This window comes from Nonomuraea bangladeshensis (genome assembly GCF_039529455.1).
GTDB classification, from domain to species: domain Bacteria; phylum Actinomycetota; class Actinomycetes; order Streptosporangiales; family Streptosporangiaceae; genus Nonomuraea; species Nonomuraea bangladeshensis.
Map to the genome: position 1 here is coordinate 675,813 of NZ_BAAAMV010000003.1, position 55,110 is coordinate 730,922.

54 protein-coding genes and 1 pseudogene (2 of these 55 running past the window's edge) are annotated in these 55,110 nt (G+C 73.0%); 29 read left to right on the top strand and 26 right to left on the bottom strand.

The window, feature by feature from the left end; all coding sequences use genetic code 11:
- Positions 1-510, bottom strand: the 5' portion of a protein-coding gene (locus ABD292_RS10950) for a TetR/AcrR family transcriptional regulator (protein ID WP_344206986.1). The gene continues 78 nt to the left of window position 1, outside the view; the window shows 510 of its 588 coding nt (coding positions 1-510); its start codon is at positions 508-510; its stop codon lies off the left edge, out of view.
- Between the two features lie 49 nt (positions 511-559).
- Between ABD292_RS10950 and ABD292_RS10955 the strand changes: the two genes are divergently transcribed.
- From ABD292_RS10955 to ABD292_RS10985, 7 genes are all read left to right on the top strand, one after another.
- Entirely contained in the window at positions 560-1,831 is a 1,272-nt protein-coding gene (locus ABD292_RS10955; RefSeq protein ID WP_344206987.1) for a hypothetical protein, read from the top strand.
- Between the two features lie 120 nt (positions 1,832-1,951).
- Positions 1,952-2,482, top strand: coding sequence for a MurR/RpiR family transcriptional regulator (locus ABD292_RS10960; protein WP_344206988.1), 531 nt, complete (start codon positions 1,952-1,954; stop codon positions 2,480-2,482).
- A 36-nt stretch (positions 2,483-2,518) separates the two neighbouring features.
- Positions 2,519-3,658 carry an NAD(P)/FAD-dependent oxidoreductase gene (locus tag ABD292_RS10965; RefSeq protein WP_344206989.1) on the top strand — a complete coding sequence of 380 codons (1,140 nt, stop codon included), beginning with the start codon at positions 2,519-2,521 and terminating at the stop codon, positions 3,656-3,658.
- A 114-nt stretch (positions 3,659-3,772) separates the two neighbouring features.
- Positions 3,773-4,300, top strand: a complete 528-nt coding sequence (locus ABD292_RS10970) for a hypothetical protein (protein WP_344206990.1) — start codon at positions 3,773-3,775, stop codon at positions 4,298-4,300.
- 32 nt (positions 4,301-4,332) lie between these two features.
- A complete protein-coding gene (locus ABD292_RS10975; RefSeq protein WP_344206991.1) occupies positions 4,333-5,238 on the top strand; it encodes a DUF4097 family beta strand repeat-containing protein in 906 nt (301 codons plus the stop codon).
- A 14-nt stretch (positions 5,239-5,252) separates the two neighbouring features.
- Complete coding sequence (locus tag ABD292_RS10980) at positions 5,253-6,203, top strand: ATP-binding cassette domain-containing protein (protein WP_344206992.1); 951 nt, start codon at positions 5,253-5,255, stop codon at positions 6,201-6,203.
- Positions 6,200-7,003, top strand: a complete 804-nt coding sequence (locus ABD292_RS10985; protein WP_344206993.1) for an ABC transporter permease — start codon at positions 6,200-6,202, stop codon at positions 7,001-7,003. The genes ABD292_RS10980 and ABD292_RS10985 overlap by 4 nt, the downstream gene beginning before the upstream one ends.
- A gap of 30 nt (positions 7,004-7,033) precedes the next feature.
- Here ABD292_RS10985 and ABD292_RS10990 read toward each other — a convergent pair whose 3' ends face one another.
- Both ABD292_RS10990 and ABD292_RS10995 read right to left on the bottom strand, forming a co-directional pair.
- Positions 7,034-7,339, bottom strand: coding sequence for a 4a-hydroxytetrahydrobiopterin dehydratase (locus ABD292_RS10990; RefSeq protein WP_344206994.1), 306 nt, complete (start codon positions 7,337-7,339; stop codon positions 7,034-7,036).
- Positions 7,340-7,400: 61 nt separating this feature from the next.
- Positions 7,401-8,039, bottom strand: a complete 639-nt coding sequence (locus tag ABD292_RS10995) for a hypothetical protein (RefSeq protein WP_344206995.1) — start codon at positions 8,037-8,039, stop codon at positions 7,401-7,403.
- Between the two features lie 93 nt (positions 8,040-8,132).
- Here ABD292_RS10995 and ABD292_RS11000 point away from each other — a divergent pair, with 93 nt between their 5' ends.
- Positions 8,133-8,579 carry a hypothetical protein gene (locus tag ABD292_RS11000; protein WP_344206996.1) on the top strand — a complete coding sequence of 149 codons (447 nt, stop codon included), beginning with the start codon at positions 8,133-8,135 and terminating at the stop codon, positions 8,577-8,579.
- Between the two features lie 51 nt (positions 8,580-8,630).
- Here the strand turns inward: ABD292_RS11000 and ABD292_RS11005 are convergent, their stop codons facing one another.
- From ABD292_RS11005 to ABD292_RS11015, 3 genes are read right to left on the bottom strand one after another with little or no spacing between them, the layout of a single operon-like run.
- The gene (locus tag ABD292_RS11005) at positions 8,631-9,266 is read right to left on the bottom strand and encodes a DUF3618 domain-containing protein (protein ID WP_344206998.1); all 636 of its coding nucleotides are present in this window, start codon (positions 9,264-9,266) and stop codon (positions 8,631-8,633) included.
- Positions 9,263-9,655: a phage holin family protein gene (locus tag ABD292_RS11010; RefSeq protein ID WP_344206999.1), complete on the bottom strand. Its 393-nt coding sequence runs from the start codon at positions 9,653-9,655 to the stop codon at positions 9,263-9,265. Before ABD292_RS11010 ends, ABD292_RS11005 begins: the two co-directional genes overlap by 4 nt.
- Positions 9,652-10,386 (bottom strand): hypothetical protein, encoded by a 735-nt coding sequence (locus ABD292_RS11015; protein WP_344207000.1) that lies wholly within the window; start codon positions 10,384-10,386, stop codon positions 9,652-9,654. Before ABD292_RS11015 ends, ABD292_RS11010 begins: the two co-directional genes overlap by 4 nt.
- A gap of 456 nt (positions 10,387-10,842) precedes the next feature.
- Between ABD292_RS11015 and ABD292_RS11020 the strand changes: the two genes are divergently transcribed.
- Together ABD292_RS11020 and ABD292_RS11025 are read left to right on the top strand one after the other, a co-directional pair.
- On the top strand, positions 10,843-13,056 hold the full coding sequence (locus ABD292_RS11020; RefSeq protein ID WP_344207001.1) for a GH92 family glycosyl hydrolase: 2,214 nt from the start codon (positions 10,843-10,845) through the stop codon (positions 13,054-13,056).
- 11 nt (positions 13,057-13,067) lie between these two features.
- A complete protein-coding gene (locus ABD292_RS11025) occupies positions 13,068-14,339 on the top strand; it encodes a glycosyltransferase (RefSeq protein ID WP_344207002.1) in 1,272 nt (423 codons plus the stop codon).
- Between the two features lie 67 nt (positions 14,340-14,406).
- On the opposite strand, the gene ABD292_RS11030 is transcribed toward ABD292_RS11025, so the two are convergent.
- The gene (locus ABD292_RS11030) at positions 14,407-15,375 is read right to left on the bottom strand and encodes a DUF2382 domain-containing protein (protein ID WP_344207003.1); all 969 of its coding nucleotides are present in this window, start codon (positions 15,373-15,375) and stop codon (positions 14,407-14,409) included.
- Positions 15,376-15,533: 158 nt separating this feature from the next.
- Complete coding sequence (locus ABD292_RS11035) at positions 15,534-15,812, bottom strand: WGxxGxxG family protein (RefSeq protein ID WP_344207004.1); 279 nt, start codon at positions 15,810-15,812, stop codon at positions 15,534-15,536.
- A gap of 314 nt (positions 15,813-16,126) precedes the next feature.
- On the opposite strand from ABD292_RS11035, the gene ABD292_RS11040 reads away from it, so the two are divergent.
- The 4 genes from ABD292_RS11040 (at position 16,127) to ABD292_RS11055 (ending at position 17,753) form a co-directional block, all read left to right on the top strand.
- Complete coding sequence (locus ABD292_RS11040; RefSeq protein ID WP_177240487.1) at positions 16,127-16,291, top strand: hypothetical protein; 165 nt, start codon at positions 16,127-16,129, stop codon at positions 16,289-16,291.
- Between the two features lie 47 nt (positions 16,292-16,338).
- On the top strand, positions 16,339-16,674 hold the full coding sequence (locus ABD292_RS11045) for a chorismate mutase (protein WP_344207005.1): 336 nt from the start codon (positions 16,339-16,341) through the stop codon (positions 16,672-16,674).
- A gap of 120 nt (positions 16,675-16,794) precedes the next feature.
- Positions 16,795-17,208 (top strand): peptidase inhibitor family I36 protein, encoded by a 414-nt coding sequence (locus ABD292_RS11050; RefSeq protein ID WP_344207006.1) that lies wholly within the window; start codon positions 16,795-16,797, stop codon positions 17,206-17,208.
- Between the two features lie 119 nt (positions 17,209-17,327).
- Positions 17,328-17,753: a nuclear transport factor 2 family protein gene (locus tag ABD292_RS11055; RefSeq protein ID WP_344207007.1), complete on the top strand. Its 426-nt coding sequence runs from the start codon at positions 17,328-17,330 to the stop codon at positions 17,751-17,753.
- Positions 17,754-17,775: 22 nt separating this feature from the next.
- On the opposite strand, the gene ABD292_RS11060 is transcribed toward ABD292_RS11055, so the two are convergent.
- Positions 17,776-18,249, bottom strand: coding sequence for a proteasome activator (locus ABD292_RS11060; RefSeq protein WP_344207008.1), 474 nt, complete (start codon positions 18,247-18,249; stop codon positions 17,776-17,778).
- Positions 18,250-18,322: 73 nt separating this feature from the next.
- The gene (locus tag ABD292_RS11065) at positions 18,323-19,555 is read right to left on the bottom strand and encodes an FAD-dependent monooxygenase (RefSeq protein WP_344207009.1); all 1,233 of its coding nucleotides are present in this window, start codon (positions 19,553-19,555) and stop codon (positions 18,323-18,325) included.
- A 273-nt stretch (positions 19,556-19,828) separates the two neighbouring features.
- Between ABD292_RS11065 and ABD292_RS11070 the strand changes: the two genes are divergently transcribed.
- Positions 19,829-20,215 (top strand): hypothetical protein, encoded by a 387-nt coding sequence (locus ABD292_RS11070; RefSeq protein ID WP_344207010.1) that lies wholly within the window; start codon positions 19,829-19,831, stop codon positions 20,213-20,215.
- Between the two features lie 70 nt (positions 20,216-20,285).
- On the opposite strand, the gene ABD292_RS11075 is transcribed toward ABD292_RS11070, so the two are convergent.
- A complete protein-coding gene (locus tag ABD292_RS11075; protein ID WP_344207011.1) occupies positions 20,286-21,134 on the bottom strand; it encodes an SAM-dependent methyltransferase in 849 nt (282 codons plus the stop codon).
- Positions 21,135-21,721: 587 nt separating this feature from the next.
- On the opposite strand from ABD292_RS11075, the gene ABD292_RS11080 reads away from it, so the two are divergent.
- Positions 21,722-22,975 carry a low temperature requirement protein A gene (locus tag ABD292_RS11080; RefSeq protein WP_344207012.1) on the top strand — a complete coding sequence of 418 codons (1,254 nt, stop codon included), beginning with the start codon at positions 21,722-21,724 and terminating at the stop codon, positions 22,973-22,975.
- Between the two features lie 30 nt (positions 22,976-23,005).
- Here the strand turns inward: ABD292_RS11080 and ABD292_RS11085 are convergent, their stop codons facing one another.
- The 4 genes and pseudogenes from ABD292_RS11085 to ABD292_RS11100 form a co-directional block, all read right to left on the bottom strand.
- Positions 23,006-24,073, bottom strand: coding sequence for a diacylglycerol/lipid kinase family protein (locus ABD292_RS11085; protein ID WP_344207013.1), 1,068 nt, complete (start codon positions 24,071-24,073; stop codon positions 23,006-23,008).
- Positions 24,074-24,127: 54 nt separating this feature from the next.
- Positions 24,128-25,261: a winged helix DNA-binding domain-containing protein gene (locus tag ABD292_RS11090; protein WP_344207014.1), complete on the bottom strand. Its 1,134-nt coding sequence runs from the start codon at positions 25,259-25,261 to the stop codon at positions 24,128-24,130.
- Between the two features lie 9 nt (positions 25,262-25,270).
- Positions 25,271-26,386: an acyltransferase family protein gene (locus ABD292_RS11095; RefSeq protein ID WP_344207154.1), complete on the bottom strand. Its 1,116-nt coding sequence runs from the start codon at positions 26,384-26,386 to the stop codon at positions 25,271-25,273.
- A gap of 54 nt (positions 26,387-26,440) precedes the next feature.
- Positions 26,441-27,636: pseudogene (locus tag ABD292_RS11100) on the bottom strand (RNA-guided endonuclease InsQ/TnpB family protein); the annotation flags it as partial.
- 226 nt (positions 27,637-27,862) lie between these two features.
- Here ABD292_RS11100 and ABD292_RS11105 point away from each other — a divergent pair.
- From ABD292_RS11105 to ABD292_RS11125, 5 genes are all read left to right on the top strand, one after another.
- Positions 27,863-29,383, top strand: coding sequence for a carboxylate-amine ligase (locus ABD292_RS11105; protein ID WP_344207015.1), 1,521 nt, complete (start codon positions 27,863-27,865; stop codon positions 29,381-29,383).
- 20 nt (positions 29,384-29,403) lie between these two features.
- Positions 29,404-31,191: an N-acetylglutaminylglutamine amidotransferase gene (locus tag ABD292_RS11110; protein ID WP_344207016.1), complete on the top strand. Its 1,788-nt coding sequence runs from the start codon at positions 29,404-29,406 to the stop codon at positions 31,189-31,191.
- Positions 31,192-31,199: 8 nt separating this feature from the next.
- Positions 31,200-33,041 (top strand): S9 family peptidase, encoded by a 1,842-nt coding sequence (locus ABD292_RS11115; RefSeq protein WP_344207017.1) that lies wholly within the window; start codon positions 31,200-31,202, stop codon positions 33,039-33,041.
- 72 nt (positions 33,042-33,113) lie between these two features.
- The gene (ctaD, locus tag ABD292_RS11120) at positions 33,114-34,826 is read left to right on the top strand and encodes an aa3-type cytochrome oxidase subunit I (protein WP_344207018.1); all 1,713 of its coding nucleotides are present in this window, start codon (positions 33,114-33,116) and stop codon (positions 34,824-34,826) included.
- Positions 34,823-35,149 carry a DUF3040 domain-containing protein gene (locus ABD292_RS11125; RefSeq protein ID WP_344207019.1) on the top strand — a complete coding sequence of 109 codons (327 nt, stop codon included), beginning with the start codon at positions 34,823-34,825 and terminating at the stop codon, positions 35,147-35,149. The genes ctaD and ABD292_RS11125 overlap by 4 nt, the downstream gene beginning before the upstream one ends.
- On the opposite strand, the gene ABD292_RS11130 is transcribed toward ABD292_RS11125, so the two are convergent.
- The 6 genes from ABD292_RS11130 to ABD292_RS11155 all read right to left on the bottom strand — a co-directional run bounded on the left by ABD292_RS11130 (position 35,077) and on the right by ABD292_RS11155 (position 42,318).
- Positions 35,077-36,252, bottom strand: coding sequence for an acyl-CoA dehydrogenase family protein (locus tag ABD292_RS11130; protein ID WP_344207020.1), 1,176 nt, complete (start codon positions 36,250-36,252; stop codon positions 35,077-35,079). The genes ABD292_RS11125 and ABD292_RS11130 overlap by 73 nt on opposite strands.
- 24 nt (positions 36,253-36,276) lie before the next feature.
- Complete coding sequence (locus tag ABD292_RS11135; protein WP_344207021.1) at positions 36,277-36,882, bottom strand: hypothetical protein; 606 nt, start codon at positions 36,880-36,882, stop codon at positions 36,277-36,279.
- A 9-nt stretch (positions 36,883-36,891) separates the two neighbouring features.
- Positions 36,892-37,461 carry a DUF5709 domain-containing protein gene (locus ABD292_RS11140; protein WP_344207022.1) on the bottom strand — a complete coding sequence of 190 codons (570 nt, stop codon included), beginning with the start codon at positions 37,459-37,461 and terminating at the stop codon, positions 36,892-36,894.
- Positions 37,462-37,496: 35 nt separating this feature from the next.
- The gene (locus tag ABD292_RS11145; RefSeq protein WP_344207023.1) at positions 37,497-38,975 is read right to left on the bottom strand and encodes an aminotransferase class I/II-fold pyridoxal phosphate-dependent enzyme; all 1,479 of its coding nucleotides are present in this window, start codon (positions 38,973-38,975) and stop codon (positions 37,497-37,499) included.
- A gap of 81 nt (positions 38,976-39,056) precedes the next feature.
- Entirely contained in the window at positions 39,057-41,318 is a 2,262-nt protein-coding gene (locus ABD292_RS11150) for a catalase (protein ID WP_344207024.1), read from the bottom strand.
- Positions 41,319-41,433: 115 nt separating this feature from the next.
- Positions 41,434-42,318 carry a diacylglycerol/lipid kinase family protein gene (locus ABD292_RS11155; RefSeq protein ID WP_344207025.1) on the bottom strand — a complete coding sequence of 295 codons (885 nt, stop codon included), beginning with the start codon at positions 42,316-42,318 and terminating at the stop codon, positions 41,434-41,436.
- A gap of 103 nt (positions 42,319-42,421) precedes the next feature.
- Between ABD292_RS11155 and ABD292_RS11160 the strand changes: the two genes are divergently transcribed.
- Positions 42,422-43,153, top strand: coding sequence for a phosphatase PAP2 family protein (locus ABD292_RS11160; protein WP_344207026.1), 732 nt, complete (start codon positions 42,422-42,424; stop codon positions 43,151-43,153).
- 12 nt (positions 43,154-43,165) lie between these two features.
- Here ABD292_RS11160 and ABD292_RS11165 read toward each other — a convergent pair whose 3' ends face one another.
- A complete protein-coding gene (locus tag ABD292_RS11165) occupies positions 43,166-43,339 on the bottom strand; it encodes a hypothetical protein (protein WP_344207027.1) in 174 nt (57 codons plus the stop codon).
- 109 nt (positions 43,340-43,448) lie between these two features.
- On the opposite strand from ABD292_RS11165, the gene ABD292_RS48920 reads away from it, so the two are divergent.
- The 3 genes from ABD292_RS48920 (at position 43,449) to ABD292_RS11180 (ending at position 47,112) form a co-directional block, all read left to right on the top strand.
- A complete protein-coding gene (locus ABD292_RS48920) occupies positions 43,449-43,829 on the top strand; it encodes a phosphatase PAP2 family protein (RefSeq protein ID WP_364460565.1) in 381 nt (126 codons plus the stop codon).
- Between the two features lie 1,487 nt (positions 43,830-45,316).
- Positions 45,317-45,973, top strand: a complete 657-nt coding sequence (locus ABD292_RS11175) for a response regulator transcription factor (protein WP_344207029.1) — start codon at positions 45,317-45,319, stop codon at positions 45,971-45,973.
- Positions 45,970-47,112 carry a sensor histidine kinase gene (locus tag ABD292_RS11180; protein WP_344207030.1) on the top strand — a complete coding sequence of 381 codons (1,143 nt, stop codon included), beginning with the start codon at positions 45,970-45,972 and terminating at the stop codon, positions 47,110-47,112. Before ABD292_RS11175 ends, ABD292_RS11180 begins: the two co-directional genes overlap by 4 nt.
- Here ABD292_RS11180 and ABD292_RS11185 read toward each other — a convergent pair.
- Positions 47,078-47,998, bottom strand: coding sequence for a DNA-3-methyladenine glycosylase family protein (locus ABD292_RS11185; RefSeq protein ID WP_344207031.1), 921 nt, complete (start codon positions 47,996-47,998; stop codon positions 47,078-47,080). The genes ABD292_RS11180 and ABD292_RS11185 overlap by 35 nt on opposite strands.
- A gap of 150 nt (positions 47,999-48,148) precedes the next feature.
- On the opposite strand from ABD292_RS11185, the gene ABD292_RS11190 reads away from it, so the two are divergent.
- Complete coding sequence (locus ABD292_RS11190; protein WP_344207032.1) at positions 48,149-49,045, top strand: glycoside hydrolase family 32 protein; 897 nt, start codon at positions 48,149-48,151, stop codon at positions 49,043-49,045.
- 1 nt (position 49,046) lies between these two features.
- Here the strand turns inward: ABD292_RS11190 and ABD292_RS11195 are convergent, their stop codons facing one another.
- The gene (locus ABD292_RS11195; RefSeq protein ID WP_344207033.1) at positions 49,047-49,997 is read right to left on the bottom strand and encodes a sulfotransferase family protein; all 951 of its coding nucleotides are present in this window, start codon (positions 49,995-49,997) and stop codon (positions 49,047-49,049) included.
- A 68-nt stretch (positions 49,998-50,065) separates the two neighbouring features.
- Here ABD292_RS11195 and ABD292_RS11200 point away from each other — a divergent pair, with 68 nt between their 5' ends.
- Genes ABD292_RS11200 through ABD292_RS11210 form a run of 3 tightly spaced genes read left to right on the top strand, consistent with a single transcriptional unit; the run spans position 50,066 to position 53,321 of the window.
- Positions 50,066-51,412, top strand: coding sequence for a lanthionine synthetase LanC family protein (locus ABD292_RS11200; protein ID WP_344207034.1), 1,347 nt, complete (start codon positions 50,066-50,068; stop codon positions 51,410-51,412).
- 53 nt (positions 51,413-51,465) lie between these two features.
- Positions 51,466-51,783 carry an antitoxin gene (locus tag ABD292_RS11205; protein ID WP_344207035.1) on the top strand — a complete coding sequence of 106 codons (318 nt, stop codon included), beginning with the start codon at positions 51,466-51,468 and terminating at the stop codon, positions 51,781-51,783.
- A 47-nt stretch (positions 51,784-51,830) separates the two neighbouring features.
- Complete coding sequence (locus tag ABD292_RS11210; RefSeq protein ID WP_344207036.1) at positions 51,831-53,321, top strand: cobyric acid synthase; 1,491 nt, start codon at positions 51,831-51,833, stop codon at positions 53,319-53,321.
- Here the strand turns inward: ABD292_RS11210 and ABD292_RS11215 are convergent.
- The gene (locus ABD292_RS11215; protein WP_344207037.1) at positions 53,263-54,285 is read right to left on the bottom strand and encodes a 1-acyl-sn-glycerol-3-phosphate acyltransferase; all 1,023 of its coding nucleotides are present in this window, start codon (positions 54,283-54,285) and stop codon (positions 53,263-53,265) included. The genes ABD292_RS11210 and ABD292_RS11215 overlap by 59 nt on opposite strands.
- 40 nt (positions 54,286-54,325) lie before the next feature.
- On the bottom strand, positions 54,326-55,110 hold the 3' portion of the coding sequence (locus ABD292_RS11220; RefSeq protein WP_344207038.1) for a patatin-like phospholipase family protein. 28 nt of this gene lie beyond the right edge of the window; only the last 785 of its 813 coding nucleotides appear in the window; its start codon lies off the right edge, out of view; it ends in the stop codon at positions 54,326-54,328.

Genomic DNA, 55,110 nt, shown 5'->3' on the forward strand with positions numbered 1-55,110 from the left:
GGCGGCGAGCAGGCAGGCGAAGTCCTCGTCGCGTACGTGCCGGTCGTGGTGGTCGAAGCGGCCGGCGGCCTCGCCGGCGGCGTAGCCGAGGACGGCGGTGCTGATCAGCCGCTCGGCGCGGGCGGCCCGGTCGGGCGCGAGCCCGGCCTGCCGCAGCGCCGCCACGACGCCGTCGCGGATCTCGCGGGACCGCTCGGTCGCCGCCGGGCGCTGGAGCAGCAGCGGGAAGACCGCCGGATGGCGGGCCGCGATGTCGCGGATCGCGGCGGCCATCGCGCCCAGCCGCTCCCGCCAGGACGCCTGCTCCGGGGGCAGCGGGGGGAGCAGCGCCTCCACGAGCGCGTCGAGCAGGTCGTCCTTGCTCGCCACGTGCCGGTAGAGCGCCATGGTCGTGACGCCGAGACGGGCGGCGACGGCCGGCATGGTGAGCCCGGCGAGGCCGTGCTCGTCGGCGACCGCCATCGCGGCGGCCACGACGGCGGAGCGACTGATCTGCGCGGGACGTCCCATTCCATAAGTGTATGACGTACGCTTACGCCATACGCAAACGGGAGGCGTCATGCGGATCCTGTTGTCGGACGGGTCGGGGCTGACCTCGCGGCAGTGCGCCACCGTGCTGTCGCGCGCCGGCCACCGGGTGGAGGCGCTGTCGCCCGACCCCCTGTGCGTGTGCGCCTTCACCCGGCACGTCCGGCGCGTGCACCGGGTGCCCGCCTTCGGCGACGACCCGTTCGCCTGGCTGGAGTCCGCCCTCACGATCTACGACGAGGGCGGCTTCGACGTGCTGCTGCCCACGCAGGAGCAGGTGAGCGTGCTGTCCGCGGCGGCCGGGCGCCTGCGCGCGCGGGGCGTGGCCACGGCGGCGCCGCCGTTCCCGGCGCTCGCCGCCGTGCAGGACAAGGTGACGGCGTACGCCACGCTGGAGGCGGCGGGGGTGCCGCAGCCGCCGTCGGCCGTGGTGTCCGGCCCGGCGCGGGCCGCCGCGTGGGAGGCGTACCCCGCCTATCTCAAGCGGCCGGTCGGCACGGCCTCCAGCGGGGTGATCCGCCTGGCCGGGCCCGCGAGCCTCGCGGACCTGACCTGGCCGGAAGGGGAGCGCCGGCTGATCCAGCAGGAGGCGCGCGGGCCGCTGGTGATGACGCAGGCGGTCTTCGCCGCAGGGGAGCTGGTCGCCTTCCACGCCTGCCGCCGCACCGGCGAGGGCTCGCGCGGCGGCGCGAGCCGCAAGCTCGGCCTGCGCCTGCCCGAGGCGGAAGCGCAGCTACGGCGGCTCGGCGGCGGCCTCCGCTGGCACGGCGCCCTGTCGGCCGACGTCATCCTGACCGCCGACGGCCCCGTCGTCATCGACGTGAACCCACGGCTGGTCGAGCCGGTCAACGCGCTGCTGTCCGGGGTCGACCTGGTGACGCCGCTGCTGGAGCTCGCCCGCGGCCGGACCCCGTCCCCGCAGCCGGCGGGCAGGGCAGGGGTGGCCACCCATCAGCTGCTGCTCGCGGTGCTGGGCGCGGCCGAGCACACCGGGCGGCGGCGGGCCGTGCTCGGCGAGCTCGCCGCCGCGCTGCTGCGCCGCGGCGGCTACGCGGGCAGCGCGGAGGAGCTGACGCCCGGCCCCGACGCGCGGGCCGCGCTGCTGCTGGCCGCCGTGTCCGGGCTGGTGCTCGCCCGCCCGCGCGCCTGGCGGCGCTTCGCGACGGGCAGCGTCACCGCGTACGCGCTCAGCCCGGAGGGATGGGACCGCATCCGGGACGACCGCATTCCCCTCGGCGGGCGCCCACGCGATGAAGGAGGACATGAATCCTCGCGCACGACGCCGCCCGCCTGCTCGGCCTGACTCCCGGCCCGTCTTGGCGATCTCTGGCGTGCGGCGGGGTGCGAACTGGCAGAATTCCCCCAACGCTGGGTGATCCCGGCGTGTCTTACCGCAATGCTGCAATACGGAGAAGAAGGCACAGTGTCGATCGAGACGGGACCGGCCGAACCCGCCGCGCTGACGGACCCCGCCGACCCCCGCCGTCGTGGCGCCATCCGGGCGACCGCCCAGGCCATCGGGGCGGCCCGGCGTACCGTCGTCATCGGCTGCGGCGGCGGCTCCGGGCCGGCGCGCGTCCTCGGCCGCCGCGGGCTCACCCTGGGGCACGACGTCCGGCTCGCCCTCGGCTCGACCACCGCCCAGGCCGTCCAGGTGTCCCAGCTGCAGGCGGGCGACTGCCTGGTCGTGCTCCACCTCTGGCGCCCGGCCCGCGGGCTGCGCGGCCTGACCCGGCTGGGCAGGGAGCGCGGCGCCACCGTCTGCGTCCTGACCGACCTGCGCTCCTCGCCGCTCGCCGAGGAGGCCCACCACCTGATCGTCACGCCCGTCGAGGGCTTCCGCGACGGCCCCTCCCGCGCCGCGATGGTCGCGGACGTGCACGCCGTCCTGGCCGAGCTCACCGCCCCCGGAGCCGCCGGGGATGGGCAACCGCACCGGTACGTGCCATCCTGACGAGAGAGCCCGGCACGTACGGGAGGAGGGGCCGGCGTGCGAGTCGTCGTCATCGGCGCGGGGGTCGTGGGATCGGCGGTCGCTGCGGGGCTGACCCGGCGCGGCGCGCGGGTCACCGTCCTGGAGGCGCGCACCCCGGGATCGGGCACCTCCGCCACCTCCATGGCCTGGGTCAACGCCAACAACAAGCGGCTTGAGGAGTACTTCCGCCTCAACCACGCCGGGGTCCTGGCGCACCACGAGCTGCCGGGCCCGTGGCTCTTCCCCACCGGCCACCTCGAACGCGCGACGACCGACGAGCACAAGGAGCTGCTGGAGGCGCGGGTGGCGCGACTGGCGTCCCTCGGCTACCCGGTGGAACGGGTGACCGCGGCGCGGGCCGGCGACCTGGAGCCCGACCTGGTCCGGCCCCCCGGCGCCGAGTACGCGTTCTTCCCCGGCGAGGCGCACGTCCACCCGATGCGGCTGATCGGACGGCTGCTGGGCGAGGCCCGCGACGGCGGGGCGGCGGTCGAGTACGGCGCCGAGGTCACGGCGATCGAGGCGTCGGCGTCCGGGGTGAAGGTGACCGTGACCGGCGGCCGCTCGTTCGACGGCGACGCCGTGGTGACCTGCGCCGGGCGCTGGACGCAGGGAGTGGCGGCGCTGGCCGGCGCGTACGTGCCCATGCTGGACCCGGCCACTTCCGGCCGCCTCACCAACGGCTTCCTGGTCACCACGGCCCCGGTGCCGGCCCGCCTGTCCCGGATGGTCACCACCTCCGGGCTCAACATGCGCCCCGACGGAGCCGGGCGGCTCCTGCTCCAGGCCCTGGGGCTGGACGACCGGGCCGATCCGGCCGCGCCGGTGCCGGCCGACGTCCGGGACACGATGCTGGCCAGGCTGCCGGCCGCGCTGCACGCCACCGAGGGGGTCACGGCCGAGCGGGCGGTCGTGGGGCAGCGCGCTCTTCCTGGCGACGGGCTGACGGTGGCGGGCTTCGCCGACCCGGCGGGGCGCGTGTACACCGTGGCCACCCACAGTGGCGTCACCCTCGCCCCGCTGCTCGGGCGGGAGGTCGCCGGCGAGCTGTACGGCGCGGAGTCGGCGCTGCTCGCCCCCTTCCGCCCCGGCCGCTTCACGGACGGCACCGCCGGTCCGCCGCCCGTTCCGGCCCGCCGCGCAGGCGAGCAGTAACCCTGACCCACCGGAGGCAGGAAAGCAGCTGAAGCATGCCTTCATGACGAATGACGTCACCTTGTGCCACCAGGACGGGTTGTGGTGACGCCATCATGGTGTCATAGTGACGTCATGGATCTGGCTCCGTATGTCGATCGACTTCGCCGCGAGCTGGCCGGCGCCGCAGGGGCGGGCGGTGAGGAGACGCGCGCGCTGGCCGAACGCCTCTCCGCCGCGCTCGAACCGGCCGCCAGGCTCGCGCTGCTCGAAGCGTTGTCCGCCGCCGCGGACGAGATCACCCGCGACCTCGCGCCCGGCGCGGTCGAGGTGCGCCTGCGCGGGCGCGACCCCGACTTCGTCGTGACGCCACCGCCCGGCAGCGGCGGCGAACCGTACGAGGAGGACGGCGTTCCCGCCCGCCCGCCCGTGACGCCGGCGCCGCCCGAAGCCGACGAGGGCGGCACCTCCCGGATCTCGCTCCGGGTGCCCGAGCACCTCAAGCCGCGCATCGAGGAGGCCGCCGGTCGCGAAGGGCTGTCGGTCAACGCCTGGCTGGTCCGGGCCGTGGCCGGCGCGCTCGACGCCGGCGAGCCTGGCCGCCGGCCTGGCCGCCCGCCGCAGCCGCAGTCCGGCAGGCGCTTCAGCGGCTGGGTGCGCTGATGTCCACCCCGACCCACCACGGAGGAGCCGTGATGCCGACCTTCGACACCCCCGACCCCATCCACGTTCTCGTCGACGTGCCGACCGCGGTCGTCCGGATCAGCGCGAGCGAGCGCGCGGACACGGTCGTCGAGGTCCGTCCGGCCGACGAGACCGACGACACCGACGTCCAGGCCGCGCGGGACGTCCAGATCGACCACGCCGGCGGCCGGCTCCTCGTCCGCGCCGACCCGGCCGCGCCCAGCTCGGCGCCCGGCTGGGGGCTGTCGCTCGGCAGGCTCATCGAGTCGCCGGCGGACTGGGCGCGTTCGCTGCTGCGCGGGCAGGGCGCGGTGCAGGTGGCGATCCACCTGCCCGCGGGCTCCCGCGTGGACGCCAAGGCGGCGGCGGGCCTGCACTGCCGCGGGCCGCTCGGCCAGGTGACCTTCGCCACTTCCTACGGCGACATCCGCGTCGAGCGGGCCGGCCGCCTGCGGCTCCAGTCCACCCACGGCGACATCTCGGTCGACCACGCCACCGGGCACGCCGAGGTCACCACGACCAACGGCTACATCCGCCTCGGCCGGATCGACGGCACGGCGGTCGTCAAGAGCGCCCACGGCGACGTACGCATCGGCGAGGTGACCGGCGAGCTGCGCCTGAACACCGCCTACGGCGAGGTGACCGTGGACCGCGCGCTGGCCGGCGTCACCGCCAGGACCGCGCACGGCGGCGTGAACATCGGCGAGGTGGTCTCCGGCGCGGTCGTCATGGAGACCACCGGCGGCGGGCTCGACCTCGGCATCCGCGAGGGCAGCGCCGCCTGGCTCGACGTCAGCTCCAAGTACGGCCTCGTGGACGTCCGCCTGGACTCCGCGGACGGCCCCGGCTCGGCCGGCGACGTCGTCGAGGTGCGCGCCCACACCGCCTACGGCGACATCGTCATCCAGCGTTCCTGAGGAGGAGAGCTTCCATGACCGACGCGATCACGGCCACGGGCCTGGTCAAGAGATACGGCGACGTGACCGCCCTCGACGGCCTGGACCTGGCCGTGCCCGAGGGGACGGTGTTCGGGCTGCTCGGGCCCAACGGCGCGGGCAAGACCACGACCGTGCGGGTCCTGACGACCTTATTGAGACCGGACGCCGGGCACGCCACGGTGGCCGGGCTCGACGTCGTACGCGACGCCGCCCGGCTGCGCGCCCGCATCGGCGCCTCCGGCCAGTACGCCGCCGTGGACGACCACCTCACCGGCGCCGAGAACCTGGAGATGGTCGGCCGCCTCTACCACCTGGGCGCGCGGCGCAGCAGGGAGCGCGCCCGCGAGCTGCTGGAGCGCTTCGACCTGACCGACGCCGCCGACCGCCCGGTGCGGGGCTGGTCGGGCGGCATGCGGCGGCGGCTCGACCTGGCCGGGGCGCTGGTGGCCGGCCCGCCCGTGCTGTTCCTCGACGAGCCCACGACCGGCCTCGACCCCCGGGCCCGCGCGGGACTGTGGGACGTCATCGCCGAGCTCGTCGCGGAGGGCGCGACGGTGCTGCTCACCACCCAGTACATGGAGGAGGCCGACCGGCTCGCCGACCGGATCGCGGTCGTCGACCGGGGCCGGGTGATCGCCCGCGGCACCGCCGACGAGCTGAAGGACCAGATCGGCGGCGACCGCGTCGAGCTGTCGGTGACCGGCACGGCCGACCTGGAGGCCGCCGCGCGGGCGCTGGCGCCGCTGGCCGTCGAGGACATCCAGGTCGACGCCGCCGCCCTCCGGATGACCGTCCCGGTCACCGGCGGCGCGGCGGCGCTGACCGAGGCGCTCGCCCGGCTGGCCGCCGAACGGATCGCCGTCCGCGACGCGGGCCTGCGCCGCCCGACCCTGGACGACGTGTTCCTGACCCTCACCGGCAAGATCGAGGAGACCGTACGATGAACGCCCTCCGGCTCGCCGCCGCCGACGGCCTCACGATCGCCAGGCGGGACGCGCTGAAGATCCGGCGCGCCCCCGACCTGCTGGGCGGCGTGATCACGCTGCCCATCGTGTTCGTGCTGCTGTTCGCCTACGTCTTCGGCAGCATGATCAGCCTGCCCGGCATGTCCTACGGCGAATACCTGCTCCCCGGCATCTTCGTCATGACGATCGTCATGAGCTCCCAGATCACCGGCTACACGCTGACCCAGGACCTGCAGAAGGGCATCTTCGACCGGTTCCGCACGCTGCCGATGTCGCCCTCGGCGGTGCTGGTCGGCCAGACCGTCAGCGACGTGATCATGAACCTGGCCAGCGTCATCACGATGGCGCTGGTCGGGCTGCTGGTCGGCTGGCGGATCCACAGCTCGCCGGGGGAGGCCGCGCTCGGCTTCCTCATGCTGCTGCTGTTCTCGTACGCCTTCTCGTGGGTGACCGCGACGGTCGCGCTGGCGCTGCGCACGCCCGAGACGTTCAACAACGTGGCCACCATCGTCTCGTTCCCGATCGTCTTCCTGTCCAACGCCTTCGTCGACAGCGCCCGCCTGCCGGGGCCGCTCAAGCCGATCGCCGAGTGGAACCCGGTCTCCACGCTGATCCAGGGCACGCGCGAGCTGTTCGGCAACACCAGCGCGGCCATGCCCGTGCCCGACGTCTGGCCGCTGCGGAACGCGGTGGCGGCCTCGCTGCTCTGGTCGGTGGTGCTGCTGGCGGTGTTCGTGCCGCTCGCCACGCGGCTCTACCAGCGGGCGATCAGCCGCTGACCCGCCCGCCGGGCGGCGCGGCCCCCTCGCTCAGCCGCGGTCGGGGGCCGCGCCGTCGAGGACGTGGTCGATGCGGGCGGCCAACTCGACGTCCCGGGCCGTCACCCCGCCCGCGCTGTGGGTGGACAGCCGGAACCGGATGCCGTCGGAGGTGTGCTCGATCTCCGGATGGTGGTCGAGCACGGCGGCCTCGTTCATCACCGCCTCGGTCAGCCAGCCGTGGCTGTCCGGCGTCACCGGCACGTCCTTGAGCAGGGCGTCGCCTTCGCGGCGCCAGCCCTCCAGCGCCGCGAGCGCGGTGTCGATGTCCTCGTCGGTCAAGAGCCCCTTGGCCATGTCGCCTCCCGTGTCGAGATCCGCTTCTCGCCTACCACGGGCCGGGGCGTTCACACCTCGATCAGTCGGCGAGGTAGCTGATCGAGCTCACCTCGTAGCCGCTGGCCCGGGTGCCGCGCACGTGCATCAGCATCGCGCCGCCCTCGTACGAGTAGGCGCACGCGGACCCCTTGGGCTCGGCCGTGCACCCCTGGAAGTGGTAGGCGACGCCGTGCGGGTCGTACTTGACCTTGAACAGCGTCTTCACCGCGCCCGTGGAGGCGATCTCAAGGGCGCTGTAGCGGTCGCCGCGCCGCCAGGCGGCGAAGAGCCGCGTCGCCGCCGTGGACGGCTTGGTGACGTGCCGCGACTGGTAGACCTTCGTGACCTTGGAGCCGGTCACCACCATCGCGATGCCGTCCAGCCCGCCGGGCACGCGCACGCTCGTGTGCGTGAACCGGCACACCGCGCCGGAGCAGCCGGCGAAGCGGTCGGGCGCGCGGTAGGGGTAGCCGAAGATCGTGGCGACCGCGGCCGGGGTGGCCACCTTCGCGGCGGCCGCGCGGTCGGCGGCCAGCCAGGCGCGGAACAGCTTGTTCGCCACTCCGGCGGGCGCGGCGGCGGCGGTGGCAGGGGCGGCGGAGGCGGGGCCGGCGGTGGTGAGCGTCGTCGTCGCGGCCACCGCGAGCGCGGCGCCGCCGAGAACCAGTCGTCTGTACACGGCCCGACCTTACGGCCGGCGTCTTGCGTCCCGATTGCCCGCGGCTTGCAGCCGCTTGGATGATCTAATCGACGTATGGGATTACCCCGCTTGATGAGCGCCTTGATGCTCCTGGGAGGCAGTCTGATCGGCTGCGCCCCCGGCCACGGGGCCATGCACGGCGGCGGCCAGGTGTGCATTGACCGGGCGAACCGGGAGAACGCCCTCTATCTGAAGGCGGTCAGCGCTGTTCTGCCGTCGGGCAAGCGCGTGAGCGTCGACGAGTGGAACGGATGCGACTCCGCCGACAACGGCGCCTCACTGTCCGTCCTGGTCGACCCGGAACTCCGACGCGATCAGTTGTGGCAGGCGTTCGTCAAGGCGGGGTGGTCGCCGGCCTCGCAGACCTGCAGCACTCCACGCTGCGGATTCCAACTCGTCCACCACGTGGACGAACGGCTCGTCGGGATCGCGTTCGAAGAGACCGGACGAGAGGGCCTGTGGGTCGTCGCGGCTGCGGCCGACTCCTGCTGGGACGACCGCGGCTATCGGTGCGAATAGGCACAGAGACGGCCCCATGACCACGGGGCCGTCTCTGTTCGATCAGCCGCCTCAGCGGTGGTCGGTGACCTGGCGGGCCTGCTCGCGGGCGTGCTGCGCGGTGTCGCCGGCCGCCTCGGCGGCGGTCTCCCGCACCTGCTGCGCGGCCTGGCCGGCCACCTCCTTGGCCTCCTGGCCGAGCTGCCGCACGCTCTCCATCCCGGCCTCCCTGACCGGCTCCAGCACGTCGCCGACCTGCTCGCGGAGCTGGCCGACGGCCTGCTCCTCGGCCTGCGTACGCGGGATGAGCGCGGCGGCCAGCAGCCCCGCGCCGAACGCGATCAGCCCGGCGGCCAGCGGGTTGCCCTGCGTGCCGCGCATCGCCTGCTCCGGCGCGGCCCGTACCGCCTCGGCGGCCTGATGGGCGCCGTGCCGTACGGTGTCGGCCGCCTGCTGCGAGCCCTCCCTGACCGTCTGCGCGGCCTGGTGCGCGCCGTGGGCCACGCTGCCCGCGCCCTGGTGCGCGCTCTCGCGTACCCGGTCGGCGGCGTGGGCCGGCGTGCCCATGACCCGCTCGCGGAACGTGCGCGCGGCCCGCCGTACGCCCTCGGTCCGCCGCCGCGCGATGCGGGACGGGCTCGTCCGGTCGGCCAGCCGGTCGACGTCGGCGGCCAGCTCGGCGCGCGTGGCCGCGATCTCGCTTCTCATTTCCTCAGGTCGCGTGCCCACTGCACGTCCTCCTTGAGCGTCTCGATGGTCTGCTCGGGCTTGGGTTCGACCTCACGCATCCGGTTGCGTCCGGTCGTGTACATCACGCCGCCGGCGATCGCCCAGATCACCGCGACGATGAACGCCGCCCAGCCCAGGTCCATGACGTTGCCCAGGCCGAACATGACGGCCAGGGTCAGCAGCAGCGCCGTCATGGAGGCGGCGAACCCGGCGCCGCCGAGCAGCCCGGCGGCCTTGCCCGCCTTGGTGGCCTCCTCGCGGATCTCCGCCTTGGCCAGCGCCACCTCCTGGCGGAACAGTTTGGAGATGTCCTCGCCGATCTCGCCGACCAACTGGCCGATCGTCGGTTCCTCCGGTTGCACGGTCATGGCAGGTCACTCCCGGTGCCGTAGGTGGGGGGAGTGGAGCGCGGCGGAACCTGCCGCGGCTCTTCCGGGCCGGGCACCGCCGGTCCCGGCTCCTCGTACGCGGGCGGGACCACGGGCATGGTCTCCTCGCGGGCGGAGAACGCGTCGCCGACCGGCGCGGGCGGGGCGACGGGCGCGGGCGGGGCGACCGGGGCGGGGCCGCTCGGCACGGTGTCGGCGGAGGACAGCGGGGACCGCTGCCCGGGACCGGACGTCGTCTCCGGGCTCTCGTTCGCGGCCTTCATGATCCGGCCCACCAGGAAGCCCGCGGCCAGCGCCCCCGCGAGGAACGCGCCGGGGCGGCGGCGGGCGAAGCTCTGCACGTCGTTGACCATCCCGGTCAGGCCGTTGCGGTCCAGGTAGTCGGCGGCGCGGTGGCCCTGGCCGGCGATCTGGCGTACGACGCCGGTGACCGGGGAGTCGGGCTTGGCGTGCTCCTGCAGGGACGACAGGTCCTCGGACCACTGCCGCAGGCTCTGGGCGGCGCGCTGGCTCTGGTGATCGGACTGCTCGCGCACCCGGTTGCGCAGCTCGTTCACGGCGCGGCGGGCCTGGTGCCTGGCCTCGTCCGCGACCTGCGCCGTGCGTTCCACGGCGGTGCCTGCCACCTCGCGGGCGGCGTCCTTGCCCTGTTGGAGCGTTCCTTCCTGCGGAGAGGCCGGTCGCCCGGTCCCCGTCGGATACTCGCTCATGGGATGCCTCCTCGTGCGACTGATGTCGCTTGCGGCTACCCAGAGTGTCAACAACAAACCAAAACAGCCCCAACGCAGGGCAAAGCGGGCTCCTTACCAGAGCACCCAGGGGCTCGCCCATCGCTCCAGAGGAGCCGGGGGAGTGGGGCAGGCCGGGAGGGCCCGGGACGCCGGAGGCGCTGGGGCCGCTCGAAGGGGCGAGGAGCGGGGGCAGGGGCTCGGGGGTGGGGGATTCGACGTCGCCGGTGTCGCGCTCGCGCGCCATACGGTGCCCATGCCCCCGGCGCCGATCTCGTCGAGCAGCGTGTAGCGGCTGCCCAGGGATGACTCCGGCCTGTCCTGCCCCATCAGTTTGATCCCCCTGTGCCGTGCGCTGAAGATCAAACTATAAGGATTTCACCTTGGCGAAACCTTAAGCGAACAGCGAACGGGTACATTGCCGCCATCCTCACGAACATGGACCCCTTCATCGGCACAGCGGCCACCGACCTGCCTCCCGCACGCGGTCTCGCCGCCACTTGGTGGTGGCCGAAGCCGCAGGTCGGCAACACGCACCCGGGTGCGACCTCGCCGCTCGGCATGGTTTCCGCCTGCGCCTACTCGGGCGCCTACCCCACGGGCTACGGCCGCTACGCCAAGAACACCGAGGGCGTGCCCGAGGAGATGTTCGAGCGGCTGCAGGCGTCCGGATTCACCCACTTCCAGCAGTCCGGCACCGGCGCGATCCGCAAGTACTACAACTACGTCCGGGTCACCCCGATGGTGCAGCCGCTCGACGACCTCAACGAGTCCTGGCCGCTGCACGACGAGGTGGCCGAGGCGGGCTACTACGCCGCCACCCTCGACACGGGCATCCGCTGCGAGCTGACCGTGGGCACCAAGGTCGCCGTGCACCGCTACACCTTCCCCGAGCACTCCAGCGCCCGCGTGGTGATCGACCTGTCCTGCGGCGGCCTCGGCATCGACCTCGGCCGTACGGTGCCGGTCCGGGCGCAGGCCGAGAGCATGGGGCTCGGCCGGGCGCAGGGCACGGTGGTGATGGAGGGCGTCCCGCTGTCGGTCTACCTGGAGGTGGACAGCCCCGGCTGGCGGCAGATGCTCTGGTACGACCGCCGCCTCATCCACGGCGGCACCCGCCTCGACTTCGACAGCATCCGGCAGACCACGCTGCGCCCGTTCGGCATGCTCTTCATGGGCCCGGCGCGGGCGGGGCAGACGGTCGAGGTGCGGCTCGGGTTCTCGCTGCGCGGCTGCGAGCAGGCCCGCGCCAACCTCGAACGCGAGTGCGGCCAGTCGAGCTCCGCCTTCGACACCGTGCGCCTGCGCACCCGCGCCCGCTGGGGCGACCATCTCGGCCGCGTCCAGGTCGAGGGCGGCACGCCCGCCCGCCGTACGGTCTTCGGCACCGCGCTCTACCACGCGCTGATCAAGCCGTGCTTCGGCGACGACGAGAGCCCGTTCTGGCCGACCCCCGGGCCGTTCGCGTTCGACGTGTGCACCATGTGGGACATCTACAAGACCCAGCTCCCGCTGCTGTCCGCCATCGTCCCCGAGCGGGCGAACGACCTGCTGGAGTCGCTGATCCGGGTCTGCGAGGAGGAGGGCAACTTCCCGATCGGCTACCGCATGGCCCGCGGCGCCGACCGGTTCTTCCGCCAGGCGAGCGCGCTCGTCCACACGGCGCTGGCCGACGCCCACGCGCTCGGCCGCACCGCGCTCGACTGGAACTGGGCGCTCGTGCACATGGTCGGCGACCTGCGCCGCATGTACGGCGAGGACTTCTTCGAGCACGGCGTGGTGCACCCCATCACCCACACCCTCGACCTGGCCTACGCCCACCACTGCACCGCCAAGGTCGCCCGCGCGCTCAACGACCGCCGGCTGGCCGACGACCTGGAGCGGTGCGGCAGCCAGTGGACCAACGCCTTCGACCCCGGCACGGGCCTGCTGCGCGACTCGGAGTTCTACGAGGGCGGCAAGTGGAACTACTCCTTCCGCCTGCTGCACGACATGGCCGCCAGGATCGACCTGGCCGGCGGCGACAAGGAGTTCATCGACAAGCTCGACCGCTTCTTCGGCTACGGGGCGCGGCCGGTGCGGCAGCCAGGCCGGCGCCCGGACCCCGCGGAGATGGCGGCGGGATACGCGCTCAACCGGTTCGAGGGCCTGAACAACGAGCCCGACATGGAGGCGCCCTGGGCCTACCACTACGCGGGCCGCCCCGACCGCACCGCCGAGGTGGTGCACGCGGCGCTCACCTGGCAGTTCGGCACCGGGCCCGGCGGCCTGCCGGGCAACGACGACTCGGGCGGCCTGAGCTCCTGGTACGTGTGGGCGTCGCTGGGCCTGTTCCCGGTCGCCGGGCAGAGCCTGTTCCTGGTCAACGCGCCCGCCTTCGAACGTGCCGTGCTCCGCACCGGCGACGGCGAGTTCGTCGTCGAGACCAGCGGCCACCGCGAGACCCCGATCGGCGTGGACGGCCCGGAGGGCCACCCGCCCCCGCAGTACGTGCAGTCGGCGACGCTCGACGGCAAGCCTCTGCACGCGACGCACCTGGACGCCGTCACCGTGCACCGCGGCGGCGTCCTCCACCTCCGGCTCGGACCGGAGCCGTCGGCGTGGGGCCGGGAGCTCCGGCCCCCGTCTCTTTCCGATCCACCCGCGACATAGGAGGTAGCGCGATGCTCCCCCCACATCGCCGTCTCGTCATCGTGGTCAGGGCCGACCCGGTCATCTGCGGTCACTCGGGCGAAGCACGCAATCTCGCCGAGGTGGCGCTGACCCGCGGGTTCACCGACGTACGGTTGCTGACGTGGCCGATCCCCGCGCTGCAGGCGGCAGGGCTGCCGCTCAAGCCGCTGGACCGGCTGCTGCCGTACAGTCCCGGCATCACCGTGGAGCGGCCGGGACCGGTCGGCGACTACCGGGTGCCGGACGGGCGCCATCAGGCCGGGCTCACCGGGCGGCTGGTCGAGCTGCTGGCCGAGCCGGTGCCGACCGTCTGCCTGTCGATGTACCTCGCGCCGCACACCTCGGTCGTCGTGGACGCGGTCGCGGCGGCCCGCGCGGCCGGTTACGCGCCCGACGTCCACACGGTCGCCAAGGCGGTCGGCTCCGATGTCACCAACGTGATCCGCTCGTGCCTGCGCGAGGGCCGGTTCGGCGCGGCGACCGTGCTGTTCACCACGTTCCTGGCCAACGACGAGGTCGTCGCGGTCTCCGACTACACCAGGGACGAGATCATCGCCTCGGCCGAGCAGGTGGACGCGCAATGCGGCACCGACTTCGCCGAGCAGTGCCGGCGGCGGGTGACCGTCAGCTACCCGCCGATCGACTCCACGGCCTTCCTCGGCCTCGACCGGGCGGAGGTGGACGCCGCGCTCGCCCGCCGCGGGCTGGACCGCGACGGTTACGTGCTGTTCCTCTCGCGGGTGACCCGCGCCAAGGGCATCTACGAGCTGGTGACGGCCTTCGCGCGGACCCGCTGCCGCTCGCGGGTGAAGCTGGTCGTCGCGGGCACGGGCCCGGCGCTGGCCGAGGTCAGGGCGCTGGCCGCGGCGGACGAGCGGGTGGTCTTCCTCGACGACGTGGACGACCGGGAGAAGGCGCTGCTCATGAACGGGTGCGCGGCCTACGCGCTGCCCACCAAGCCCGAGCCCGACTTCGTGGAGACCTTCGGCATCGCCCTGGCCGAGAAGATGCTGGCCGGCGGCGGGCCGATCATCACCACCACGACGGGCGGCGCGCCGGAGGCGGTCGGCGACACCGCCGTCATCGTCCGGCCCGGCGACGTCCCGAGTCTGGTGGCGGCCCTCGACCGGGTGGTGCTGGACCTGTCGGCCGCCGAGCGGCACGACATGGAGATGCGGGCCCGCGCCCGCGCGCTGCGCTTCGACCGGGCGGCGGTGTTCGACGACCTCTTCCCGCCGACGCCGGCGATCGAGGTCGCCTGACGCTCCTGCGACGGGCGGGCCTCGCGTCCGTGCGAGGCCCGCTTGCCGTCGGCGGGCGGGTGAGCGCCTACAGCGGCGGCCGGCGGTCGCCCGGCTTGGTGCCGTGGGTCGTGTCGTCCTCGTCGATCTCCACGTGCTCCTTGCGGACCTGTCCGCCCACCGTCTTCTCCTGCTCGACGGACTGCTTGTGCGCGTGGATGTGCTCCACGGGCCGGGTCTCCTTGCCGATGACCGCGCGCTCCTCGTGCAGGGTCATGGTCTGCTCGTCCTCGCCGATGTCGTACGAGCCCGTGACCGCCTCGCCCTCGCGGATCGGCTCGCGCTCGATCACCACCTCCTCGTGGCTGAGCGGTACGGTCTCCTGCACGTTCTCGGTCTCGACGTACTTGCGGAGCCGCACCCGGCCGCTCTCCACGGTCTCCTTGCCGATGCGGAGACGCTCCTCGGACATGGTCATGTCGATGTCGGAGTCGGCCGTGTCCCCCGTGCGGCCCATCTCCGTCTTCGCTTCCATGCCGCTGGTCCCGGTCCCGGTCGTCTCGTGTTCGCGGCGTACGCGCTCCATGTCGCCCATGTCCTCGCGGGCGCCCGTCGTGCCGGCGGTGGGCTTGGTCGGCATGGTGGGCGTGGCGGTGGGCCCGGCGGTGGGTGTGGCCGGGCCGGGGACGGGTCCGGGGCGGGCCTCGCCGGTGGGCGAGGTGCTGCGCTGCTGCGGGACGGCCGGCGGCTGGAGGCCGTAGTGCCGGTAGAGCCGCGCCTCCTCCTCGATGGTCAGATGGCCGTCCACGTCGATGTTGGGTGCGTCCTTGATCTTCTCCTTGTCGAAGGGGACGCGGATCTCGTCCCCGCTGCGGTGGCAGCCGGCGAGGGGCACGAAGGTCTCCTTCATGCCGAACATCCCCGTCCGTACGGTGACCCACTCCGGGTCGCCGGTGCGGTCGTTGAGGTACACCTGGCCTACCTGGCCGATGGACTGCCCGTCCGACCCCACGAGGTGGCAGTCGAACAGGTGCCGGATCTCTGTTTGCAGTGCCACGACGATTTCCCCCGTTTGCTCGTGTGATTCAGGAGGGACGTACCCGCAATCCTCACAAAACACCGCAATTCGGACATATGGCACAGTCAAGGTTGGACCGGTCGCATGGAGAGGGGCCCGTCGCGTACGGCGGGCCCCGGGGCGAGAACGTCGGCGTGCTACCGGCGCATGTTGCGATTGCCGACGTGCTCGGCGGTGCCGACGTCGTGGTGTTCACGGCGTCGCATGCCGGCGAAGCCCAGAAGTCCGAGCAGGCCCAGCAGGCCCCACAGACCGGCATTGCCGCCGCCGTCGTTGCTCTGCCTGTTGTTGTCCTGCGGCGCAGGAGTGACCTGACTGTGCGCCACGGGCGCGACCGGCGTCTCGGCCGTGGCCGCGGCGGCCGGGGCGAGCGTCAGGAAGAACGCCAGTCCCAGTCCGGTGAGTGTCTTGCGCATTGGGTTCCCCCGATCTGGCGGCCCCGCGATTGCCGAGACCGCCTGTTCTGCCTCCCTTGAAGGAAGGCCCCAAGCGGGGCGATCTCTGTCTCCCCCTGCTCATCAGGTCCCATACCGTCATGAATCTGTCCCAAACGCCTTCTACTCTCGGGCGGAGGGACCCGGCGAGAGGGCTCCGACCGGCTTACTCGCCGGAGTGACCTGCGTCTCTTCCCAGCACGTAAGGTTTCAGATCTCTTCCTTCGGGCAGTAGCACGAAGTCAACACATCCGACTGAGCCCCCCGGCTCCGACCCCTTCTGCCTGGAGACGATCATGCCTTCGACCGCAACTCCCGCCGATCCTGCCGGATCCCGCATGTTCTGCTCTGGTGACCCGTCCAACCTGGCCGGCAACGCCCACTGGTGGAACGAGTTCGGTGAGGACGGCAGGGGCACGCTCTACCGGTGCGAAGTGTGCGGGGTGACCGACCTGGGGTGAGGTGCCCGATGTGAGTAGCCTGCCGGATTGATGGCAGGCTGTCCCGCATGGAAAACTCCCAGCCCCTCCCGGAGGAGGCCGTCCTCAAGGAGCTCCAGCGGCTCCGCTCCAGCATCGACAACCTCGACGCCGCCCTTGTGCACCTGCTGGCGGAGCGGTTCAAGTGCACGCAGGAGGTCGGCCGGCTCAAGGCGGAGCACCGGCTGCCGCCGGCGGATCCCGAACGCGAGGCGCGGCAGATCCGCCGGCTGCGCGGCCTGGCCGAGGAGTCGAAGCTCGATCCGGTCTTCGCCGAGCGGTTTCTGAACTTCATCATCGCCGAGGTCGTACGCCACCACGAGCTGATCGCCAGCAGCATGTCGGAGAGCCGCGCGCGGAACTGACGAACGCCCAGGCGGTGGCCGGTGGGCACGGAACCCCGCTCGAGTCAAGACTTTCTTGACGAAGATCGGCGAGGTATGTTCGGCCCACCGGCGAAAGAAACTTTCATCCGAAGAGGTGAAATGGGCAAGAAGTTACACCCGCTGCTGACTCTGCCGATCGTGGCGCTCGCGCTGCCCCTCATGTCCGCCCCGGCGCAGGCCGCCACCGGCTACGACCGTTGCCATGAGGGCTATTACTGCCTGTTCAGCGGCCTCGACGGCACGGGCGACATCGTCGAGCTGAACACCAACGTCCCCGACCTGGCGGTCTACGGCATGGCCGACCGCGCCAAGTCCGACTGGAACCGCACCGACTCCGTCATCCACCTCTACTCCGAGGCCAACTGGGGCGGCTGCACCGCGGCGACCGGGCCACGCGGGAAGGGCAACTTCTACAGCACCTACCGCGACTTCTTCAACGGGGTCCGCATCGGCGGCCCGAACGGCCCCTCCTGCGGGATCTCGGACGAGTTCCGCGTCAAGTCGCACCTCTGACCTCACCGCTCCGCGCTCTCAGGCGGCGTCCGGCACTGCCGGGCGCCGCCCTTTTGCGTCACCGATCCGTATGGTGTACGGTACGGCGTACGGCAAGCACGAGCACAAGGGAGTCGCGCATGTATCAGCCGAGCGCCAAAGAGCTGAAGAGCATCGAGGAATGGTTCGCCGAGTACGACGCCCTGGCCGAGCAGGGCGAGCTCGACAAGCTGGCCGACCTGGGCGTCTTCCCTATGAACGTGGCCACCGACGTGCCCGGCGGCCACGCCGCGGTCCGGCAGTGGACGCGCGAGGAGTACCTGGAGACGATGAAGGAGGCGATGGGCGGCGGCACGGCCGGGCTGGACCTCCGCTCGCGGCGGACCCCGCACTTCCTGAGCCCGAACCTCGTGGTCGTCGAGACGCGGGCCACCATGACCGTCGAGGGCCAGGAGCAGGAGATGCACTACGCCGACCTGCTGGTGCGCACCGAGGACGGCTGGGCCTTCCAGACGATGATCCAGGGCGGCTGGGGCTACGGCTGGCCCGCCGCGAGGCGCGGCTGAGCCCGTCCTGTGAGCCCGGGCCTCACAGGTACGGGCCCGTGCCGCGCGGCCGGTCCGGCAGTGCGTGGCCCTGACCCTCGGGCCGCGCCGGCCGGGCGCCGGCCTGCTGGAGCGCCAGCCCGGCCTTGATGCCCTGGAAGACGCCGTCCAGCCAGCCCACGAGCTGGCCCTGCATGATGCGCAGCTCCGCCTGGCTCGGCAGGCCGGGCGGCTCCTCGGGCATCAGGCGTTCGAGCTCCTCACGCAGCTCGGGCGCCACCGAGTCGCCGATCTCCTCGATGGCCCGCAGGTGGATGTGCCTGAGCTGGTCGCGGGCGCGCTCGTCCAGGGTCGTGTCCTGGGCCTCGTCCAGCAGCATGCGCACCATGTCGCTCATGCGCAGCAGCCGGGCCGGCTCGGTGACGCGGGCGATCTCCCGTTCCGCCGCGGTGGCCTGCGGCGACACCGCCGGGGGGCCGTGCTCTCCAGGGCGGGGCGGGCCGGGTGTCGATGTCATGAGCCGTCCTCCGGGGTGCTGTTCGCGCGTGCGATCTCGGTTCCTCACCCCCTGCCCACGAACGGCGGCCTGATTACCCGCCCTCCGTGGGCTGCGGGCGGCAGCACTCGCAGGTCGGGACCCGGCCGAGCTTCGCGGCCACCCAGTCCGTCCCCATCTGCACGCCCTCCACCGCGCGGCCGACGTGGTAGTAGAGCCTCGGCGGCACCCGCCCGAGCAGCGTGCCGTGCCGCTGGCCGAGCAGCGCGACGAACTGGCGCGGCGGAAGGGCGGCGTAGCGGGGCAGGTTCTCGTACCAGCGGGCGCTGTTGCGGGCCGAGCGCTGGGTGGGCCGGATGGAGGGGATGCGCTTGCGCGAGTAGAGGGCGAGCGCGGCCTGCGGGTCGGGCTCCTGGTGCAGCGCGTCGGCCAGGAAGGCGGCGTCACCCAGCGCGAGCGCGGTGCCCGCGCCGATGGAGTAGTGGGTGGTGTGCGCCGCGTCGCCCAGCAGGGCCAGGTTGCCGCGGTGCCAGCGGCGGTTGGTGAGAGTGCGGAACCTGAGCCAGTGGGCGCTGCCGTCGGGCTGCTCGCGGCCGATCAGCGGATGCCCGTCCAGGACGCCGGCGAACAGCTTCTCCAGCACCGCCAGGCTGTCGGCCTCGCTCGCCCCGTCGAGGCCGAGGCCCGTCCAGGTCGCGGGCGCGCACTCGATCACGCAGGTGCTGTGCTCGTCGCCGTACGGGTAGCCGTAGCACCAGATCCAGCCGTGCGCGGTCTCCACGAACGAGAAGACGAACGAGTCGAAGATCCTCGTCGTGCCGAGCCACATGTAGACGTTGCGGCCGACGGCGAACTCCGAGCCGAAGTGCTCGGCGTGCGGCTCGCGCATTCTGCTGTTGATCCCGTCGCCCGCCACGACCACGTCCATGCCGGCCAGCTCGGGCGCGTCGGGGCCGGTGATCTCGTGCTCGTACGCGATGTGCACGCCGAGCTCGCCCGCGCGCCGGCCGAGAATGTCCAGCAGGGTGCGGCGGCCGATGCCGAAGCCGTCGTCGCTGTGCTCCATCGTGAGCGTCGCGCGCTCCTGGAGCTCGACCACCCAGCTGTCCCAGTGGACGGAGTTCTCCCTGATGGCCTGGGCGGACTGCGGGTCGAGGGCGTACAGGTTCTGCAGGAGCTGCACCCAGTACGTCACGCCCCAGCCGTAGGTGGAGCCGGCCGGGTTCCGCTCGTAGACCGTGATCTCGTGGGACGCGTTCATCCGCTTCATGAGGATCGAGAAGTACAGGCTGGCGGGCCCACCGCCGACGCAGGCGACCTTCATCATCGAGCTCCCATTACGCATATTGTGGCCGGTATGTAGCAGAAAGTAGCAGGTCGGTTACAGGGAGAGGTCTGCTCTCATAGAGCCCCAGGTCATGAGCTCGCCACGGGGTCGTAGAGGGCCCGCGCAGACGTTCGAAGCCCGCCAGAAGTTCACGAGGCCCGTGCCAAAAAATCTTTGGCGCGGCACTCCGGGGTGGCTCGCGCCGCAGGCAGGCCGGTGAAATTACGTTCTGTCGTGGCTCCTATCCGTGAGTTACCCAAAGGGGGAAACCGAATGCTTCGTCGTGCTCTGGCGGGCTGCCTCGCCCTTGCGGCCGCCGGTCTCGTCACCGCCGCCGGCTCCGCAGCACACGCCGACATCAAGGCGCCGAACGCCCGCGCCGGGGCGATCGTGGACTCGTACGGCGCCGTGATCGACGGCAAGAACGTCATCCGCTCGTGGCGCCCGAGCGAAGGCAGCTACTGCGTGCAGATCGCGCCCCCCATCGACACGAGGGACGCGCTGATCCTGCTCACGTCGCGGACCGAGGGACGGGTGCCGTCCATCGCCTACCGCTTCCCGTCGCAGCAGTGCGACAACCACCCCAACACCGTCGCGGTGCGTGTCCTCTCCACCGCGGGCAAGTCCGCGAACGGCGGCTTCGACCTGCTCATCCCCTGACGTCGGTCAGGCCGTGACGGCCGCGCGCCCCACCCGGGGCGCGCGGCCGCGCCGTTTCCGCCGGGGCTCGTCAGGGGATGTGGGCCACGGCTCCGTAGTTGCCCGAGGCGGCGGGCTGGTCGGCGCAGGCGGCGTCGTCCCCCGGGGCCGGGTCGCCCGCGTGCCACTCGGGCACCCAGACCAGGCCCGGGTCCACCAGGTCCAGGCCGTCCAGCAGGGCCTCGACCTCCTCCTTCGTACGGATGGCGAGACGCGGGAGCGTCATGGCGAGCATGTCGCGGACGGCGGGAAGCAGCTCCTGGGGGACGGCGTCGAACGTGGTGTGCGCCAGGGCGAGGAAGCTGCCCGCCGGAGCCGTGTGGCGCAGGCGCTTGATGACGTAGTGGGCGTACTCCTCGTCGTCGAGGCTCTGCGCGGACAGCAGCAGGACCGCTATGGGCCGGTCCCAGTCGAGGAAGGTCTGGACGACCCGGTCGCCGAGCATCTCGTCGATCTCGTGGGCGTCGCCGTCCACGACCCGTACGAGGTCGGAGAAGGGCTCGATGGTGGCCTGGGCCATGGTGACGACCATCGGGTTGTTCTCGACGTACACGGTCCGGACGGCGGAGCTGGGGGAGGCCTGGCGGGCGAGGTCGTGCAGGCGGCGGCCGGGCGGGAGGCCGCTGGGCACGCCACTTCCGATGATCATGAATTGGTCGACGCCCTCGTGGGCGGCCAGATGGCGGATGACGCGGGAGAGGAATTCCAGGACGGCACGGGCGGCGGTGGTGACGACGGGAGCGGCCTGCTCGAAATGGCGCACCATGTCCTTGTCCGACTGGAAGTTGTTCTTCCCGCCGGCCGCGGCGTCGAAAAGACGCGTCATGCGCGCCTGCGTCGTTTCGAGCTTGGCCAGGTTTCGGACAGCCCTTTGGTGCATGAGCGTTGCCCCTTTCCCTCGCCGCCACCCGTCCGGGGTAGGCGATCTCCGGACCTCACTCGATGACTCTGACCATATGTTCCAACAATTCCAGTCAATCGCAATGCGGTAGACCGGTTATTTCGGGAAATGTTTGTGACCAGAATCGCGGCGACAGGGGTTGGCGGGGGTTGTTCGATCAAGAAATGGTGTCGCATTTCTGCATGTAGGTGGCGGTTTGCCGGAACGGGAAGAAGGGGGTCGCCGGGCCGCTGAATGATCGAATTCGGGGGCTGCTCCGGGGTTGTGATATTTCGGGCTTATGGGCTGAGTGAGGTTTGTGGGGTTGAGTGGCCCGCGTGTGGTTTCACGTCGGCGGCCTCGGCGGTCAACCCGCCGTGTCCGGAACGGACGGCCGCGGGCCGCCGGCCGCCGCCGCGACAGCAGGGGCGAGCGGGAGCCGGTCCGGACGTCGCGCGGCGCGGGACGAGGGGATGGCGAACCCTTACAGATCGCGGAAAACAGGGTGATCGTGGAGACGTCCCCCTATAACCGCCTATAACCTTCCCGTCGGCAATCGATCCGGGAAGGAAATGGGGTGGCCGGCCATGGCCGAGCAGGGGGACCCGCGGCGCGGGCCGAGGTTATCGAGCGTGACCGGCCAGGCGGGGGAAAGCCACCGGACGACGGCCTTCGAGCTCTTCTTCGACCTGGTCTTCGTGTTCGCGGCGACCCGGGTCACCGTCCTCATGGCGGGCGAGCACAGTGTGCACGGGCTGTTCCAAGGGCTGCTGCTGCTCGCGCTGCTGTGGTGGACGTGGGAGGGCTACACCTGGCTCGGCAACCAGGCACGCGCCGACGACGGCGTGGTACGCGGCGGCATGGCGGTGGCGAGCGCCGCGGTGATCGTCATGGCGCTGACGGTCCCCGAGGCGTGGCGCGACGCGCCCGGCGGGCTGGACGGGCCGCTCGTGCTCGTGGGCGCGTACGTGCTGGTGCGGGCCACGCACCTCACCGTGCAGTTCGCCGTGGACGGCGCCGTCGTGGGGACGGCGGCGGGAGCCGGGACGGTGGCCGGGGGCGGCGAAGGGGCGCGCCGCCGACTCGGGTTCTCCTGGGCGACGTTGCTGGCGGTCGTGCCGCTGCTGGTGGCGGGGGCGCTGCTCGGCGGGTGGGCGCAGACGGCGCTGTTCGCCGGGGCGCTCGCCGTCGACCGGGCAGGGACGCACCTGGCCGCGCGCCGCGGCGGCCTGTGGATCGGCGACGCGGCGCGGTGGAGCGAACGGCACGGGCTGTTCGTGCTGCTCGCCATCGGCGAGTCGGCCGCGATCGCCGGCGTGGGGGTCGCGGAACGGGCGGTGAGCGTCCCGCTGCTGGCCGGGGGCGTGCTCGGGATCGCGGTGGCCGTGTGCCTGTGGTGGCTGTACTTCGACGTGGTCGCGCCGGCGGCCGAGCACCGGCTGGTGCGCGCGCTCGGCGTGATCCGCGTCAAGATGGTCGTGGAGGGCTACACCTACGGGCACTTCCCCATCGTGGCCGGCGTCATCGTGACCGGGCTCGGCGTCCAGGGCGTGCTGGCCCACGCGGGCGAGGGCGTGGCGCTCGGCGGCTTCAACGCCTCCGTCCTGTACGGCGGCGCCGCACTCTACCTCGGCGGGCACGTGCTGTTCGGCGGGCTGATGCACGGCGTGCTCAGCCTGCCGCGGCTGCTCGCCATCGGCGCGCTGCTGGCCGGGCTGCCGGTGGCGATCGCGCTGCCGCCGCTGGCCGCGCTGGCGGGGCTGACGCTCGTCCTGGTCGTGCTGGTCGCCGTGGAGACCACCCGCTTCGCCGAGCAGCGCCGCGACCTCCGGGAAGCCTGAGCGGACCAGGCCGCGCGGTCAGGAACGCCGTCAGGAACGCGGCGCGACGATCCGCCAGGCGGCCGGGCGGAGGGTCCAGGAGCGGCGCGGAGCGGGCGGGCACAGCTCGCCGTCGGCGTTGGCGGGCACCGGCTCGCCCTCGACCACGACCGCGCGTCCCCGGAACGTCGCCACGTCGTCCCGCTCGGGGTGCCGGCCGAGCCGCAGCAGCACCCCGTACGCCAGCCGCCCCCACGGCGAGACCGCGTAGGAGACGATCACGTCGGCGAGGCCGTCGTCGGGGCGCGCCTCGGGGGCCAGGGGAGTGCCGCCGCCGATCGAGGCGCCGTTGCCGACGCCCACCATGAGGACCCGCCGCCGCCCGTCGGCGACCAGCTCGCCGTCCACGCGCACCCGGAGCCGCCAGCCCTTGCTGCGCACACCCGCGAGCAGCGCGCCGGCGGCGTACGCGGCCCGGCGCAGGACCGGCTTGAGCGGCGTCGCCCGCCGGCTGGCCTCCGCACCGACGCCGACGTGCACGGCATTGATCACGATCCCCCCGCTCCCGCCGGCCGCGTCCTCGCCGGCCGCGTCCTCGCTGGGCCCGCTCCCGTCGGCCGCGTCCTCGCCGGGCCCGCTCCCGCTGGGCACGTCCTCGCCGGGAACGCCGCGGGCGGACGCGTCCCCGACGCGCCCGTTCTCGCCGCGCCCGTTCTCGCCGCGTCCGTTCTCGCCGGGCGGGTCCTCGACGAGCAGGTCCAGTGGGCGGGGCGTGCCGTCCAGGACGACGCGCGCGGCTTCCTCCGGGTCCAGGGGGATGCCGAGCGTGCGGGCCAGGTCGTTGCCGGTGCCCATCGGGATCAGGCCCACCGGGCGGCGCTCCAGCTCGCCGCGGGCCAGCAGCGCCGCCACCACCCGGTGCAGGGTGCCGTCGCCGCCGAGCACCACGGGCTCGCGGTCGGGGTGTTCGGCGAGCGCCCGGTCCAGGTCGTCCGGCCGTTCCAGGGCGTGGAAGACCACGTCCGCCCCGCCGCCGAGCACGCCGAGCACCGCCCGGCGGGTCGCCTCGTCGTCCCCGCCCGCGGCCGGGTTGCCCATCGCCAGCAGCCTGCGCGCCATCCCACTCCTCCCAGGGACCGCCCCGGTGCCCCGCCACGGGCGGGCCAAACGCGGTCAGGCCGGCAGGATGCGTACCTCGGCCGCCGGCAGGGCGCCCCACCAGCGGGCGTAACTCAGGTACACGCGCGAGTCGCGGCCGGCCAGCAGCGCCAGCAGTTCCCTGGCCTCGGCGGCGAGCCCGTCCCACGTCGTCTCGGGCAGCGGGTGGAAGGCGGACGCCTCGATGCCGCCCTCCGCCGGCCGCCACACCCCGGCCACGTGGCCGTCCACCAGCAGCGTGGGCAGGACGTCGCCGTTGGCGCGGATGACGAGCTTGCGGTACGCGGGCGGGATGACGCGGGCCCGGTCGGCGTGGGCGAGCAGCAGGTTGTCCCACATGGCCATGAGCCGGGGCGGGGCGGGCGTGTCCCCGCCGGGCCGCGGCGCTCCCGGCACGTCGAACAGCTCGGTGCCGTCCGGCCCCTCCAGGCGCTCCAGCCGGTCGGACAGCGCCTGGAGGGCCGCGCGCGCCCGTGGCCGGTGGACCAGCGCGAACTGGGCCACGTCCAGCACCGAAGCGGGCCCGAACGCCTCCAGATAGCGCAGGGTGAGCTCCCGCAGGCAGTCGTCCTCGTCCCCGGGGACGGAGCCCGGCCGGGCGGCCAGGTACGCGGGCCGCGGCCCGAACGACCACGCCCCTCCGGTCGGCGCGTGCCGCAGCGGCGCGATCGAGCGCATCACCCGCAGCACGCCCTTCGGCGACAGGGGCGCGCGCTCGGCGATCCACGCCTCGATCTCGGCGCCCGTACGCGGCCGGTCGGCGGCGAAGGCCAGCAGGTCAGGCACAAGAGCGTCGGCCTCGGCGGGGGTGAGGCCGGTCTCGGCGAAGCGCCGGTCGCCGAGCCGCGAGCCCCGCAATGTCCGCCGCAGGGCGAGGTGCATGGCCGGATGGTCGTCGGCGTGCACCACGTGCAGGGTGATCCGCATGAGCGTGGCCTTCACCAGCGAGCCGTCGGCGAACGCCGCGTCCAGCGCGGCCGGGTCGAACCCGGCGAGCCGGTTCCAGAGCGCGAGGTAGGGCGAGGCGGGCTGCTGCGCCTGCAGTCCCACCATGCGGCGGACGGCGGGGGCGACGTCCAGCGCCTCCCGGCGCAGCAGGAACTGCCGGGCCAGGGTGGCGCGGTTGAGATCGCGGAGGGTCAGGGGCATGGGGACAATCTAGGCGTTCTGCGGCCGGCGCAGCCGCCGTCCCAGCCGCTGCGCCGGCGCCTCAATCAGGCGGTACGTCACCCCGCTCAACGGGACGAGCACGAGGTAGTACACCCAGATATTGGGCGCGAGGTGCAGCAGGAGCGGATGCAGCAGGTAGAGCGAGAAGCTGACCACGCCGAGCCAGGTCAGCCAGCGCGGGAAGGCCCGCCCGCGCAGCGCGAACGCCAGCCCGAACACGGCGAAGGCCAGCACGAGCGCGGGCGCCCAGCCGGGGTCGTCCTTGGCCGGGATCCCGCAGCCGAGCACGGCCGCCACGGCGACGGCCGCCGCGCGCCACGGGATCTCCCCGCGTTCGGCCCGGTACACGGCGGTGCCCGCGAACATGGCGGCCAGGATGATCACGCCCTGCCAGGTGCCGCCCCGGCTGCCGGCGACCACCAGCGCGAGGCCGAGCAGGCCGCCCGTGACGGCGGCCGCCGTACGGGCCCGGCCGCCCGCCAGCGCGGTCACCACGACGGCGGCCACCACGGCGAGGCAGAGCAGCGCGGCGAGCAGGTCGCCACGGCCGATCACGGCGCGCGGCATGAGCAGTCCTAACGGCACGGCGGCGACCGCCAGGGCCACGGAGATCCCCGCTGACATGCGGGCCCGGCCGGTCACGTAGAGGGCCACGCTGATGAGGTAGAACGCCATCTCGTACGACAGCGTCCAGGTCACGGACACGACGGCGGGCAGGTTGAGCAGCTCCTGGAGCATCGCCACGTTGCCGAGCGCGACGAGGGGGAGCGGGCGGGAGCCGAGCCCGGAGGAGAGCGGGACCAGCCCGGCGGCGGCCAGCAGGAGCGCCGCGCAGCAGGCGGTGAGCAGGAGCGGGAGGAGGCGGAAGGCGCGGCCGGTCCAGAAGCCGCGTACGTCGCCGCGCCGCTCCAGCGAGGCGGGGATGATGTAGCCGCTCACCAGGAAGAACACGAACACCCCCCACGTGCCCAGATCGACGCGCGCGTCGACGACGGCGTAGAGGGCGGGGACGAAGGTCCAGCCGCCGTGGTGCGCGGTGACGGCCAGCGCCGCCGGCCCCCGGAGGGCGTCCAGCCAGGCCAGCCGGGCAGGGGGCAAGGACATTCGTCGGAGTCTAGGCCTTGACATCCTCCCCCTCGTTAACGAGGGGGTTCCGATCGTCGCCGCTCGGTCTTCCTGCTTCACCGCCGATCGCCCGCCCGAGAGGAGTCTCGTTGAGGTCTTACACCAGCTCCACAGGCGTTTCAGCTCTCCGCCAGCCCGGCGGCGAGCAGCATGTTCCCGGCTGCGTTCACCTCCCGGTCATGGACCGCGCCACACGCACAGACCCACACCCGGACGCTCAACGGCATCTCTTCCCGCAGGGTCCCGCAGACCGAGCACAACTTGGAGGAGGGAAAGAAGCGGTCCACGACCGCCAGCGTGCGGCGGTACCAGTCCGTCTTGTATTCCAGCATGGACCGCAGTTCCCGCCAGCCGGCATCGGAGATGGCACGGGCCAGGGCATGGTTCTTGAGCAGGTTGCGGACGGCCAGGTCCTCCACGGCGATCACTTGATTTTCGCGTACCAGCCGTGTGGTGACCTTGTGCAGGTAGTCCCGGCGCCGGTCGGCGACCCGGGCGTAGATCTTCGCCACGCGCAGCCGGGCCTTGGCCCGGTTGTTCGACCCCTTCTGTTTGCGGGCCAGCGCCCGCTGTGCCTTGGCCAGCCTGCGCCGCTCGCGACGCTCGTGACGCGGGTTGGCGATCTTCTCGCCGCACGACATCGTGAGCAGCGCGACAAGGCCGGCGTCCAGGCCCGTCGACCGCTCGACGGGCGGCAAGGGTGTGATCTTCTCCTCGACCAGGAGGGAGACGAACCAGCGCCCGGCCGGGTCCCGGCTCACGGTGACCGTGGACGGCTCGGCGCCCTCGGGCAGCGGGCGCGACCACACGATGTCCAGCGGCGCGCTCATCTTGGCCAGGGTGAGCCGGCCGTCGCGCCAGCGGAACGCCGAGCGGGTGTATTCGGCCGACGCCCGCGACCGCTTCTTGCTCTTGAACGTCGGGTACTTCGCGCGGCGGGCGAAGAAGTTCGCGAACGCCGCCTGCAGATGCCGCAGCGCCTGCTGCAACGGCACCGACGACACCTCACACAAGAACGCCAGCTCGGGTGTCTTCTTCCACGCGGTCAACGCGGCCGACGACTCGGTGTAGGAGACGCCGCGGCCTTCCAGCGTGTAGGCGCGGGTCCGCTCTTGCAGGGCCTTGTTGTAGACCAGGCGCACGCAGCCGAACGTCCGGACAAGCTCTTCGGCCTGTTCGGGGGTCGGATAGAAGCGGTACTTGTAGGCCCGCTTCACGAGCTGCGCCACCTTTCGATGGTATGTGCGAGATCACTCGCGCACCGGCCGATTCCAGAAGACGACGGCGGTTCGCCTGACGGCGCACCGCCTGCTCCTGCCCTGCTGCGCAGGAGTCCGATTCCTCCCTCGCCTGAAGGCGGGGGTCTCCTCGGAGGCATCTGATTAAGGACGATGCTAAACCTGCGATTTATGGGGGAGTGTCACCCTTTAGGGCGCGATGTCGGGGGTGATGGCCGTGCCGAAGCCAGGAGAGCCCGTCAAAGTGGGGGTGGAGGAGGAGTTTCACGTCGTGGACCTGCGGACCCGCCACCTGGCGGCCCGGTCGGGACTGCTGCTGGAAGCGCTGCCCCCTGCCCGGTTCACGCACGAGTTGCAGCGCTCGATGGTGGAGTCCAACAGCCTGCCCTTCCGTGGTCTGACCGACCTGGCCGGCGACCTGTGCGGCATGCGCGCCGCGCTGGTCCGCGAGGCGGAGGCGCTCGGCCTCGGCGTCGTGGCCGCGGGCAGCCCGCAGCTCGTGGACGAGGACCAGCTCAAGATCTTCCCCGACCCGCGCTACGAGCGGATGCTCATCGACTTCCAGGTGCTCACCCGTGAGCAGCTCATCTGCGGCATGCACGTGCATGCCGAGGTACGTGACCGGGAGCTGGCCGTGGCCGTCGCGCACCGGCTCGCGCCGTGGCTGCCGCCGCTGCTGGCGCTCAGCGCCAGCTCCCCGTTCTGGGACGCCGCCGACACCGGCTACGCCAGCTACCGCACCCTCGTGTGGCAGCGCTGGCCCACGACCGGCCCGATGGCGTCCTACGGCTCGGCGGCCGAGTACCAGCAGATGATCGACACGCTGATCCGCTCCGGGGTCATCGCCGACCCCGGGATGATCTACTTCGACATCCGGCCCTCCTGCCACCTGCCCACGGTCGAGCTGCGCATCTGCGACTCCTGCCCGCGGCTGTCGGACGTCGTGCTGATCGCCGGGCTGTTCCGCGCGCTGGTCGCCACCGAGCTGGAGGCGGCCCGCCGAGGGGACGGGCGCGAGGTGCGCCTGGAGGCGGTACGCGCGGCGACCTGGCAGGCGGCGCGCTCGGGGCTGGAGGGCGAGCTGGTCGATCCGGTGGAAGGGGTGCCGCGCCCGGCGGCCGAGGTGATCGCGCGCCTGCTCGACCGGGCACGCCCGCACCTCGTGGAAGCGGGCGACTGGGAGCTGGTCTCGGCCCTGGCCCGGCAGGCGTCGGCGCGCGGCAGCTCGGCGGCGCGGCAGCGGGCGGCCCACGCCCGGCGCGGCCGCCTTGAGGACGTCGTGGACCTCCTGCTCGCCGAAACCCGCTCCTGCGACTGGTCCCCAACCCCATCCGACCCCCGCCCCGACCATCGGCCCGACGCCCGGCCCGGCCCCGATCCCGAGCCTGAGCCTGATCACCGGCTCGACCCCGGCCCCGATCCCGAGCCTGAGCCTGATCACCGGCTCGACCCCGGACCCGAGCCCACCCCTGGGCCTGACCACCAGACCGTCCACCGGACCGACCCCCAGCCCGGCCACCAGACCGACCACCGAACCGACCCTCGGCCGGACCACCAGACCGGCCACCAGACCGGCCACCAGACCGGCCACCAGACCGGCCACCAGGCCGAGCTGTGGACCGACTCCCACGCCGGCCCCCGGCCCGGCTCCCATTCCGATCTCCGGACCGACCCCCATACCGACCCCCACACCGACCCCCACACCGACCCCAGGCCCGATCACCGGCCGGCGGTCTGACGACAAGGAGGACTTTCGTAATGTGCGGCCTGTGCGGTGAGATCCGCTTCGACGACGAGGAGGCGGACATCGCCGCGGTGGACCGGATGACGGAGGCGATGCACGACCGAGGGCCCGACGGCTCGGGGTTGTGGTCGCAGGGCCCGGTCGCGCTGGGCCACCGCCGCCTGAAGATCATCGACCTGTCGGACAAGGCGGCCCAGCCGATGGTGGACGGCGAGCTGGGGCTGACGGTGGTGTTCAACGGCTGCCTCTACAACTACGCCGAGCTCCGCGACGAGCTGCGCCGCGACGGCTACGACTTCTACTCCACCTCCGACACCGAGGTGCTGCTGAAGGCCTACCACCGGTGGGGCACCGCCTGCGTCGAGCGCTTCAAGGGCATGTTCGCCTTCGCCGTCGCCGAGCGCGACACCGGCCGCGTGGTGCTGGGCCGCGACCGGCTCGGCATCAAGCCGATGTACCTGGCCGAGGACGGCCGCCGGCTGCGCTTCGCCTCCTCGCTGCCCGCCCTGCTGGCCGCCGGCGACGTGGACACCCGCGTCGACCCGGTGGCCCTGCACCACTACATGACCTTCCACGCGCTGGTGCCGGGCGAGCGTACGATCCTCGCCGGGGTGCGCAAGCTGCCCGCCGCGACCGTCCGCGTGGTCGAGCCGGACGGCACGAGCCGCGAGCACCGCTACTGGGACCCGCCCTACACCCGAGGCGCGCTGCCCGAGCACGCCGGCCTCGACGCCGACGAGTGGCGAGAGGCCGTCCTGGACGCGCTGCGCGCGGCGGTGCGCCGCCGCATGGTGGCCGACGTGCCGGTGGGCGTGCTGCTGTCCGGCGGCCTGGACTCCAGCCTCATCGTGGCGCTGCTGGCCGAGCAGGGGCAGGAGGGGCTGGCCACGTTCAGCATCGGCTTCGAGGCGGCGGGCGGCGAGAAGGGCGACGAGTTCGCCTACTCTGACCTGGTGGCCGAGCGCTTCGGCACCGCACACCACCGCATCCGCATACCGGACGGCCGCCTCGTCGACGGCCTGGAGCGGGCGGTGCTGGCCATGAGCGAGCCGATGGTCAGCCACGACTGCGTCGCCTTCTACCTGCTGTCGGAGGAGGTCGCCCAGCACGTCAAGGTGGTGCAGTCGGGCCAGGGCGCCGACGAGGTGTTCGCCGGCTACCGCTGGTTCCCGCCGCTGGCGGACGTGCCGCGCGAGCGGGCCGCCGAGGTCTACGCCCGCGAGTTCTTCGACCGCCCGCACGGCGAGCTGGCCCGCGTCCTCGCGCCCGGCTATCTGCTGGACCACGACGCGAGCGGCGCGTTCGTCCGCGAGCACCTGGCCAGGCCGGGCGCCGACACCGCGCTCGACGCCGTGCTGCGCCTGGAGACCACCGCCATGCTGGTGGACGACCCGGTCAAACGGGTGGACAACATGACGATGGCGCACGGGCTGGAGGCCCGCACCCCGTTCCTGGACCACGAGCTGGTCGAGCTGGCCGCGGCCTGCCCCGCCGAGCTGAAGCTGGCGCACGGCGGCAAGGGCGTGCTCAAGGACGCCGCCCGCCGCCTGCTGCCCGCCGACGTCATCGACCGGCCCAAGGGCTACTTCCCGGTGCCGGCCATCCGGCACGTGGACGGACGTGTCCTGGACCTGGTACGCGACGCGCTGACCAGCCGGGCGGCCCGCGAGCGCGGCCTGTTCCGCCCCGACTACGTCGCCCGCCTGCTCGCCGACCCCGACGCCGACGGCACACCGACCGGCGTGAACCCGCTCTGGCAGCTCGGCCTGCTCGAAATGTGGCTGCAGGCCCACGGGGTATGAGGGGGCGCATGACGCCGGATCTGGGCGGGCTCGCCCACGTTCCCTCGCCTGCCAGTCTGACCGCGGAGAGCTGCCTCGCGCCGGCGCTGGCCCCCGACGACAGCGCCGTGGCCTATGTCAGCGACCGCGACGGCCATCCCAAGGTCTGGGTGCAGCCGTTGCGGGACGGGGCCGAGGCGTGGCCGGTGGACACCGGGCCGCAGCCGGTCGTGGACGTGAGCTGGGCGCCCACGGGCGGGCACCTGGCCGTACTGGTCGCGCCGGGTGGTGGGGAGCACACGCAGGTGGAGGCCGTGCAGACGCACGGCGGCGACCTGCGCACGCTGGCGGCGCCGCCCGGCGGGTCGGCGTCGATGGTGCGCTGGACCGGGCGCGGTGAGACGCTGCTCGTCGCCGAGACCGCCGCCGACGGCGTGACCAGCGCCGTCCTGGTGGACGCCGTCACCGGCGGGCGCAGGCCGATCGCCGCCGGCCACCTGCTGTGGCCGGCCGCGGTGAGCCGCGACCATTCCAGGATGCTGCTGCGGCGCGGCCCGCGCGGCGCGCGCCGGATGTACGTGGCCGACCTCGCGAACGGCGTGGAGCAGCCGCTGCTGCCCGGCCTGACCGGCACCACCGACCTCGGCGTGCTGTCGCCGGACGGCCGCACCGCCTATCTGGTCACCGACGCCGGCCGTGACCGTGCCGCGCTGCTGGCCGCCCGGCGCGGCGCGCTGGCTCCGGCGGAGGTGCTGGCCGAGCGCGAGGACGCGGAGCTGGACCGGTTCGCGCTGAGCGCGGACGGCCGCCGGGCGCTGCTGGTCTGGAACCGGTACGGCCGCTCCGAGCTGGACCTCCTGGACCTGGGCCGGGGGGAGCTGCGGCCGTTGCCGCCGCCGCCCGCCGCCGTGGTCACCTCGGCCCGCCTCTCCTGGCACGGCACCCTGGCCGCGCTCGCCGCCGAGAGCCCGGAGGAGCCGTCCCATGTGCTGGTGTGCGACCTCGGCACGGGCCGCTACCGGCGGGTGGCGGGGGCCGGTCCGTTGCCGGCGGCGGCCGGGGCCGAGCCGGTACGCCTGCGCGCCCGCGACGGGCTGGAGCTGACCGCCTGGCTGTACCGGCCGCCGCACGTGACCGGGCCCGCTCCGTACGCGCTCTACCTGCACGGCGGCCCGGAGGACGAGGAGCGGCCGACGTTCAACCCGCTGTTCCAGAACCTGCTGGCCGCCGGGATCGGGGTGTTCGCCCCGAACGTGCGCGGCTCCGGCGGGCACGGCCGCGCCTTCCGCCGCGCGGACGACGGGGCGCTGCGCTTCCGGGCCATCGAGGACGTGGCCGACTGCGCGGCCGAGCTGGTCCGCCTGGGGCTGGCCGATCCCGGCCGGCTGGCCTGCATGGGCTGGTCGTACGGCGGCTATCTGACGCTGGCCGCGCTGGTCGCCCATCCCGGCCTCTTCCGTGCGGGCGTGGACGTGGCCGGCATCGCCGACTTCGAGACCTTCTACGCCCGCACCGAGCCGTGGATCGCCGAGGCCGCCTACAGCGAGTACGGCCACCCGGAGGCCGACCGCGACCTGCTGCGCGCCCTGTCGCCGCTGCGCGCGCTCGACCGGCTGGCCGCGCCGCTCCTGCTCGTGCACGGCGCCGCGGACACGAACGTGCCGCTGTACGAGGCCGAGCAGGTCCTCGCCGCGGCCCGCGCGCTGGGCCTGCCCTGCGAGGCGCTGTTCTTCGACGACGAGGGTCACGAGATCCGGCAGGTCGCCAATCGGATCAGTTTCGTGGCCAAAGTGGTGGACTGGCTCTCACATCAGCTCAGAACGGTCGAGTACCGCCCAACCGGTCGCAAGGACTTCGGTCGCGCTCGGTAATCAGGCGATTTCCGTCAGAAGCCACGGGTACCGGATGTTCGACCCGTGGCGCCCGCATGACGGAGAGTGGCGATGACGACGTACCGGCCTGGCGAGGAGCCGCTGACCTCACCGCTGGCGCCCGTGCGCCACCACCGCAAGGGCGCGGTGATCGTGTCGTGGCTGACGAGCACCGACCACAAGGTGATCGGCTACCTCTACCTCATCACGTCGTTCGCCTTCTTCACCCTGGCCGGGATCATGGCGCTGATCATCCGCGCCGAGCTGGCCCGGCCGGGCCTGCAGGTGGTGAGCCAGCAGGCGTACAACCAGCTCTTCACCCTGCACGGCACGGCGATGCTGCTGCTGTTCGCCACGCCGCTGTTCGCGGGCTTCGCGAACGTGATCATGCCGCTCCAGGTCGGCTCGCCGGACGTGGCCTTCCCCCGGCTGAACGCGGTCAGCTATTGGCTGTTCCTGTTCGGCGGACTGATCGTGTTCAGCGCCATCTTCACCAACTTCGGCTCGCCCGACTTCGGGTGGACCGGGTACACGCCGCTGTCGCGCGCCACCTACAGCCACGGCCAGGGCGGCGACCTGTGGGTGATGGGCCTGGCGTTGTCCGGTCTCGGCACGATCCTCGGCTCGGTGAACTTCTTCACCACCATCATCTGCATGCGCGCGCCGGGCCTGAGCATGTTCCGGATGCCGATCTTCACCTGGAACGTGCTGCTGACCAGCATGCTCGTGCTCATGGCGTTCCCGGTGCTGACGGCGGCGCTGCTCGCGCTGGAGGCCGACCGCAAGCTCGGCACGCACGTCTACGAGCCGGCCTACGGTGGGCCGATGCTCTGGCAGCACCTGTTCTGGTTCTTCGGCCATCCCGAGGTCTACATCATCGCGCTGCCGTTCTTCGGCATCATCACCGAGGTCATCCCGGTCTTCAGCCGCAAGCCGATCTTCGGCTACGTGGGGCTGGTGGGCGCGACCGTGGCCATCGCGGGGCTGTCGATGACGGTGTGGGCGCACCACATGTTCGCCACCGGGCAGGTGCTGCTGCCGTTCTTCTCGTTCATGACGTTCCTCATCGCGGTGCCGACGGGTGTGAAGTTCTTCAACTGGGTCGGCACGATGTGGCGCGGGCATCTGTCGTTCGAGACGCCGATGATGTTCGCGATCGGGTTCCTCATCACCTTCCTGCTCGGCGGGCTGACCGGGGTCATCCTCGGCTCGCCGCCGCTGGACTTCCACCTGACTGACTCCTACTTCGTCGTCGCGCACTTCCACTACGTGGTGTTCGGGACCGTGGTGTTCGCCATGTTCGCCGGGTTCTACTTCTGGTGGCCGAAGATGACCGGCAGGATGCTCAACGACCGCATCGGCAAGTGGCACTTCTGGCTGCTGTTCATCGGCTTCCACACCACGTTCCTGGTGCAGCACTGGATCGGTGTCCTGGGCATGCCGCGCCGCTACGCCGACTACAGCGCCGCCGACGGGTTCACCACGCTCAACGAGATCTCCTCCGTCGGCGCGTTCATCCTGGGCCTGTCGACGCTGCCGTTCCTCTACAACGTCTGGTGGACGGCCCGGCGCTCACCGCGCGTCACGGTGGACGACCCGTGGGGGTACGGCAACTCGCTGGAGTGGGCCACCTCCTGCCCGCCGCCCCGGCACAACTTCGTGAGCATGCCGATGATCCGCTCGGAGCGGCCGGCGTTCGACATGCACCACCCGCACACCTCCTACCGCCGCCACGAGGAGGACGAGCTGCCGGGCCCGGAGAGCGGCGCCGGCATCGAGCGGTGAGCCTGTCCGACCGCGAGCGGCGGCTGCTGGCGGAGATCGAGCGGGACCTGCGCTGCGGCGACCCCGGCTTCACGCGCCGGATCGACGCGCTGAACCGCCAGGGGCCGCAGCGCTACGCCTGCCACGTGAGCAACCGCCAGATGGTGGGCGTGCTGCTCGTCGTGGTCGTCCTGAGCCTGCTGTCGGCGGCGATCCTCGTGCTGACCGCTCCCACGAGCACCCCGCGCGGCGGCTCGGGGAGCGGCCGGGCTCACACGAAGGCGCTCAGCCCCGTCACCGCGCGGCCCACGATGAGGGTGTTGATCTCGCGGGTGCCCTCGTAGGAGTAGAGCGCCTCGGCGTCGGCCACGAAGCGGCCGATGTCGTAGTCGAGCACGATGCCGTTGCCCGCGAGCAGCTCACGCGCCCAGCCGACGACCTCCCGCATCCGCGTCGTGCAGTACGCCTTGGCCAGCGCCGAGTGCTCGTCGCGGTAGGTGCCGGCGTCCTGGAGCTGGGCCAGCCGCACCACCATGCCGAGCGAGGCCGTGGCGTTGCCGAGCATCCGCACCAGCAGGTCCTGCACGAGCTGGAACTTGCCGATCGGCCGGCCGAACTGCTCGCGCTCCTTCGCGTAGGCGAGGGCGATCTCGTACGCGGCCAGCATCACGCCGACCGCCTGCCAGGCCACCCCGCTGCGGGTACGGCGCAGGATGCCGGCCGTGTCGCGGAAGGAGTTGGCGCCCTCCAGCCGGTTCGCCTCGGGCACCCGGCAGCCGTCGAGCGTGATGTCGGCGTTCTGGACCGACCGCAGCGCCATCTTGTTCTCGATCTTGGTGGCGGTGAAGCCGGGCGTGCCCTTCTCCACCACGAAGCCCTTGACGTGCCCGTCGTCCGCGTCGCGGGCCCAGACCACGACGAGGTCGGCGAAGGTGGCGTTGCCGATCCACCGCTTGGCCCCGTCCAGCACCCACGTGTCGCCCTCCCGCCGGGCCGTGGTGCGCATGCCGCCGGACACGTCCGAGCCTCCGTCCGGCTCGGTCAGCGCGAACGCGCCGATCTGCTCCATCGCGCTCATCGCGGGCAGCCAGCGCGCCCGCTGCTCGGCCGAGCCGCAGGCGGCGATGCTGCCCATGGCGAGCCCCGTGTGCACGCCGTAGAAGGTGGCCATCGACGGGTCGGCGTGCGCCATCTCCATCGCGAGGAAGCCGCTGAGCAGGCTGCTCGGCTTCGGCCCCGGCAGCTCCTCGAAGGCGAGGCCGGCGATCCCGAGCGAGGCGTACTCCTTCACCAGGTGGGTGGGGAACTCCGCGCGGGCCCAGTAGTCGTTGGCGATGGGGACGACCTTCTCGCGCAGGAACTCCCGCACCCGCAGCAGCGTCTCGCGCTCCTCGCCGGCCAGCAGCTCCTCGAACGCGTAGAAGTCCCCCGTCAGCAGCTCCGCCATCTCCGCCCTTCCTCCTGTCGTCCGTCAGTAGGGGCGGCCGGTGCCCTCGCCGGGCAGGTAGCCGCCGTCGTCGTCGGCCGTGCGGCCGGAGCCGCCGTCCGGGTCGTCCTCGTCGGAGGCCACCCAGTCCACGCCCGCGCCGATGTGCTCGCCGCCGGGCAGGCCGGGCTCCGGCTCCGAGGGCGGCTCGCCCTCGTCGTCGATCACCATGCCGTGCTCGGCCTCGTTCACCGGGCCGGTGACGCGGAAGCCGGGGTCGCCGCCCTCGCCCTGCGGCTCCAGCCGGTCGGGCGGCATGGGGTGCGGGCTCGGGCCGTAGGTGGCGACGTGGTCCTCGATCTCGTCGGTACGCGCCGCGACCGCCTTCTCGTCGGAGCCCGCGGTCACCGGCCATTCGTCGTCGCGGCCGGTGGTGTACCCCATCGGCGTCGCGTAGCCGCTCGTCGGCTCGGCGTCGTCGCGGGGCTTGGACCCGGGGCTCGGGTTCGAGCCGCGGATCGAGGCGGGGCCGACGTCGCCGCCCATGTTGTGCAGCTCGGCGTCGAACGTCGTGCCCCGGTCCTGCTCGCGTCGTTTGTCGCGTTGCTCGCGTTCCGCAGGTGTCTCCGTGGTGTGCTTCTCGTCAGACATGCCCCCTCCTCACTCGGGCTCGACCCGCATGGCGGCCTCTTCGGCGCTGTAGCCGCCCGAGTCCGGGCCCACCTCCGTGGCGATCTCGTCGGCCTCGGCGTCGGCGCGCGTCCCCTCGTCGGGCGCGACCAGCCGGCCGGCCCGGCGCGGCTCGTCCCAGACCTGGCCGGAGGGCTCCTCGGGCTGCGCCTCCCAACCGGGGTCCACGTCGTCGTCGCGCTCGTAGCCCGTGTCCAGGTCCGCGCCCACGCCGAGGCCGCCCTCCTCGGTCACCCGCTCGACCTCGGGTGCGTCGTCCTGGTCGGTGGGCAGCCGGTCGGCCGTGGCGGACTCGGCCACGCCGAACACCGGCTGGTCCTCGGGAACCTCGCGGTCCAGCCGGCCGCTCAGCGACTCGCCCTGGATCTGCTCGTCGATGGTGGTGCCGAAGTCCTCCACGGCCACCGGGTGGTCGGCCGGCAGCGGGGCCTCCTGCGGGTCCACCGCCCACTGCTGCTGGGGCGTGCCGTCCTGCAGGTCGGGGATGCCCTCGTCCTCGAAACGGGAACGAGGGTCATGCTCGGGTGTGTTGTGACTCATGTTTTCGCCCCTACCCATACGTCGCAAAAGGCCACTTAACGGGCGTGATCCTCTTCGGCCACGACCCGGAACGTGTCGAGGGAGGAGTCGGCCGCGTCCGGGACGACCATGCCGCCCGCCAGCCCGCTCCGCAGGTAGCGCAGGATCTCGCCGTTCAGGCGCTCGCCCGGCACCACGGCGGGGACGCCCGGCGGGTACGGCGTGATGAGCTCGGCCGAGACCCGCCCGGCGGCCTGCCGCCAGGGCACGTGCTCCACCGGCGCGAAGAAGGCGTCGCGGGGCCGCATGGCCTGCTCCAGCCGCAGCCCGCCCGGCGGCGGGATCTCCACCCGCGGCGCGGGCGGCAGCTCGCCGGCCCGCGCGCTCAGGTCCCGCAGCGCGGCCAGCAGCCGTTCCACCGTCTCCTCGTCGTCGGCGTGCGTGAGCTGGACGCCGACCCGGCGGTGGTCGGAGTGGCCCAGGTTGATCCGGTGATGCTCGCGCATCCAGTCGGTGACCTGGTAGCCGCCCGTGCCGAGACCGGTGACGTCCACCAGGAGCTGCATCGGGTCGGCGTCGAAGGCCCGGCCCTCGCCGCAGAGCTCCTCACGGGAGTGCACGTGCAGGCCGTCGATGGCCTCGATCTCGATGCGCAGCGCCTCGGCCAGCTTCAGCGCGCGGTCGTACAGCTCGCGCCCGTGCTCGACCATCTGCCGCCGCCAGCCGTCGAGCGTGGCGTAGATCAGCGCGGAGGGGCTGGTGGTGCTGAACAGGTCCGCGCGCTCCTTCAGCAGCTCCGGCGCGACGAGGTCGCCCTGCAGATGGAACACCGAGCTCTGCTCCAGGGCCGAGCCCATCTTGTGGATGCTGGTGACGCACACGTCCGCGCCCGCGTCCATGGCCCAGGTGGGCAGGTCGGGGTGGAAGGGCAGGTGCGCGCCCCACGCCTCGTCCACGAGGAGCGGTTTGCCGCGCTCGTGGCACAGGCGGGCCAGCGCGGCGAGGTCGGTGCAGGTCCCGTACGGGGTGGGCGTCACGACCAGCGCGCCCTTGGCGTCGGGATGCCGGTCGAAGGCCGCCGCGAACGCCTCGGGGCCGGGCGCGTGGGCCAGGTGCAGCTCCGTGTCCCATCGGGGCTCCACCCACACGGGGACGCTGCCCGACAGCACCAGCTCGGCCACCACCGACTTGTGCGCGTCCCTGCCGAGCAGCAGCTTCTCCCCGGGCCCCGCCACCGCGAGCATCGCGGCCTTGACCGACAGGGAGCTGCCGCAGGTGGAGAAGAACGTCGCCGACGCGCCCACGGCGTCGGCCATGAGCTCCTCGGCCCGCTGCAGCACGCCGCCCGACGACGAGCGGTCGTCCAGGCCGCCGGTGACCAGCACGTCGTCGCGGAAGACCGCCTCGCCCATCACCTCGGCGACCCTCGGATCGATCCCCCGCGCCTGCTTGTGACCCGGCGGGGTGAAGGGGAGCTGCCCGCTGTCGTGATAGGCCTGCAATGCCTGGAGGACAGGCGCCTGTGACTGATCCATGGGCCCGCTCTTGCCCTGACGTGCGGAGCGGAAACGCCGGAGGGGGCCGGGTGCGCACCCGGCCCCCTCCGTACCGTACGGTCAGGCGGCCGGCGGGAACCGCTCCCACACCCGGTGCGCCGCGAGCAGCCCGATCGTCTCGCGCAGGACCTGCTCGCCGTCCTCGCCGACGATCACGCCGGGCGCCTGCTCGGGCACGCCCGCCTGGGTGAGCGCCCGCGCCGCCGTGCCCCAGCCGCCGATCGCCTTGGCGTGCCGGTAGACCTCCATGACCATGAGCACGACGCGCGGGTCCACGCCCCCGTCCGGCAGGAGGTTGCCCGCCTTGGCGTCGCGCGCCCCGAAGGCGTCCTTGCCCGGCGCCGGCGCGCCCGCCAGCAGCAGGGCGTCGAACTCGACCGAGCGCGCGGTCAGGAACGTCCGCTGCACCGGCATCGTCCCCAGCATGCCGCCCTTCGGCGCGACGATCAGCGGCACCATGCCGGCGGCCAGCACGGCCGTCCGCACCGCGCCGACGACGCCGAGGTCGCAGGACTCGTCGGCGACGATGCCGATGATCCGCCCGTCGGTCGGCCACTCGCGGCCGACCTGCGACAGCGCGGGGCTCGGCGCGATCTCGGCCGGCGGCTCGGTCGGCTCGGGCACGGGCAGGCCCAGCCCCTGGGCGACCTCGCGGCACAGCACCGGGTCGATGTTGGCCAGCACCCTGAGCTGCCGCTCCTTCACCGCCTGCTCATAGCACTTGCCCAGCTCGAAGGTGTAGGCGTCGATGATGTGCTCCTTCTCGACAGGAGACATGCTGCGCCAGAACAGCCGCGGCTGGCTGAAGTGGTCGGCGTACGAGGCGGGCGCCTCGCGCACCTTCCGCCCCGCCACCTCCACCGGCACCTCGACGTAGCCGCCCTCGGCCGCGCCCGCCTGGAAGGGACAGCCGCCGTCCAGCGAGTTCGGCCGGTACGGCGCCACCCCCCGGTGCACCGCGTCCTGGTGGAAGCCGTCCCGCAGCATGTCGTTGACCGGGGCGTGCGGCCGGTTGATCGGGATCTGCGGGAAGTTGGGCCCGCCGAGCCGGGTGAGCTGCGTGTCCAGGTAGGAGAACAGCCGGGCGGCCAGCAGCGGGTCGTCGGTGACGTCGATGCCGGGCACCAGGTGGCCGGCGTGGAAGGCGACCTGCTCGGTCTCGGCGAAGAAGTTGGAGGGGTTGCGGTTGAGCTCCATCAGGCCGATCGGCTGGACCGGCGCCAGCTCCTCCGGCACGATCTTCGTCGGGTCGAGCAGGTCGATGCCCTCGAACATCTGGTCAGGGGTGTCGGGGAAGGTCTGGATGCCCAGCTCCCACCGCGGGTACGCGCCCGCCTCGATCGCGTCGGCGAGGTCGCGCCGGTGGTAGTCGGGGTCCACGCCGTTGATGAGCTGGGCCTCCTCCCACGTCAGGGAGTGCACGCCGAGCTTCGGCTTCCAGTGGAACTTCACCAGCGTCGTCGCGCCCTCGGCGTTGACCAGCCGGAAGGTGTGGACGCCGAAGCCCTCCATCATCCGGAAGGAGCGGGGGATGCCGCGGTCCGACATGTTCCACATCGTGTGGTGGGTGGCCTCGGTGTGCAGGGAGACGAAGTCCCAGAACGTGTCGTGGGCGCTCTGCGCCTGCGGGATCTCCCGGTCGGGGTGCGGCTTGCCCGCGTGGATGACGTCGGGGAACTTGATGCCGTCCTGGATGAAGAAGACCGGGATGTTGTTGCCGACCAGGTCGTACACGCCTTCGGTGGTGTAGAACTTGGTCGCGAAGCCGCGGGTGTCGCGTACGGTGTCGGCCGAGCCGCGCGAGCCGAGCACGGTGGAGAATCGCACGAAGACCGGCGTCTCGACCCCTTCGGCGAGGAAGGCGGCCTTGGTGATGTTCGCGGCGGTGCCGTACGAACGGAAGACGCCGTGGGCGGCCGAGCCGCGCGCGTGCACCACCCGCTCGGGGATCCGCTCGTGGTCGAAGTGCATGATCTTCTCGCGCAGGTGGAAGTCCTGCAGCAGCACCGGGCCGCGCGGACCGGCCTTGAGCGAGTGGTCGGTGTCGGGCAGCCGCACCCCCTGGGCGCTGGTCAGGAACGCGCCGCCCTGCGCCATCGCGTCCTGCGACGCGCCCGTCGGCTGCCCCGTGGGGGAGAAGGTGTCCGGGCCCGTCTGGTCGGGCTTCGGCGCCAGCGGCTCGCGCGGCTCGACCGGCTCCTCCACCGAGGGCGGCTCACTGTTCGGCACGCCGGGGATCTCGGCCTTCTCCGGGTGACCGTGGTGGGCGACGGTGTCCACGACCTTCTCGACCGCCGACTTGATCGGGTTTGACTCGCTCATGGATAGCACTCCTCGGCACGCGCCGTGACATGGATGTCTTTGCTGTCAGGCGTCGTTCGCTACCCAGGCCGGTCGCGGCCATTCCGAGAAGTCCAGGTCAAGCCCGTGACACCGGTCACCGCGCAGGTGGCAGGCAGATCGTGAGCGCGCCGGGCGCGGCCTCGGCCTCGATCTCCGTGACGCTGTCCCGGTCGCCGCCGTCCAGCTCGTACGTCAGCGGCGAGCCGAACTTCGCCGACACCTTGCGCGCCCGCGTGATCCGCACGAACGGCGACTCGTCGGAACGCCCGGCCGCCATCCTGCCGAGCACCCGCGCCCACTGCACCGGGCCCTTGGCCGTCGAGACGCCCACGTCCAGCCAGCCGTCGTCCGGCCGGGCGTCGTCGAACGCCTCGATGCCGCCCGCGATCGTGCTCACGTTGCCCAGCAGCAGGCAGCTCGCCATGCCGTCGAACCAGGTGGAGCCGTCGATCTCGATCGTCATCGGCACCAGCGGGCCGCCGACGCCCTGGACGGCCGCCTTGACGTAGCTCAGTTTGCCGAGCTTCCGCTTGGCCGCCCCGTCGGTCGCGGCGATCATCTCCGCGTCGAACCCGGCCCCGGCCATCACGGCGAAGTGCTCGCCGTTGACCACGCCCAGGTCCAGCCGCTCGCGCCGCCCGTGGAAGCCGATCCGCACGGCCTCCTCCAGGTCGATGGGGATGCCGAGGTTGCCGGCGAACAGGTTCGCGGTGCCGGCGGGCAGGATGGCCATCGGCACCTTGGAGTCGGCGAGCGCGTCGGCGCAACGCTGCACCATGCCGTCGCCGCCCCAGACGAACACCAGATCGGCGCCCTTCTTCAGCGCCTTGCGCACCTTCTTGGGCGCCTTCTTGCTCTTCGGCACCTCGTACCAGAGCAGGTCGCCGACGCCTTCCTCGGTGATGAGCACCCGGAGCCGGTCCAGGCCGGCTCCTAACGTCTTCTTGCGGTGGGCGATCACCGCCACAGTGGGGGACATGTGGGTGCGACTACCCCGGCCGCGGCTTCTCAGACAGGAGCATTAATCGCGCGCCCGCTGGGTAGCCGTGGCGGACGCGCAACCGAGGGAAAGGGCGGGAGACGTGAGACTTCCACAGCTCAAAGATCCTGATCGCGGTCTCGGGCTGCGGCTGGCGCTGGCGAGTCTCGCCGTGGCGCTGATCATGATTCCGTTCACCCTTCTCCTCGTCGTGGCCAAGATGCCGCTGAACGACCTGGACCACCAGGTGGCGGTGGACCTGCACGCGTACGCGCTCGCCCACCCCGGCGTGACCACGGTGCTGATCGTCTGGACGGACCTGTTCGGGCCGTGGCCGTGGCGCATCGCGGTCGGCCTGTACGCCGCCTGGCTGTTCTACCGGGGCGCGCCGCGCCTGGCCGCGTGGGCGGTCACCACGATGGTCGTGGGCGGGCTGCTCGGGCTCGCGCTGAAGATCGTCGTGGCCCGGGCCAGGCCGCACCTCCCCGACCCGGTCGCGCTCGCGCCGGGCGACTCGTTCCCGTCGGGCCACGCGGTCAACGTGACGCTCGGCGTGGGCGTGATCGTCCTGCTCCTGCTGCCCTCGCTGCCCCGGTGGGGGCGGCGGCTCGCGTGGGCGGCCGGGTGGTTCGTGGTGCTGTCGGTGGCGTACACGCGGGTGGCGCTCGGCGTGCACTGGGTGAGCGACGTCGTGGGCGGCATCGTGCTCGGCGTGGCGGTGATCGCCGCCACGGCGGCGGCGTTCGAGATGTGGCGGCGCGAGCAGGGGCGCAGACCGGCCTCGCCGGTGAGCGAAGGAGTGGAACCGGAATCGGTGAAGGTGACCCATGAGTGAGCACGTGAAGTACTACGCCGCGACGATCTTCTTACCGCTGGTGCTGCTGGCCGCCGTGACGTACGGGGTCGGCCGGGCGATCCTCGCCTGGCCGACCGGGGAGGCCGGACTGAGCCGGGCGCTGGCCGCCGACCGCACCTCCGAGTGGAACACCCTCACCGACTTCGGCAGCAGCCTGTCCGACACGCCCTACATCGTGGCGCTCACCGCGATCGCCGCGATCGCCTTCCGGCTGGTGTGGAAACGCTGGCTGGAGTCGGTCTTCCTGATCGTCGCGGTGTGGAGCCAGTCACTGGTGTTCCTCGGGACCACCGAGGTCGTCGGCCGCCACCGGCCGCCGGTGGAGCACCTGGACCCGGCCCCGCCCACCTCCAGCTTCCCGTCCGGGCACGTCAGCGCGGCGGTCGCGTTCTACTGCGGCCTCGCCCTCGTGCTCGCCACGCACACCCGCAACCGGGCGCTGCAGGTGGTGATCTGGGTGCTCGGCGTCGCCGCGCCGCTGAGCGTGGCGTTCTCCCGCCTGTACCGGGGCATGCACTTCCTCACCGACGTGACCTGGGGCCTGCTGCTCGGCCTGGTCTGCGTGGTCGTGGCGGCGCGGGCCATCCTGTTCCGGCGGGTCGGGGCGGAGGGCCGACCGGCGGTCGCCCTGAAGGCGCAGGCGCAGGCGTCCTGACGCCAGGGCGGCGGCCAGGCACGCGGGCGGGATGGCGGGCAGCACGTACCGGTGGTCGAAGTCGAGCGCGGCCACCGGCGCCACCAGCAGGAACATCGCGAACGCCCACGGCAGCAGCACGGCCCGCCGCTCCCGCCCCGCGGCCACGCCGAGCCCGCCCACGACGAGCATCACGCCCAGCAGCGGGCCGTGCAGCGCCCACGGGTACCGGTAGGCGGCCAGGATCGACGCGTACGGCTCGACGGACGACATCCCGCTGATGTCCTGGTCGTACTCGGCGCGGACCTTCCCGATGAGCGCGTGCTCCTCGGGCAGCGACCACGACCCGACGGGGAACGTCGACATGGGCGTGACCCGCTTCGGATGCGCGACCGGCTCCCAGGTGAAGGCCAGCGAGGTGTCCTTGACCACCTCACGCAGGTAGTCGAGCGGCTGGGCGGCGATCGCGGCGAGGGCGAACGACCTCGCCGCGTCGTTGTGCGTGAAACGGTCGCCGGGCAGGCGGTTGAGCGCGGCGCCCGGCGCCCAGACGTACTCGGAGGCGGCGTCCACGACGGTGCCGTTCGGGCAGAGCGGGGCCAGGTCGGGCGGCGGTTTGATCACCGAGCAGTCGGCGAACGTCATCGTGCGCGACCACAGCGCCACCCCGTCGGAGCCGCTCAGGCCGAACCTGCCGTGGTGCTGGGCGTACCAGCCGGCGTAGGCCAGCAGCGGCAGGCCGCCCGCGAGCGCCAGCGCGACCAGTGGCCGCCAGTGCCGCCAGGGCGTGCGGCGCAGCAGCAGCCAGAGCGCGGCCAGGCCGAGCAGCGGCACGGCGGCGGTGCGGGTCAGCCCGGCCAGCGCGAGCAGCAGGCCCGCCGCGGCCGCGGCCCGGACGGAGATCTTCCCGGGCCGCCACATGAGCACCAGCAGCGCGGCCGTGACCAGGAAGATCACCTGGAGGTCGGACAGCACCGCGTGCTCCAGGCGGACGAACGGCGGGGCGAACAGGACCGGCAGGGTCGCCAGCGCCGCCCCCCAGCCGGGCAGCGAGCGCCGGCGCAGCAGGGCGTACATCATCACCGCGACCCCCAGGCCCATCACGTGCTGGACCGCGACCACGAGCCGGACACTGTGGAAGGGAAGCAGCGCCCACAGGAACCACGAGTACCCGGCGGGGTGGAACGCTCCCTGCGGCCGCATGTGCACGGCCGTGTCCAGGTAGGTGAAGGAGTCGTACCAGTAGACCTGCGCCGTGTCGTAGCCGAGCATGACCAGCACGCGCAGCGCGGCGGCCAGGGCGAGCACGCAGCAGAACAGCCGGTGCGTCCGGAGCAGTCGGGCGGTCACGGACGTCCTCCCCGTACGTCGGGCCGGTCGGTTCCGGCCGTAGGCAGGGCAGTCCAGCGGATGACCGATAACCTGATCGTCACGAGATTTGGTTATGCGGGCGTTATGTGGGTTCGGCGAGGATCTTCGCCGTTCATGGATCTCGCGAGGGGGCGCGCGTGCGGGTGCTGGTGGCTGAGGACGAGAAGATGCTCGCCGACTCGATCGCCGAGGGGCTGCGGGGCGAGGCGCTGGCGGTGGACGTCGCCTACGACGGCGAGGCGGCGCTGGAACGCCTCGCCGTGCACGACTACGACGTGCTCGTCCTCGACCGCGACCTGCCCCAGGTGCACGGCGACGAGGTGTGCAGGACCGTGGTGGAGAAGGAGTGGCTGGTCAGGGTGCTGATGCTGACCGCCGCCAGGGACGTGCGCGACCGCGTGCGCGGGCTGTCGCTGGGAGCCGACGACTACCTGCCCAAGCCGTTCGCGTTCGAGGAGCTGGTGGCCCGCGTGCACGCGCTCGGCCGGCGCGCGAGGAAGGCCGACCCGCCCCTGCTGGAGCGGGCCGGGGTGCGACTGGACTGGGCGCACCGGCAGGTGTTCCGCGACGGCGTGTACGTGCCGCTGGCGCGCAAGGAGTTCGGCGTGCTGGCCGAGCTGCTGCGCGCCAGGGGCGCGGTCGTCTCGGCCGAGGACCTGCTGGAGAAGGTGTGGGACGAGCACATCGACCCGTTCACCAACACCGTGCGCACCACGGTCATGAAGCTGCGCAAGAAGCTCGGCGAGCCCCAGGTCATCGAGACCGTCCCCGGATCGGGCTACCGCATCCCGTGAGCGCGCGTCTGCGATTCGCCGTGTCCTGCGCCGTGGTGTTCCTCGTCCTCGGCGCCTCAGTGCTCGCCGGTGTGTGGCTCGTCGTGCGCTCCAGCCTCGAATACCGCGCCGACCTGCTCACGCCCGCCTGCACGCAGGACGGGGTCTGCAGGAACGACCCGCTGTACGAGGTGGGGCGCCGGCAGGCGATGCGGGTGCGCGCCGCCTACCAGCGCGACACCCTCACGGCCGTGCGCGACCTCGGCGCGCTCGCCGTGGTGGCGGGGGCGGCCGGGGCGTTCGGGGTCGGCTGGCGGACGGCCGGCTGGGTGCTGCGGCCGCTGCGGCGGATGACCGAGACCGCCCGCCAGGTCGCCCAGAGCCACGACCTCACCGAGCGCATCTCCTACGAGGGCCCGCGCGAGGAGGTCAAGGAGCTGGCCGACGTCTTCGACACCATGCTCGGCCGGCTGGCCCGCGCGTTCGACGCGCAGCGCAAGTTCGTCGCGAACGCCTCCCACGAGCTGCGCACCCCGCTGACCATCAACAGGACTCTCGTGGACGTGGCCGTGCGCCGGCCCGACGCCACCGAAGACGTCAAACGGCTCGGCGAGTCGTTGCTGCTGGTCAACGCCCGGCACGAACGCCTCATCGACGGCCTGCTGGCGCTGGCGGAGGGCGAGCAGGCGGTGCTGGACCGGCGGCCGTTCGACCTGACGGACGTGGCCGAGCACGTGCTCGACCAGGCCGCCGCCGAGGCCGCCGAGCGGGAGGTGACCATCCACCGGCTGCTCGACCCCGCGCCGACCACCGGCGAGGCGGTGCTGGTGGAGCGGCTGGTGCAGAACCTGCTGGAGAACGCGATCCGGCACAACCACCCGAAGGGCGAGGTCTGGCTCTCGACGCGGCGCAGGGCCGAGCGGGTCGAGCTGGTCGTGGCCAACACCGGGCTGCCCGTGCCGGCCTACGAGATCGAGACGATCTTCGAGCCGTTCCGGCGGCTGCACGGCGACCGGCTGCGCTCGGACCGGGGGAGCGGGCTCGGTCTGTCGATCGTCAAGGTCATCGCCGAGGCCCACGGCGGCACGGTCACGGGCTGGCCGCGCGAGGAGGGCGGCCTGACCATCACCGTCGAGCTGCCGGTGGACCCGGCCGCGTGACGGCCTGGTCGTCGAGGGTGCCGTAGGCCGTGGCGCGGAACAGGAAGGACGCCCACGAGCGGTAGGGCCGCCACGCGTCGGCCAGTTCGCGGTAGGCGGCCGGCGGGGCGTCCTCGGGCAGCCCGTACGCCTCCCGCAGGATCGCGAACAGCCGCGGCTCGTCGCCGGGGAAGGCGTCGGGCGCGCCCGCGCCGCGGATCAGGATGAGCCCGGCGGAGAACGGCCCCACCCCGGGCAGGGCCCGCAGCTCGGCCAGCGCCTCCTCGGGGGCGAGCGAGCGCAGGTGCTCGGTGGTGAGCACGCCGTCGAGCGCCGCCCGCGCCAGCCCGCGCACCCACTCCTCCTTCTGCGCGGGCAGCCCGAGCCCGCCCGCCTCCAGCAGCGACACCGGCGGCGGGAACGCCTGGAACGCCTGCCCGTCCACGACGACCTCGGCGCCGAAGCGGGCGGCGATGCGCTGCTTGACGCGCGAGGCGACGAGCATCGACGAGCGCTGCACGATGACCGCCCAGCACGCCGCCTCCCACGGGCTCCAGAAGCACAGCGGGCGCAGGCCGGGACGCCGCCGCTGCACGTCGCCGAGCACGGGATCGGCCTCGCCGGCCTTGGCGAAGCCCGTGCCGTCGACGTCGAGCGAGAAGATCCGCGCCACCTCGCCGCGGATCGACGGGCCCGCGGGCCGGGTGGTGGCCACCTCGACCCCGCCCGGCGCCGCCGTCACCCGCACCCCGATCGGCTTCCAGTCGTGCTCCGCGCAGTAGGCGAAGCGCAGCGCCCGCCCGTCGGAGGGCAGCGCGCTGGTGGCCGGCCAGTCCTCGGCGAAGCGCAGGCAGCCGCCGAAGTCGAACGGGCCGTCGGCGGTGATCGTGAATCCGTGCGGGGTCATACCCGTAGGGTAGAAGCCGCCCCCGACAGACCCGGTTCGCTCCACCGGAACGCCCCGGATTCCCGCTAAAGTCCATAGGCAATGAGGAGAATCCTAAAGAAGGGGCAAGCGGCGATGTCCGGCACCCAGTCCAGCCCTACCCTCGGTCCCATGCCGATCGACGAGAACGCCCTTCTGCCCGACCCCGACCGCGCCCGCGTGGCGATCGGGCCGCCGTCGCCGGGGGAGGGGCACTGGGCGGGCGCGCCCAGCGCCGTCGCCGCCGGCGGGCTCATCCACCTGGCCTACCGGCTGCGCCGCCCCGTCGGGCAGGGCCGCGGCTACGCGGTGGCGATCGCCCGCTCCGTGGACGGCGAGCGCTTCGAGACGCTCGCCACGATCACGCGGGAGGAGATGGACGCCGAGTCGCTGGAGCGGCCCACCCTCGTCCACCTGCCCGACGGGCGCTGGCGGCTCTACCTGAGCTGCGCCACGACCGGCACCAAGCACTGGCGGGTGGAGGTGCTGGAGGCCGACGAGCCCGGCGCGTTCGACCCGCGCACCCGCGTGACGGTCCTGCCCGGCGACCCGAAGACCGGGGTGAAGGACACGGTGATCGTCCGGCGCGACGGCGTGTGGCACCTGTGGGCCTCCTGCCACCCGCTCGCCGACCCCGACGAGGCCGACCAGATGGTCACCGACTACGCCACCAGCGCCGACGGCATGGAGTGGACCTGGCAGGGCACGGCGCTGACCGGCCGGCCGGGGATGTGGGACGCGCGCGGCGTGCGCGTGAGCGCGGTGCGCTTCGACGGCGACCGGGTGGTGGCCTTCTACGACGGCCGGGCCGGCGCGGAGGAGAACTACGAGGAGCGCACCGGCATCGCGGTCGGGACCGACCCGGCCGCGCTGACCCCCGTGGGCGAGCGGCCCGCCGCGCGCTCGCCGTACGGCGGGGGCGGCCTGCGCTACCTGGAGCTCGTGGACCTGCCCGGCGGCGGGACCCGCCTCTACTACGAGTACACCCGCGAGGACGGCGCCCACGAGCTGCGCACCGAGTTGCGGTGACTCACCCCCGGCCGCGGCCGTTGCGTGACTGCCGCTGTCCCGGCGGCCGGACGCCGACCAGGCCGCCGGAGCGTTCCCTCGGCCGCAGCCAGTCGCCGAAGTCCTCGCCGGTGACCCGCTGGAGCAGCGCCACGTCCTCGGCGAAGTACGGGATGAGCCGCTGCCGCTGCTCCCACGACAGCGGGCGGCGGGCCTCGCCCCGGTGCTGGAGCAGGCCCTCGATCGGCCGGGCCAGGGCGGGCAGGCGGCGGGCCAGCGTGGACAGCACGGCGTGCCGGGCGCCGGGGGCGGGGTGCGCGGTGACGTTCCGCCGGGGCACCTCGGTGAGCAGCCCCTGCCGCACGCCGAGGAAGGCGCAGATGCGGTCGAGGGTTTCGGCCGGGCGGTCCACGACGTCCCGGTAGCGGAAGATCAGCACCTGCTCGCGCGGGAACAGCTCGAACAGATCGGCCAGCTGCTCGCCGTAGCGGCCGAGGCCGACGTAGTGCCAGAAGTGCGACCAGCCGGCGGCGACGCGCTCCGGCTCGGCCTCGCAGGCGCGTACGAGGTCGCCGATCGGCTCCAGCCCGGCCGACCAGAGGTGCGTCCAGTTGGAGTGGGCGCGCTCGACCGGGTCCCGGAGCGTCACGATGATCCGGACATTCGGGACGAGGGCCCGGATCCGGCGGCGCGCTCCGGCGTCGTAGAGGTAGAACGGGGTGGACTCGCCGGTCAGCGCGCCCGGAGGGGCGCCCGCGAACAGCGCCTCGTACTCCTCGCGCCGCCAGACGTGCTCCTGGTAGGTCTCCACGTCGCCGGGGCCGCCGTGCTCGGGCGGCGGGCCGTCGGTGAGGAAGAACTTCGGTTCCTTGATCGTGGGCAGGTAGAGTTCGGGATGCTGTCGCAGCGCTGTGTGCAGGGCGGTCGTGCCGGCTTTGGGCACGCCCGCGATCAGGAAATCGGGCAGGGCCACCGTCTTCCCTCCAGACGACTCGGACAACACCCTAATTTTCCTACCAGAAGTGTGGGATAATCAAACGTATGGGTTTGGACAAGACCCGCTCGCCGCGCGAGCGTGCCGAGACGCCCTTGACCGCCGCCATCCTGGCGGGCCGGTGGATCCGCACCGCCGCCCGCGACGACGCCGCCGGTCGCACCTGGGCCGCCAACCCGGACGCCCGCGGGCGCTCCGCGCTGGCCGCCCCCGAGCCCGCCTCCCTCTACGCAGGGTCGGCCGGCATCGTCCTGTTCTTCCTGGAGCTCGCCGCGGCGACCGGGCACGAGGCGTACCTGGAGGACGCCGCGGCCGGGGCCCGGCGGCTCGCGGCCACCTGGCGCGAGCAGCAGGACCTGACCCTCTACCACGGGCTCACCGGCACCGTCGTCGCGCTCGCCGAGGCCGGCTGGGCGCTCGGCGACGAGCGGCTGGAGTCGGCGGCCCGGGCCGCGGCCGAGCACGTCGTACGGTCCGCCCGGCCGCTCCCCGGCGGCCCCGGCTGGACCGGCGACCCCGCCCAGCGCGGCGACGGCGGCATCGTGCTCGGGCTGCTGCGCGCCGCCGCCGCGCTCGGCGTGCAGGGCCACGAGGAGATCGCGGTCGAGGCGGGGGAGCGCATCGCCGGGCTCGCCGTCCCCGGCCACCGCTTCGGCGACTGCCCCGACCTGCCCACGGACGCCGTCACCCCCGGCTTCCTGGCCGGCACCGCGGGGACCGCGTTCCTCCTCGCCCGCCTGTACGGCCTCACCGGCGAGCCGCGCTTCCTGGACGCGGCCAACCGGGGGGCGGGCTTCGTCCGCGAGATCAGCGTGCTCTCCGAGCGGTGCGCGCTGGTGCCCCACCACGTGCCGCAGGGGCGCGGCCTGCACTACCTCGGGTTCTGCTCCGGCTCGGCGGGCGTGGCGCGGATGTTCCAGGAGCTGCACCGGGTCACCGGCGAGCGGGGCCACCTCGAATGGGTGGAGCGGCTGGCCGGCGGCATCGTCCGCAGCGGCGTGCCGGAGCGGCGCACCCCCGGCTTCTGGAACACGGCCTGCCAGTGCTGCGGCTCGGCCGGGCTGCTGGAGCTGTTCACCGGCCTCTGGGCGGAGACCGGCGACGAGACCTACCTCGGCTACGCCCGCAGGCTCGCCCGCCACCTCATCGGCGCGGCCACCGACCACGACGGCCGCGGGTTCCGCTGGTACCAGGCGTACCGGCGGTTACGGCCGGGCGAGGTGAGCGCGGACACCGGCTACATGGTGGGTGCGGCCGGCATCGGCTCGGCGCTGCTCCACCTCGACGCCGCCCTGCGGCCCCGTGACGCCCGCCGCGTCATCCTCCTGCCCGACAACCCGTTCCCCTCGATCCCCGTGCCGGCGGCGCACCTGACCGACCCCGGCCCGAGGTGACGGTCCGGTTCCGTCGGGTAGGGGCCGGGTAACCGACACGAGGGGGAGGCATCATGAGCCGCATCGCGGAATGGCTGAAGAAGGCCGAGAACCTGGCCCGCGGGCACTCGAAGCAGGCCGACCAGATGCTCGACAAGGCCGAGCGGTTCGCCAAGGAACGCACCGGTCACAAGTACGACGAGCACATCGAGAAGGGCGCGGACGCCGTACAGCGCCGTTACGGCGGCGGCACCACGAGCGGCACCACGGGTGGCACCACGGGCACCGGCCGGACCACCGAGGGCGCCGGCCCGACGCCGGCCGAGCGCGAGCAGATGTCCGCCGAGCGCGACCCGACCGGCGAGCCCTACCGGCGCGGCACCCAGGGCTGACCGGCGCACGATCACCGGCGCCACCGGGGCTCCGGTACGGTGATCGCATGGTCACCGGAGGACTGCTCGTCGCGGGCACCACGTCCGACGCGGGCAAGAGCGTCGTCACCGCGGGCATCTGCCGCTGGCTCGCTCGCCAGGGCGTGCGCGTGGCGCCGTTCAAGGCGCAGAACATGTCGCTCAACTCCTACGTGACCCCCGGTGGCGCCGAGATCGGCCGGGCCCAGGCCGCGCAGGCGCAGGCCGCCGGCCTGGAGCCGGTCGCCGACATGAACCCGATCCTGCTCAAGCCGGGCGGCGAGCGCCGCAGCCAGGTCGTCCTCATGGGCCGGCCGGTCGCCGACGTGGACGCGATGGAGTACGGCGAGCTCAAGGACCTCCTCCGCGCCACCGCCCTGGAGTCCCTGGCCCGGTTACGGGCCCAGTACGACGTGGTGGTGTGCGAGGGCGCGGGCAGCCCCGCCGAGATCAACCTGCGCCGCACCGACCTCGCCAACATGGGCCTGGCCAGGGCCGCCGGCCTGCCGGTCGTCGTGGTCGGCGACATCGACAGAGGAGGCGTGTTCGCCGCCTTCCACGGCACCGTCGCCCTGCTGGAGCCCGCCGATCAGGCGCTCGTCGCCGGATTCGTGATCAACAAGTTCCGCGGCGCGCGAGAGCTGCTGGAGCCCGGACTCGACATGCTGCGCGAGCTGACCGGCCGGCACGTCTACGGCGTGCTGCCCTGGCTCGACGGCCTCTGGCTGGACGTCGAGGACTCCCTGGCGCTCGACGCCCGCCACGTCGCCGCCCGCCCGCCGCACGGCCGGCAGACCCTGCGCGTCGCGGTCGTCCGGCTGCCGCGCATCTCCAACTTCACCGACCTCGACGCGCTGGCCGCCGAACCGGGCGTCGTCGTCCGCTTCGTCACCGGCCCCGCCGAGCTGGACGACGCCGACCTCGTCGTGCTGCCCGGCTCGCGCGCCACGGTCGACGACCTGCGCTGGCTGCGCAGGACGGGCCTCGCCGCGGCCGTCGCCGAGCGGAAGGGGCCGGTGCTCGGCGTCTGCGGCGGGTTCCAGATGCTCGGGCGCGAGATCGTGGACGCGGTCGAGTCGGGCGCGGGCCGGGTCGAGGGGCTCGGTCTGCTGCCGGCGCGGGTCGAGTTCGCCCCGGAGAAATGCCTCGGCCGGCCCGAGGGGACGGCGTACGGGCAGCCGGTGCGCGCCTACGAGATCCACCACGGGCGGGTCACCGTGGAGGGCGGGGAGCCGTTCCTCGACGGCTGCCGGGTCGGCGACGTGTGGGGCACCACCTGGCACGGCGCGCTGGAGAACGACGGCTTCCGCCGCGCGTTCCTCGCCGACGTGGCCGCGCGGGCCGGGCGCGAGTTCGTCCCGGCGCCCGGCACCGACTTCGCGGCGCTCAGGGAGGCCAGGCTGGACGCGCTCGGCGACCTCGTGGAGCGCCACCTCGACACCGGCGCGCTGCTCCGGCTGATCAGCGACGGCCCGCCGGAGGTCCCGTTCCTTCCACCGGGAGCTCCCGCCGCGCGGTGATCCAGGCGTCGGCGCGCTCCCAGTTGTCGTACAGCCAGCGCACGGCCTCCTCGCGCCCCCGCGGCACCTCGCCGGCCGGGACCCGCCACCACGTCGCCGAGATGCGCACGGTGTAGGGCAGCCTGCGCCACACGTCCCCGAGCGTGACCAGGTCGTCGAGGCCGGTGTGCGCCACGAACACCACGTCGGCCCCCGGGCAGGAAGCGATCGCGGCGAGCGCGCCGTTCGGCCGCGGCGGCAGCACGTGCTCCATGCGGCGGGCCCGCGCGGCCTCCTCCGTCAGCCCCTTCGCCTCCAGCCGGCGGATCGCCACCCGGCGGCGGCGCGGGCTGAAGTTCGCGCCCTCCGGGAAGATCACCAGGGCGTCCCGGTCGCCCATCGTGCCGGCCAGGCGGCGGATCTCCTCGACGATGCGCCGGCGGCCGGAGCGGCGGGGGACGAACGCGTTCGGCAGCCGGTTGACCATCACGTCGAGCGTGGGATCGTACTGGAGCGCGGCCTTCATCACGATCCTCGGCCGCCGGTCGTGGGCGACGAGCAGGCGGTGGATCAGCAGGAACGAGTCGCCGGGGCCGGCGTGCCTGGACAGCACGATCAGCGGCCGGGGCGGCGCGTCGTCGGCGCAGGGCGGGCCCTCGACGTCCACGGTCAGGCGGAAGATCCGTTCGGCGGCGCCGTACAGGCGCGACAGGAACCACCCGACGAGCGCGTAGTGCCGCTCCCGGCGGCGGGCCCCGCCCGCCACCCACAGCCACAGGCAGGCGATCAGCACCAGCGACTCCAGCGTCAGCCAGGCGACCGCGAACCACACGAACCGCGGCGCCCGCCGCTGCGGCGGCGGCAGCCCCATCGAGGCGACGGCCGCGACGACGAGCCACAGCGGCAGCGTGACCAGCATGGCCACCGTCACCAGGACGATCAGCGGCGCCAGCACGACCCGGCGCAGAATGCGTGGGGGGAGCAACACGGCCTCCCTGGACTAGGTTGTCCTCCCTCCTCTGCCCTCATCCGCCATGGTCGCTCAAATACCGGGCGGACGCGTGGTACGCCCGCTCGATGCAGGCCGACACCTGCGCCCCGTCGCGGTAGCGGAGCGGCGACATCGCCTCGGTCGCCCCGGCGGGCAGCACGTGCACCTCCACGCCCGGCGGCAGGCTCGCCATGTCCTCGGCGAAGCGGTGCCGGCGGGCGATCTCGAACGCCACCATCCCCACCTCCCAGAACCGCCGCGGCGCCGTCAGCGGGCGCTCGATCCTGCCGACGTGCAGCACGTACACGCGCTTGGCCCCGAGCCGCACCGCCCGGCCCACCGGGATGCTGTGGACCAGGCCGCCGTCGTAGAAATGCTCCCCGCCGATCACCATCGGCGGCAGCAGGCCAGGCACCGCGCACGACGCCAGCACCGCCGGCACCAGCGGCCCCGCCGTGAACCAGTGCGCCGCCGCCCGCTCCACCGACGCCGCCACGCACTGGAACGGCACCGCCAGCTCCTCGATCCGCTCCACCCGTACGGTCTCGGCGAGCACGTCGCGCAGCGGCCCGATCGGATGCAGGTGGGTGCCGGTCCTCGCCAGCGTCGACAGCCGGGCCACCCACGAGCCGGCGAACGCGGTGCGGACGATGTCGGAGCGCCACAACCCGGTCAGCCGCTCCACCGCCTCGCCAGGCCCGGCGGCGATGACGGCCCCGTTCAGCGCGCCCACGGACGTGCCCACCACCAGGTCGGGACGGATGCCCGCGGCGTCCAGCGCCCGCAGCATGCCCACCTCGTGCGCGCCGAGCACGCCAC

Bases quoted from the DNA above. Each gene is read 5' to 3' on its own strand.
- ABD292_RS10955 (WP_344206987.1), top strand. From the start codon at position 560: ATGCGGATCCTGTTGTCGGACGGGTCGGGGCTGACCTCGCGGCAGTGC.
- ABD292_RS10970 (WP_344206990.1), top strand. From the start codon at position 3,773: ATGGATCTGGCTCCGTATGTCGATCGACTTCGCCGCGAGCTGGCCGGC.
- ABD292_RS10975 (WP_344206991.1), top strand. From the start codon at position 4,333: ATGCCGACCTTCGACACCCCCGACCCCATCCACGTTCTCGTCGACGTG.
- ABD292_RS10980 (WP_344206992.1), top strand. From the start codon at position 5,253: ATGACCGACGCGATCACGGCCACGGGCCTGGTCAAGAGATACGGCGAC.
- ABD292_RS10985 (WP_344206993.1), top strand. From the start codon at position 6,200: ATGAACGCCCTCCGGCTCGCCGCCGCCGACGGCCTCACGATCGCCAGG.
- ABD292_RS10990 (WP_344206994.1), bottom strand. From the start codon at position 7,339: ATGGCCAAGGGGCTCTTGACCGACGAGGACATCGACACCGCGCTCGCG.
- ABD292_RS11000 (WP_344206996.1), top strand. From the start codon at position 8,133: ATGAGCGCCTTGATGCTCCTGGGAGGCAGTCTGATCGGCTGCGCCCCC.
- ABD292_RS11005 (WP_344206998.1), bottom strand. From the start codon at position 9,266: ATGAGAAGCGAGATCGCGGCCACGCGCGCCGAGCTGGCCGCCGACGTC.
- ABD292_RS11010 (WP_344206999.1), bottom strand. From the start codon at position 9,655: ATGACCGTGCAACCGGAGGAACCGACGATCGGCCAGTTGGTCGGCGAG.
- ABD292_RS11015 (WP_344207000.1), bottom strand. From the start codon at position 10,386: ATGAGCGAGTATCCGACGGGGACCGGGCGACCGGCCTCTCCGCAGGAA.
- ABD292_RS11020 (WP_344207001.1), top strand. From the start codon at position 10,843: ATGGACCCCTTCATCGGCACAGCGGCCACCGACCTGCCTCCCGCACGC.
- ABD292_RS11025 (WP_344207002.1), top strand. From the start codon at position 13,068: ATGCTCCCCCCACATCGCCGTCTCGTCATCGTGGTCAGGGCCGACCCG.
- ABD292_RS11035 (WP_344207004.1), bottom strand. From the start codon at position 15,812: ATGCGCAAGACACTCACCGGACTGGGACTGGCGTTCTTCCTGACGCTC.
- ABD292_RS11040 (WP_177240487.1), top strand. From the start codon at position 16,127: ATGCCTTCGACCGCAACTCCCGCCGATCCTGCCGGATCCCGCATGTTC.
- ABD292_RS11045 (WP_344207005.1), top strand. From the start codon at position 16,339: ATGGAAAACTCCCAGCCCCTCCCGGAGGAGGCCGTCCTCAAGGAGCTC.
- ABD292_RS11050 (WP_344207006.1), top strand. From the start codon at position 16,795: ATGGGCAAGAAGTTACACCCGCTGCTGACTCTGCCGATCGTGGCGCTC.
- ABD292_RS11055 (WP_344207007.1), top strand. From the start codon at position 17,328: ATGTATCAGCCGAGCGCCAAAGAGCTGAAGAGCATCGAGGAATGGTTC.
- ABD292_RS11060 (WP_344207008.1), bottom strand. From the start codon at position 18,249: ATGACATCGACACCCGGCCCGCCCCGCCCTGGAGAGCACGGCCCCCCG.
- ABD292_RS11065 (WP_344207009.1), bottom strand. From the start codon at position 19,555: ATGATGAAGGTCGCCTGCGTCGGCGGTGGGCCCGCCAGCCTGTACTTC.
- ABD292_RS11070 (WP_344207010.1), top strand. From the start codon at position 19,829: ATGCTTCGTCGTGCTCTGGCGGGCTGCCTCGCCCTTGCGGCCGCCGGT.
- ABD292_RS11075 (WP_344207011.1), bottom strand. From the start codon at position 21,134: ATGCACCAAAGGGCTGTCCGAAACCTGGCCAAGCTCGAAACGACGCAG.
- ABD292_RS11080 (WP_344207012.1), top strand. From the start codon at position 21,722: ATGGCCGAGCAGGGGGACCCGCGGCGCGGGCCGAGGTTATCGAGCGTG.
- ABD292_RS11085 (WP_344207013.1), bottom strand. From the start codon at position 24,073: ATGGCGCGCAGGCTGCTGGCGATGGGCAACCCGGCCGCGGGCGGGGAC.
- ABD292_RS11090 (WP_344207014.1), bottom strand. From the start codon at position 25,261: ATGCCCCTGACCCTCCGCGATCTCAACCGCGCCACCCTGGCCCGGCAG.
- ABD292_RS11095 (WP_344207154.1), bottom strand. From the start codon at position 26,386: ATGTCCTTGCCCCCTGCCCGGCTGGCCTGGCTGGACGCCCTCCGGGGG.
- ABD292_RS11110 (WP_344207016.1), top strand. From the start codon at position 29,404: ATGTGCGGCCTGTGCGGTGAGATCCGCTTCGACGACGAGGAGGCGGAC.
- ABD292_RS11115 (WP_344207017.1), top strand. From the start codon at position 31,200: ATGACGCCGGATCTGGGCGGGCTCGCCCACGTTCCCTCGCCTGCCAGT.
- ctaD (WP_344207018.1), top strand. From the start codon at position 33,114: ATGACGACGTACCGGCCTGGCGAGGAGCCGCTGACCTCACCGCTGGCG.
- ABD292_RS11130 (WP_344207020.1), bottom strand. From the start codon at position 36,252: ATGGCGGAGCTGCTGACGGGGGACTTCTACGCGTTCGAGGAGCTGCTG.
- ABD292_RS11135 (WP_344207021.1), bottom strand. From the start codon at position 36,882: ATGTCTGACGAGAAGCACACCACGGAGACACCTGCGGAACGCGAGCAA.
- ABD292_RS11140 (WP_344207022.1), bottom strand. From the start codon at position 37,461: ATGAGTCACAACACACCCGAGCATGACCCTCGTTCCCGTTTCGAGGAC.
- ABD292_RS11145 (WP_344207023.1), bottom strand. From the start codon at position 38,975: ATGGATCAGTCACAGGCGCCTGTCCTCCAGGCATTGCAGGCCTATCAC.
- ABD292_RS11150 (WP_344207024.1), bottom strand. From the start codon at position 41,318: ATGAGCGAGTCAAACCCGATCAAGTCGGCGGTCGAGAAGGTCGTGGAC.
- ABD292_RS11155 (WP_344207025.1), bottom strand. From the start codon at position 42,318: ATGTCCCCCACTGTGGCGGTGATCGCCCACCGCAAGAAGACGTTAGGA.
- ABD292_RS11185 (WP_344207031.1), bottom strand. From the start codon at position 47,998: ATGACCCCGCACGGATTCACGATCACCGCCGACGGCCCGTTCGACTTC.
- ABD292_RS11190 (WP_344207032.1), top strand. From the start codon at position 48,149: ATGCCGATCGACGAGAACGCCCTTCTGCCCGACCCCGACCGCGCCCGC.
- ABD292_RS11200 (WP_344207034.1), top strand. From the start codon at position 50,066: ATGGGTTTGGACAAGACCCGCTCGCCGCGCGAGCGTGCCGAGACGCCC.
- ABD292_RS11205 (WP_344207035.1), top strand. From the start codon at position 51,466: ATGAGCCGCATCGCGGAATGGCTGAAGAAGGCCGAGAACCTGGCCCGC.
- ABD292_RS11210 (WP_344207036.1), top strand. From the start codon at position 51,831: ATGGTCACCGGAGGACTGCTCGTCGCGGGCACCACGTCCGACGCGGGC.